At 68.1% G+C, this 54,407-nt stretch carries 62 protein-coding genes and 1 pseudogene (1 of these 63 running past the window's edge); 31 read left to right on the top strand and 32 right to left on the bottom strand.

Translation table 11 applies throughout. From position 1 onward, the window contains the following. The 4 genes from AB0J87_RS26195 to AB0J87_RS26180 all read right to left on the bottom strand — a co-directional run. Positions 1-447, bottom strand: partial view of a dihydrofolate reductase family protein gene (locus tag AB0J87_RS26195; RefSeq protein WP_363969158.1) — the 5' portion only. Its footprint begins 129 nt before the window's first position; 447 of the gene's 576 nt are visible here — the first part of the coding sequence; its start codon is at positions 445-447; its stop codon lies off the left edge, out of view. A gap of 635 nt (positions 448-1,082) precedes the next feature. Then, positions 1,083-1,565 (bottom strand): general stress protein, encoded by a 483-nt coding sequence (locus AB0J87_RS26190; protein WP_363969156.1) that lies wholly within the window; start codon positions 1,563-1,565, stop codon positions 1,083-1,085. A gap of 17 nt (positions 1,566-1,582) precedes the next feature. Continuing rightward, positions 1,583-1,873, bottom strand: a complete 291-nt coding sequence (locus AB0J87_RS26185) for a MerR family transcriptional regulator (RefSeq protein ID WP_363969154.1) — start codon at positions 1,871-1,873, stop codon at positions 1,583-1,585. 65 nt (positions 1,874-1,938) lie between these two features. After that, positions 1,939-2,367, bottom strand: a complete 429-nt coding sequence (locus tag AB0J87_RS26180) for an Hsp20/alpha crystallin family protein (RefSeq protein ID WP_363969152.1) — start codon at positions 2,365-2,367, stop codon at positions 1,939-1,941. Positions 2,368-2,541: 174 nt separating this feature from the next. On the opposite strand from AB0J87_RS26180, the gene AB0J87_RS26175 reads away from it, so the two are divergent. The 6 genes from AB0J87_RS26175 (at position 2,542) to AB0J87_RS26150 (ending at position 8,581) form a co-directional block, all read left to right on the top strand. Continuing rightward, the gene (locus AB0J87_RS26175; RefSeq protein WP_363969150.1) at positions 2,542-2,733 is read left to right on the top strand and encodes a hypothetical protein; all 192 of its coding nucleotides are present in this window, start codon (positions 2,542-2,544) and stop codon (positions 2,731-2,733) included. Between the two features lie 517 nt (positions 2,734-3,250). Next, the gene (locus AB0J87_RS26170; RefSeq protein WP_363969148.1) at positions 3,251-3,649 is read left to right on the top strand and encodes a MerR family transcriptional regulator; all 399 of its coding nucleotides are present in this window, start codon (positions 3,251-3,253) and stop codon (positions 3,647-3,649) included. Between the two features lie 174 nt (positions 3,650-3,823). Beyond that, complete coding sequence (locus AB0J87_RS26165) at positions 3,824-4,708, top strand: integrase core domain-containing protein (protein ID WP_363969147.1); 885 nt, start codon at positions 3,824-3,826, stop codon at positions 4,706-4,708. 213 nt (positions 4,709-4,921) lie between these two features. Continuing rightward, positions 4,922-5,395 (top strand): (2Fe-2S)-binding protein, encoded by a 474-nt coding sequence (locus AB0J87_RS26160; RefSeq protein WP_363969145.1) that lies wholly within the window; start codon positions 4,922-4,924, stop codon positions 5,393-5,395. After that, positions 5,388-6,377, top strand: a complete 990-nt coding sequence (locus AB0J87_RS26155; RefSeq protein ID WP_355208352.1) for a xanthine dehydrogenase family protein subunit M — start codon at positions 5,388-5,390, stop codon at positions 6,375-6,377. Before AB0J87_RS26160 ends, AB0J87_RS26155 begins: the two co-directional genes overlap by 8 nt. Next, positions 6,374-8,581 carry a xanthine dehydrogenase family protein molybdopterin-binding subunit gene (locus AB0J87_RS26150; RefSeq protein ID WP_363969143.1) on the top strand — a complete coding sequence of 736 codons (2,208 nt, stop codon included), beginning with the start codon at positions 6,374-6,376 and terminating at the stop codon, positions 8,579-8,581. Before AB0J87_RS26155 ends, AB0J87_RS26150 begins: the two co-directional genes overlap by 4 nt. Before the next feature lie 87 nt (positions 8,582-8,668). On the opposite strand, the gene AB0J87_RS26145 is transcribed toward AB0J87_RS26150, so the two are convergent. Further along, the gene (locus AB0J87_RS26145) at positions 8,669-8,794 is read right to left on the bottom strand and encodes a hypothetical protein (RefSeq protein ID WP_363969141.1); all 126 of its coding nucleotides are present in this window, start codon (positions 8,792-8,794) and stop codon (positions 8,669-8,671) included. 314 nt (positions 8,795-9,108) lie between these two features. On the opposite strand from AB0J87_RS26145, the gene AB0J87_RS26140 reads away from it, so the two are divergent. After that, a complete protein-coding gene (locus AB0J87_RS26140; protein WP_363969139.1) occupies positions 9,109-10,047 on the top strand; it encodes an integrase core domain-containing protein in 939 nt (312 codons plus the stop codon). Between the two features lie 32 nt (positions 10,048-10,079). Here the strand turns inward: AB0J87_RS26140 and AB0J87_RS26135 are convergent, their stop codons facing one another. The 11 genes from AB0J87_RS26135 to AB0J87_RS26085 all read right to left on the bottom strand — a co-directional run bounded on the left by AB0J87_RS26135 (position 10,080) and on the right by AB0J87_RS26085 (position 20,165). Continuing rightward, positions 10,080-10,643, bottom strand: a complete 564-nt coding sequence (locus AB0J87_RS26135; protein ID WP_363969137.1) for a TetR/AcrR family transcriptional regulator — start codon at positions 10,641-10,643, stop codon at positions 10,080-10,082. Between the two features lie 107 nt (positions 10,644-10,750). Continuing rightward, positions 10,751-11,554: an enoyl-CoA hydratase-related protein gene (locus AB0J87_RS26130; RefSeq protein ID WP_363969135.1), complete on the bottom strand. Its 804-nt coding sequence runs from the start codon at positions 11,552-11,554 to the stop codon at positions 10,751-10,753. A gap of 3 nt (positions 11,555-11,557) precedes the next feature. Next, on the bottom strand, positions 11,558-12,733 hold the full coding sequence (locus AB0J87_RS26125; RefSeq protein WP_363969133.1) for a thiolase family protein: 1,176 nt from the start codon (positions 12,731-12,733) through the stop codon (positions 11,558-11,560). Further along, entirely contained in the window at positions 12,730-13,167 is a 438-nt protein-coding gene (locus tag AB0J87_RS26120; protein WP_363969131.1) for an OB-fold domain-containing protein, read from the bottom strand. The genes AB0J87_RS26125 and AB0J87_RS26120 overlap by 4 nt, the downstream gene beginning before the upstream one ends. Beyond that, the gene (locus AB0J87_RS26115) at positions 13,164-14,351 is read right to left on the bottom strand and encodes a thiolase family protein (protein ID WP_363969129.1); all 1,188 of its coding nucleotides are present in this window, start codon (positions 14,349-14,351) and stop codon (positions 13,164-13,166) included. The genes AB0J87_RS26120 and AB0J87_RS26115 overlap by 4 nt, the downstream gene beginning before the upstream one ends. Then, the gene (locus AB0J87_RS26110) at positions 14,344-14,838 is read right to left on the bottom strand and encodes a MaoC/PaaZ C-terminal domain-containing protein (protein ID WP_363969127.1); all 495 of its coding nucleotides are present in this window, start codon (positions 14,836-14,838) and stop codon (positions 14,344-14,346) included. The genes AB0J87_RS26115 and AB0J87_RS26110 overlap by 8 nt, the downstream gene beginning before the upstream one ends. Beyond that, a complete protein-coding gene (locus AB0J87_RS26105; RefSeq protein ID WP_363969125.1) occupies positions 14,835-15,590 on the bottom strand; it encodes an enoyl-CoA hydratase/isomerase family protein in 756 nt (251 codons plus the stop codon). Before AB0J87_RS26105 ends, AB0J87_RS26110 begins: the two co-directional genes overlap by 4 nt. Before the next feature lie 33 nt (positions 15,591-15,623). Continuing rightward, positions 15,624-16,073 (bottom strand): nuclear transport factor 2 family protein, encoded by a 450-nt coding sequence (locus tag AB0J87_RS26100; protein ID WP_363969123.1) that lies wholly within the window; start codon positions 16,071-16,073, stop codon positions 15,624-15,626. Beyond that, positions 16,070-17,245 (bottom strand): FAD-dependent oxidoreductase, encoded by a 1,176-nt coding sequence (locus AB0J87_RS26095; protein ID WP_363969121.1) that lies wholly within the window; start codon positions 17,243-17,245, stop codon positions 16,070-16,072. The genes AB0J87_RS26100 and AB0J87_RS26095 overlap by 4 nt, the downstream gene beginning before the upstream one ends. Then, the gene (locus AB0J87_RS26090; RefSeq protein ID WP_363969119.1) at positions 17,242-18,966 is read right to left on the bottom strand and encodes an AMP-binding protein; all 1,725 of its coding nucleotides are present in this window, start codon (positions 18,964-18,966) and stop codon (positions 17,242-17,244) included. The genes AB0J87_RS26095 and AB0J87_RS26090 overlap by 4 nt, the downstream gene beginning before the upstream one ends. Next, positions 18,963-20,165 carry a CoA transferase gene (locus AB0J87_RS26085; protein WP_363969117.1) on the bottom strand — a complete coding sequence of 401 codons (1,203 nt, stop codon included), beginning with the start codon at positions 20,163-20,165 and terminating at the stop codon, positions 18,963-18,965. Before AB0J87_RS26085 ends, AB0J87_RS26090 begins: the two co-directional genes overlap by 4 nt. Positions 20,166-20,330: 165 nt before the next feature. Here AB0J87_RS26085 and AB0J87_RS26080 point away from each other — a divergent pair, with 165 nt between their 5' ends. After that, positions 20,331-21,467, top strand: a complete 1,137-nt coding sequence (locus AB0J87_RS26080; RefSeq protein ID WP_363969115.1) for an acyl-CoA dehydrogenase family protein — start codon at positions 20,331-20,333, stop codon at positions 21,465-21,467. 26 nt (positions 21,468-21,493) lie between these two features. On the opposite strand, the gene AB0J87_RS26075 is transcribed toward AB0J87_RS26080, so the two are convergent. Genes AB0J87_RS26075 through AB0J87_RS26065 form a run of 3 tightly spaced genes read right to left on the bottom strand, consistent with a single transcriptional unit; the run spans position 21,494 to position 24,417 of the window. Continuing rightward, entirely contained in the window at positions 21,494-21,688 is a 195-nt protein-coding gene (locus AB0J87_RS26075; protein WP_363969113.1) for a ferredoxin, read from the bottom strand. Continuing rightward, positions 21,685-22,812 (bottom strand): aromatic ring-hydroxylating dioxygenase subunit alpha, encoded by a 1,128-nt coding sequence (locus AB0J87_RS26070; RefSeq protein ID WP_363969111.1) that lies wholly within the window; start codon positions 22,810-22,812, stop codon positions 21,685-21,687. Before AB0J87_RS26070 ends, AB0J87_RS26075 begins: the two co-directional genes overlap by 4 nt. 48 nt (positions 22,813-22,860) lie before the next feature. Further along, positions 22,861-24,417, bottom strand: a complete 1,557-nt coding sequence (locus AB0J87_RS26065) for an AMP-binding protein (protein WP_363969109.1) — start codon at positions 24,415-24,417, stop codon at positions 22,861-22,863. A 67-nt stretch (positions 24,418-24,484) separates the two neighbouring features. Here AB0J87_RS26065 and AB0J87_RS26060 point away from each other — a divergent pair, with 67 nt between their 5' ends. From AB0J87_RS26060 to AB0J87_RS26020, 9 genes are all read left to right on the top strand, one after another. Beyond that, positions 24,485-25,090, top strand: coding sequence for a TetR/AcrR family transcriptional regulator (locus AB0J87_RS26060; RefSeq protein ID WP_363970114.1), 606 nt, complete (start codon positions 24,485-24,487; stop codon positions 25,088-25,090). Continuing rightward, on the top strand, positions 25,087-26,157 hold the full coding sequence (locus AB0J87_RS26055) for an amidohydrolase family protein (protein ID WP_363969107.1): 1,071 nt from the start codon (positions 25,087-25,089) through the stop codon (positions 26,155-26,157). Before AB0J87_RS26060 ends, AB0J87_RS26055 begins: the two co-directional genes overlap by 4 nt. Positions 26,158-26,168: 11 nt before the next feature. After that, complete coding sequence (locus AB0J87_RS26050) at positions 26,169-26,462, top strand: iron-sulfur cluster assembly protein (protein ID WP_363969105.1); 294 nt, start codon at positions 26,169-26,171, stop codon at positions 26,460-26,462. A 284-nt stretch (positions 26,463-26,746) separates the two neighbouring features. Continuing rightward, positions 26,747-27,967 carry a cytochrome P450 gene (locus AB0J87_RS26045; RefSeq protein ID WP_363969103.1) on the top strand — a complete coding sequence of 407 codons (1,221 nt, stop codon included), beginning with the start codon at positions 26,747-26,749 and terminating at the stop codon, positions 27,965-27,967. Further along, on the top strand, positions 27,967-28,164 hold the full coding sequence (locus AB0J87_RS26040; protein ID WP_355205604.1) for a ferredoxin: 198 nt from the start codon (positions 27,967-27,969) through the stop codon (positions 28,162-28,164). The genes AB0J87_RS26045 and AB0J87_RS26040 overlap by 1 nt, the downstream gene beginning before the upstream one ends. A 90-nt stretch (positions 28,165-28,254) precedes the next feature. Continuing rightward, a complete protein-coding gene (locus AB0J87_RS26035; protein WP_363969101.1) occupies positions 28,255-29,001 on the top strand; it encodes a glucose 1-dehydrogenase in 747 nt (248 codons plus the stop codon). A gap of 149 nt (positions 29,002-29,150) precedes the next feature. Further along, positions 29,151-29,951 (top strand): hypothetical protein, encoded by an 801-nt coding sequence (locus AB0J87_RS26030; protein WP_363969100.1) that lies wholly within the window; start codon positions 29,151-29,153, stop codon positions 29,949-29,951. Continuing rightward, positions 29,948-30,577 carry a cytochrome c oxidase subunit 3 gene (locus AB0J87_RS26025; RefSeq protein ID WP_363969098.1) on the top strand — a complete coding sequence of 210 codons (630 nt, stop codon included), beginning with the start codon at positions 29,948-29,950 and terminating at the stop codon, positions 30,575-30,577. The genes AB0J87_RS26030 and AB0J87_RS26025 overlap by 4 nt, the downstream gene beginning before the upstream one ends. Before the next feature lie 10 nt (positions 30,578-30,587). Next, positions 30,588-30,866, top strand: coding sequence for a cytochrome C oxidase subunit IV family protein (locus AB0J87_RS26020; RefSeq protein ID WP_363969096.1), 279 nt, complete (start codon positions 30,588-30,590; stop codon positions 30,864-30,866). 1,012 nt (positions 30,867-31,878) lie between these two features. Here the strand turns inward: AB0J87_RS26020 and AB0J87_RS26015 are convergent. Both AB0J87_RS26015 and AB0J87_RS26010 read right to left on the bottom strand, forming a co-directional pair. Continuing rightward, entirely contained in the window at positions 31,879-32,160 is a 282-nt protein-coding gene (locus AB0J87_RS26015) for a hypothetical protein (protein WP_363969094.1), read from the bottom strand. A gap of 261 nt (positions 32,161-32,421) precedes the next feature. Continuing rightward, positions 32,422-32,754 carry a helix-turn-helix transcriptional regulator gene (locus AB0J87_RS26010; RefSeq protein ID WP_185076356.1) on the bottom strand — a complete coding sequence of 111 codons (333 nt, stop codon included), beginning with the start codon at positions 32,752-32,754 and terminating at the stop codon, positions 32,422-32,424. 152 nt (positions 32,755-32,906) lie between these two features. Here AB0J87_RS26010 and AB0J87_RS26005 point away from each other — a divergent pair, with 152 nt between their 5' ends. Beyond that, entirely contained in the window at positions 32,907-34,076 is a 1,170-nt protein-coding gene (locus AB0J87_RS26005) for an MFS transporter (protein ID WP_363969092.1), read from the top strand. Between the two features lie 857 nt (positions 34,077-34,933). On the opposite strand, the gene AB0J87_RS26000 is transcribed toward AB0J87_RS26005, so the two are convergent. The 3 genes from AB0J87_RS26000 to AB0J87_RS25990 form a co-directional block, all read right to left on the bottom strand. Then, the gene (locus tag AB0J87_RS26000) at positions 34,934-35,380 is read right to left on the bottom strand and encodes a hypothetical protein (protein ID WP_363969090.1); all 447 of its coding nucleotides are present in this window, start codon (positions 35,378-35,380) and stop codon (positions 34,934-34,936) included. Next, on the bottom strand, positions 35,377-36,210 hold the full coding sequence (locus AB0J87_RS25995) for an IS5 family transposase (RefSeq protein WP_363969088.1): 834 nt from the start codon (positions 36,208-36,210) through the stop codon (positions 35,377-35,379). Before AB0J87_RS25995 ends, AB0J87_RS26000 begins: the two co-directional genes overlap by 4 nt. Positions 36,211-36,489: 279 nt before the next feature. Then, the gene (locus tag AB0J87_RS25990; protein ID WP_363969086.1) at positions 36,490-37,143 is read right to left on the bottom strand and encodes a TetR/AcrR family transcriptional regulator; all 654 of its coding nucleotides are present in this window, start codon (positions 37,141-37,143) and stop codon (positions 36,490-36,492) included. A 93-nt stretch (positions 37,144-37,236) separates the two neighbouring features. On the opposite strand from AB0J87_RS25990, the gene AB0J87_RS25985 reads away from it, so the two are divergent. Genes AB0J87_RS25985 through AB0J87_RS25975 form a run of 3 tightly spaced genes read left to right on the top strand, consistent with a single transcriptional unit; the run spans position 37,237 to position 40,614 of the window. After that, a complete protein-coding gene (locus AB0J87_RS25985) occupies positions 37,237-38,466 on the top strand; it encodes an amidohydrolase family protein (protein ID WP_363969085.1) in 1,230 nt (409 codons plus the stop codon). Then, complete coding sequence (locus AB0J87_RS25980; RefSeq protein WP_363969083.1) at positions 38,463-39,317, top strand: alpha/beta hydrolase-fold protein; 855 nt, start codon at positions 38,463-38,465, stop codon at positions 39,315-39,317. The genes AB0J87_RS25985 and AB0J87_RS25980 overlap by 4 nt, the downstream gene beginning before the upstream one ends. After that, positions 39,307-40,614, top strand: coding sequence for an FAD-dependent oxidoreductase (locus AB0J87_RS25975; RefSeq protein WP_363969081.1), 1,308 nt, complete (start codon positions 39,307-39,309; stop codon positions 40,612-40,614). Before AB0J87_RS25980 ends, AB0J87_RS25975 begins: the two co-directional genes overlap by 11 nt. Positions 40,615-40,928: 314 nt before the next feature. On the opposite strand, the gene AB0J87_RS25970 is transcribed toward AB0J87_RS25975, so the two are convergent. From AB0J87_RS25970 to AB0J87_RS25955, 4 genes are all read right to left on the bottom strand, one after another. Further along, positions 40,929-41,375, bottom strand: a complete 447-nt coding sequence (locus AB0J87_RS25970; protein ID WP_363969079.1) for a hypothetical protein — start codon at positions 41,373-41,375, stop codon at positions 40,929-40,931. A 536-nt stretch (positions 41,376-41,911) separates the two neighbouring features. Beyond that, complete coding sequence (locus tag AB0J87_RS25965; RefSeq protein ID WP_363969077.1) at positions 41,912-42,415, bottom strand: S1 RNA-binding domain-containing protein; 504 nt, start codon at positions 42,413-42,415, stop codon at positions 41,912-41,914. 155 nt (positions 42,416-42,570) lie between these two features. Beyond that, positions 42,571-43,836, bottom strand: a complete 1,266-nt coding sequence (locus AB0J87_RS25960) for an IS256 family transposase (RefSeq protein ID WP_363969075.1) — start codon at positions 43,834-43,836, stop codon at positions 42,571-42,573. 252 nt (positions 43,837-44,088) lie between these two features. After that, positions 44,089-44,613 (bottom strand): CGNR zinc finger domain-containing protein, encoded by a 525-nt coding sequence (locus tag AB0J87_RS25955; protein ID WP_363969073.1) that lies wholly within the window; start codon positions 44,611-44,613, stop codon positions 44,089-44,091. A gap of 97 nt (positions 44,614-44,710) precedes the next feature. On the opposite strand from AB0J87_RS25955, the gene AB0J87_RS25950 reads away from it, so the two are divergent. The 4 genes from AB0J87_RS25950 (at position 44,711) to AB0J87_RS25935 (ending at position 48,721) form a co-directional block, all read left to right on the top strand. After that, positions 44,711-45,991 (top strand): MFS transporter, encoded by a 1,281-nt coding sequence (locus AB0J87_RS25950; protein ID WP_363969071.1) that lies wholly within the window; start codon positions 44,711-44,713, stop codon positions 45,989-45,991. 54 nt (positions 45,992-46,045) lie between these two features. Beyond that, the gene (locus AB0J87_RS25945; RefSeq protein WP_363969069.1) at positions 46,046-46,945 is read left to right on the top strand and encodes an alpha/beta hydrolase; all 900 of its coding nucleotides are present in this window, start codon (positions 46,046-46,048) and stop codon (positions 46,943-46,945) included. Between the two features lie 257 nt (positions 46,946-47,202). Continuing rightward, the gene (locus AB0J87_RS25940; protein ID WP_363969066.1) at positions 47,203-47,682 is read left to right on the top strand and encodes a nuclear transport factor 2 family protein; all 480 of its coding nucleotides are present in this window, start codon (positions 47,203-47,205) and stop codon (positions 47,680-47,682) included. 493 nt (positions 47,683-48,175) lie between these two features. Continuing rightward, complete coding sequence (locus AB0J87_RS25935; RefSeq protein WP_363969064.1) at positions 48,176-48,721, top strand: STAS domain-containing protein; 546 nt, start codon at positions 48,176-48,178, stop codon at positions 48,719-48,721. A 71-nt stretch (positions 48,722-48,792) separates the two neighbouring features. Here AB0J87_RS25935 and AB0J87_RS25930 read toward each other — a convergent pair whose 3' ends face one another. The 4 genes and pseudogenes from AB0J87_RS25930 to pqqD form a co-directional block, all read right to left on the bottom strand. After that, complete coding sequence (locus tag AB0J87_RS25930; RefSeq protein ID WP_363969063.1) at positions 48,793-48,936, bottom strand: helix-turn-helix domain-containing protein; 144 nt, start codon at positions 48,934-48,936, stop codon at positions 48,793-48,795. 221 nt (positions 48,937-49,157) lie between these two features. Next, positions 49,158-49,442 (bottom strand): MarR family transcriptional regulator, encoded by a 285-nt coding sequence (locus tag AB0J87_RS25925; RefSeq protein ID WP_363969061.1) that lies wholly within the window; start codon positions 49,440-49,442, stop codon positions 49,158-49,160. 288 nt (positions 49,443-49,730) lie between these two features. Continuing rightward, positions 49,731-50,246, bottom strand: a pseudogene (locus AB0J87_RS25920) (radical SAM protein); the annotation flags it as partial. Between the two features lie 42 nt (positions 50,247-50,288). Next, positions 50,289-50,528 carry a pyrroloquinoline quinone biosynthesis peptide chaperone PqqD gene (pqqD, locus tag AB0J87_RS25915; protein WP_363969059.1) on the bottom strand — a complete coding sequence of 80 codons (240 nt, stop codon included), beginning with the start codon at positions 50,526-50,528 and terminating at the stop codon, positions 50,289-50,291. A 114-nt stretch (positions 50,529-50,642) separates the two neighbouring features. Here pqqD and AB0J87_RS25910 point away from each other — a divergent pair, with 114 nt between their 5' ends. The 6 genes from AB0J87_RS25910 to AB0J87_RS25885 all read left to right on the top strand — a co-directional run bounded on the left by AB0J87_RS25910 (position 50,643) and on the right by AB0J87_RS25885 (position 54,341). Further along, complete coding sequence (locus AB0J87_RS25910; protein WP_363969058.1) at positions 50,643-50,948, top strand: hypothetical protein; 306 nt, start codon at positions 50,643-50,645, stop codon at positions 50,946-50,948. 407 nt (positions 50,949-51,355) lie between these two features. Beyond that, on the top strand, positions 51,356-51,706 hold the full coding sequence (locus AB0J87_RS25905; protein WP_363969057.1) for a DoxX family protein: 351 nt from the start codon (positions 51,356-51,358) through the stop codon (positions 51,704-51,706). Positions 51,707-51,791: 85 nt separating this feature from the next. Continuing rightward, positions 51,792-52,442, top strand: coding sequence for an LUD domain-containing protein (locus AB0J87_RS25900; protein ID WP_363969055.1), 651 nt, complete (start codon positions 51,792-51,794; stop codon positions 52,440-52,442). Positions 52,443-52,469: 27 nt separating this feature from the next. Beyond that, on the top strand, positions 52,470-52,748 hold the full coding sequence (locus AB0J87_RS25895; RefSeq protein ID WP_363970112.1) for a DsbA family protein: 279 nt from the start codon (positions 52,470-52,472) through the stop codon (positions 52,746-52,748). Then, positions 52,685-53,188, top strand: a complete 504-nt coding sequence (locus AB0J87_RS25890) for a DsbA family protein (protein ID WP_363970110.1) — start codon at positions 52,685-52,687, stop codon at positions 53,186-53,188. Before AB0J87_RS25895 ends, AB0J87_RS25890 begins: the two co-directional genes overlap by 64 nt. 151 nt (positions 53,189-53,339) lie before the next feature. Further along, on the top strand, positions 53,340-54,341 hold the full coding sequence (locus tag AB0J87_RS25885; RefSeq protein WP_363969053.1) for a DHA2 family efflux MFS transporter permease subunit: 1,002 nt from the start codon (positions 53,340-53,342) through the stop codon (positions 54,339-54,341). The last annotated feature ends 66 nt before the right edge of the window (positions 54,342-54,407 follow it).

Raw genomic sequence — 54,407 nt, 5'->3', positions numbered from 1 at the left:
ATGGACGCGGATTTCGTCGACCAGCCCGAGCGGGAGCGCCTGCTGCATGACGGTCGCGCCGTGCAGCCCGACGACCTTGTCTCCCGCCGCTTTCCTGGCCTGCTCGATCGCGCTGGCCACTCCGTCGGTGACGAAGGTGAACACAGGCGGGTACGACCTGGTCGGCTTGTGGTGAGTGACCACAAAGCACGGGACATCACCCATCGGGCCACCCGCGCCCCAGCCGCCCTCCCCCTCGTTCTTCTCAAACGACTTGCGGCCCATCACCACGGCACCCCAGTCTTCGATCACCTGCTCCAGGATGGCCCGATCCTCGTCGGTCGCCTGGGCGGACATCCACTTGTGCAGCATCCAGGCACCGTCGCCGAACGGGTTCTCACGGCTGTCGTTCGGGCCGGTGACGTACCCGTCGAGCGAGATGGACATGTCACAGATCACCTGTGCCATAAGTCACGCCCTCTCTCTGTCGCATCCGGAAACACGGTCGCGGTTGTGCATCGTGACCTCCTTGTTCGACCGTGTGCCGCCAGTCTGGCGGACGGCACACATCTGGACATCCATGCTGAGCACTGAGCCGCTACGGAACGGTCACTGACGTACGCCATTCTGGTAGGCGTGGATCCGGTGGCCGAGCTGGCGTGTCCGGGTGCCTTGCACACCTCCAGGTCCTCGGGTCGGGGAATGTGGAGCCGCGCCACGGCGGCTCGCCGGGTCGCGGCAGGGCGGCGGTCGTAGCGGGCGGTTGTCGTCGGGCTCGCGTGTCCAATCGTTATCTTGGGTTCTTAGCCCTTTCTCGCAGGCCAGAGCGATATGATCTTGTCAGGCGTGTAAGGCACGGTGCTGAACCGGGCAGCCGCCGGCCGGTCAGGGCACTGATCGTGCGGAATGGCGCGGGAGAATCCGACCTGGGGGCATCGGCGGATCCAAGGCGAGTTGGCCCGCCTGGGCCACAGGATCGCGGCCTCCACGGTGTGGGAGATTCTGCACGCCGGCGGGAACAGCCCCGGACGGGCTGTTCCCGCGTACGATGTCTCGCCGGGGCCCGATGAGGCACGGACGTCGGCAGGGAGGCGCCTGCCGGCTCAGCCGGTGCGCCAGCCGTGCTTGATCAAGAGGTTGCGCGCGTCGTCGGCGATGGCCACGTCGGCCACGACAGCGTAGCGGGCGGCTACCAGCGCCTGGTTGGTCATCAGGTCGCCTCGGCCGCGCGCGGCCCAGCACGCGGTCACGCCGAAGGCGGCGCCGAGCAGCGCGCCGAAGGCCATCCCCGCCAGCAGCGCCGCCCACGGGCCCGCGACCAGTAGGACCATCAGGCTGGAAGGCAGGCCGAACCAGGCGCCGAGCGCAGCGCCCATGCCCGCCGCACGGGGAGTGGTCATCCGGCCCAGAATGTTCTCCATCAGGCGCAGGTTCTCCCCGACGATGCCCACTCGGTGCGCCGGAATACCGTTGTCGGCCAGGAAGGCGACCGCCTCACGGGCCTGTTCGCAGGTGTTGTAGGAGCCGACCACCGGCCGGTCGCCGCCCGCGGCCGCAGATGCGATCGCCGGAGCGGTCTCGATCATGGCAGGGTGCCTCCTTTCTAGGTGAGTCGTTTCAGGGCCGCACGCAGTTCGCGGACTTCCTGCTCCAGTTCGAGGATGCGGCGGATGGCGTTGAGCGTCATTCCCTGGCCGGTCATCGTGGTGACGTGCTGCAGCAGCCCGATGTCGTGGCGGGAGTAGCGGCGCTGCCCGCCGGATGAGCGGTGCGGGCTGACCACGTCGTGCTGGTCGAGCCGGCGCAGGAAGGCCTGCTGCACCTGCAGCATCTCCGCGACCTGACCCAGGGAGTACAGCGGGGCGTGCTCATCGTCGAACGGCATGCCGGCCATCCGGACCTCCTCTCGAATGGCAAGGGCGGGCCCGTCGGCACCCGCCCTTGCCATGGACGTGCGTATCAGGCCCGGATGGCCTTGGCGCCGCCCTGCTGGATCTCGACCTTGCGGGGCTTGGCCCGCTCGAGCACGGGGATGCGGACCTTCAGCACGCCGTTGGCGTACCCAGCGTCGATCTTGTCGCTGTCGAGGTACTCCGACAGGTAGACGCGGCGGGTGAAGGTGCCCATGGGGCGTTCGCGGACGAAGACCCGCTCGCCCTCGGGGATCTCCTCCTCGCGGCGAGCGCTGACGCTCAGCACTCCGCGGTCGACGGTGACCTCGATGGACTCGGGGTCGATGCCGGGCAGGTCGAACGTCAGTAGCACGTCGTCGTCGCGGCGCAGGCCGTCCATCGGCATGAGGGTGCCGGTGCCGAAGGTCCGGCGGGCCAGCTGGTCGAACTGGCGCTCGAACTCCTGGATGAACGGGTCGAGGGACGTGAGCAGCATGTCCAGCTCCCTTCGCGAGCTCTCCGAGAAGAAACCTCCAACTTGGTTTGTATGTTAACTCCACCTATGAATGGATGCAAGCTGCCGAACGACGTTGAGATGCCTCGGATGGACCGGGCGAGAAGAAGGGTTTGACACGAGCACCAGGCCCCGGCCATCGGAGAACTATCGGTCATGGAGATCAAGGATCGCCAATCCGGCGCGATCAAGCCGACGAAGATCGAGGCCGCCCAGGAGCCGCGCCCCGTCGTGGTCCTGGTCGTGCTCGCCCGTCGCCATCGCCTCACCCCCGGCTCTGCCTGCATTCACATCGATCATGTGGCATGGCGGCGGGTCCTTGCCTCAAAAGCGAAAGAAAATCTGTAGTTGCCACGGTAGACATTCGCGCTGTGGGCGGCTAGAGTTCCTGACATCGCAAGGGATGGATCCACGAGGGCAGCGCGAGCACCACGATGGGGCTGCCCGGACGGACGTGGACAGCAGTACAGAAAACAGCAGTACAGAACGAGGTAGAGGGCAGAAGGTCGGACTGCCGCGGCCAGTGTGGTTGAGCAAGAGGGCCGGGGCGGTGGACGCGCTGCCGCTTGCAGGAAGTCGGCGCCAGCGGTCGGGGTGCCGAGGTACGGATAACTGGAAGGGAGTGTTGAACGCCATCAGGATCGCCCGTCGCCGGCCGCATGTCGCCGCACGGGTACCGCAGCTCCACGAACAGGACGGTGGTCTACGGTCACGCTTACGCGATCCCCGCACCCCCGCATCGGGCGGCTGGTGCGGCATAAGTGACCCGCCCTTGCAGCACGGAGGCAGGGCCGGTCGATGGTGTTAGCCTCTGGGCCCCGGCGCATCATGGCGCCGGGGCCCCTGTTCGCATTCGGAAGGTTGAATGGATCAAACACCTCGGGCAACGGTCACCGCCTCCGGGCAGGAGCGGCCCCGCCCCACCGGCGCTCACCCAGCCGATCACCCGGTCGAAGCGGCCGGCAGTCTCGGGCAGCGGCTCGATGACGAGGACTATCCCGCCTACAGCATGGGCCGGGCCGCCGAGATCCTCGGCGTCACTCCGGCGTTCCTCCGCAGCCTCGGCGCCGCCAAGCTGATCGAGCCGCTACGCAGCGAGGGCGGGCACCGCCGCTTCTCCCGTTACCAGCTGCGCCTGGCCGCCCGCGCCCGCGAACTCGTCGACGCCGGCACCCAGCTGGAAGCGGCCTGTCGCATCATCATCTTGGAAGACCAGCTCGCCGAGGCGCTGCGCATCAACGAAGAACTCCGCCAGCGCCACTGACCGCTTTCGGCCCCCGGCCACACCCGGGGGCATCAGGACCGGCCGCGCCCGAAGCGCCGGACAGCCCCATGACAGCGAGGCCCGCGCGGCCGGCGAACTCGACTACTAATTCGCCGACCTGCTGCACCACCAGGTCAAAGACGCCTAGCAGTGCGTCTGCCGATAATTCCATCCGTGCGCTGGCACCGCGATCTCGTGAAACGGCGCCATGCTCGTGCCTGCGCGCCGAAACGGCGCGGGCGCCCGCCAACCGTCCGTTCCATCCGCACCCTCGTCCTGCGCCTGGTCCGGAAGAGCCCGTCCTGGGGCTACCGGCGGGTGCACCTGGCATGCGACTTCATCGAGACCGTCACCCTTGGTGGGCGGCGTCAGTACATCCTGGCCGTCATCGAGCACGCAACCAGACGCATCCGCGTACCTGGCACCACCGCGCACCCGACCGCGAACTGGGTCGCCCAGGCCGTTAAGAACCTGGTGATGGATCTGGAGGACGCCGGTTGCCGGCTCCGCTATCTGATCCGTGACCGGGACGGGAAGTTCCCGGAGCTCATGGACGAGATCCTGGCCGAGGCCGGCATCCAGACCGTGCTCACCGGCATCCGGATGCCGCGGATGAACGCGATCATGGAGCGGTGGGTGCAATCGTGCCGCCACGAGCTTCTCGACCGCTGCCTGCTGTGGAACGAACGCCACCTGCAGCACGCCCTGCGCGAGTACGAACAGTTCTACAACCGGCACCGAGCCCACCAAGCCCTGGCCCAGGCCGCCCCGCTACGTCCCGTCCCGGATCCGATCACTGATCCAGAGCGAATCACGAGCTTGACCGTGCGCCGACGAGACCGGCTCGGCGGAGTCCTCCCACGAGTACTCACATGCCGCTTGAACCGCATGGATGGAATTTTCGGCAGGGGCAGGGTCCTGTGCGGTGGCAGCTCGTTCGCGTCGCCGCTCACCGCGTACGTGGTGGTGCGCGGTGACGGTGGGCAGTGGTCGCCGCGTGCCGATCGCCTGGCGGTCCTGCGGACTGGTGTGATCAGAGGCGTAGGCCATCGAGCGTGATCAGCGAACACGGGTAGGCCATGGGCGGCCTCTCCTTCCGGCGGGCCGCCCAGCCGCCCTGATCCCCGCAGACCGCCCCCCGGGGGCGGAGCGTATCGTTGACAAGTGAGACCTCCCCCCGCGAGGCCGCGGTTCTTGCCGTGCCGGAAACGAGGGGTTATGGCTCATGACACGACTCACCGGAGTCCCGCACCGACGATCGTGCGGGTCGCGGTGACCTTGACCGTAAACGGCGTCGATCATCGGCTCGACTTGGACTCCCGCGTGACCCTGCTGGACGCCTTGCGCGACGGGCTGGGGCTGACCGGCACCAAGAAGGGCTGCGACCAGGGCGCCTGCGGCGCGTGCACCGTGATGGCGGACGGCAAGCGGGTCCTGTCCTGCCTGACGTTGGCCGCGCAGTGCGAGGGCCGGGCGATCACCACCGTCGAAGGCCTCGCGGCCGACGGCGTCCTGCATCCGGTGCAGGAGGCGTTCGTCCGTCACGACGCCTTCCAGTGCGGCTACTGCACCTCCGGGCAGATCATGTCGGCGGTGTGCCTGCTGGCGGAGGGGCGCGCGGGTTCGGATGCGGAGATCCGCGAGTTCATGAGCGGCAACCTGTGCCGGTGCGGCGCCTACCCCAACATCGTCAAGGCGATCCGCGAGGTCCGCGACCGGATGGGGGCGGGTGACCGCGATGCGTGAGTTCGAGTACGTCAGGGCGGGCGAGGTGGGCCAGGCCGTGGCGACGGTGACCGCCGATCCCGACGCGTCCTATCTGGCCGGCGGCACGACTCAGATCGACCTGATGAAGGACGGCGTCCTGGAGCCGGACCGGCTGGTCGACATCACCCGGTTGCCGCTCGCCGGCGTCGCGCGCGACGGCGACGTGCTGCGGGTGGGGGCGCTGACCACGATGGAGGAACTGGCCGCCGACCCCACGGTGACCGTGCGCCTGCCGTTCCTGCGTGAGGCGCTGCTGCTGGGTGCGTCCGTCCAACTGCGGAACATGGCGACGATCGGCGGGAACCTGTTGCAGCGCACCCGCTGCCGCTACTTCCGCGACCCCACCGTCCCCGCGTGCAACAAGCGGCACCGTGGTTCCGGGTGCGCCGCGGTGCAGGGGGCCGCCAGGATGCACGCGATCCTGGGCGCGAGCGAGCACTGCATCGCGGTGCACGCCTCGGACATGGCAGTGCCGCTCGTGGCGCTGCACGCGGTCGTGCACCTGCGCGGGACGGGCGGGGAGCGCTCGGTCCCGCTGACGGAGTTCTACCGCGTGCCGGGGGACACGCCCGACGTGGAGAATGTGCTCACCCACGGTGAGCTGATCACAGCTGTGGACATCCCGCTGCTCCCGCCGGACGCGCACTCCACGTACCTCAAGATCCGCGACCGGGTCTCGTACGAGTTCGCGCTCACCTCCGCCGCGGTGGCCCTGCGATTCGACGGCGGCGTGATCGGCGAGGCACACGTCGCCCTGGGCGGCGTCGGGACGATTCCCTGGCACGCGCCCGAGGCCGAGCAGGCCCTGCGGGGGCTGCCCCCGAGCCTGGAGGTCTTCACCGCGGCGGCCGAGGCCGCCGTCCGGGACCCGTTCACCGTCGAGGGCACCGCCTTCAAGGTCGAGCTGGCCAAGCGCACCCTGGTGCGCGCCCTGCGAACCGCCGCCGGAGGTGCGTCATGACGATCGTCGAGCAGATCGACCTGGTCGGTGAGGGAGTGGACAGGGTCGACGGTCCCTTGAAGGTCACCGGTGCCGCGCACTACCCCAACGACTTCAGCTTCCCCGACCTGGCGCACGCCGCGCTCGTGCGCAGCACCGTGGCCGCCGGGCGGATCAGCCGGCTCGACACGAGCGCCGCTCAGGCCTCGCCCGGCGTGCTGGCGGTCATCACCCACAAGAACGCGCCCTCGCTGGGGCGCGCGTCCGACACGGTGATCCTGTCGGCCCCGCCGCCGCCGTTGCAGGGGGACCGGATCTTGCACTACGGCCAGTACGTGGCCGTGGTCGTGGCGGGCACCGCCGAGGAGGCGACGGCCGCGGCCCGCCGGGTCGAGGCGGAGTACGAGGCGACCGAGCCGCGCCTCGACCTTCATGACCCCAGGGCGGAGGTGCTCACCGACCCGTTCGAGATGGACTCCAGTCGCGGCGACGTCGGGGCCGCCCTGGCCTCGGCCGAGGTGACGTTCGAGGCGACGTACACCACGGTCGACAACACCAACAACCCGCTGGGCCTCTTCACCACCGTGGCCGCCTGGGACGGCGAGGCCCTCACCGTCCACGACTCCACCCAGTGGCCCGACGCTCTGCGCACGGCGCTCGCGCAGGTGTTCGGCGTCCCGGAGAGCGGCGTGCGGGTGCTGGTCCCGTTCGTCGGCGGAGGCTTCGGGGCGGGGCTGCGCGTGTGGCCGCATGTCATGCTCGCGGCCCTGGCCGCGCGCACGGTGGGCCGGCCGGTCAAGCTTGTGCTGACCCGCCCGGAGATGTTCACCGGGATTGGCCACCGCACGGCCACGGAGCAGCGTATCAAGATCGGCGCCACCCGCGACGGACGGCTGGCCGCGATCGACCACGAGAGCACCATGACGCTGCAGATGGAGGGGGACAACTTCGAACCGTGCGCCTCCGGCACGGCATACGCCTACGCCTGCCCCAACGTCTCCACGCGTGACCGGCAGGTCCGGCTGAACGTCACCTGGTGCAACTCGATGCGCGCCCCCGGCGAGGCACAGGGCAACTTCGCGCTGGAGTCGGCCATGGATGAGCTGGCCTACGAGCTCGGCATCGACCCGCTCGAGCTCCGGTTGCGCAACTACGCCGAGAGCCAACCGCAACTCGGCCTCCCGTGGTCGAGCAAGGCCCTGCGCGAGTGCTACGAGGTCGGTGCCGAACGGTTCGGCTGGTCGCGCCGCCTACCCGAGCCCCGCTCGATGCGCGACGGCGACTGGCTGATCGGATATGGTCTGGCCGGCGTCTCGTTCTTCTGGTTCCAGAAGCCGTGCGAGGCGACCGCGACGCTGCGCAGGGACGGGACGGCCCTGGTGCGCAGCGCGGTAACCGACATCGGAACCGGCACCTACACCGTGATGGCCCAGCTGTCGGCCGAACTGCTCGGGCTGGACCTGCCGCGCGTCACCTTCGAACTCGGCGACACCGACCTGCCGCCGGGGGCCGTGGAGGGCGGCTCGGGCCTGACGGCCAGCCTCGGCAGCGCGATCCACGCCGCCTGCCGCAATCTCGTGCAGGCCTTCCTGGACACCGTCCGCGACGATCCCACCTCTCCGCTGGCGGGGTGCGCCGTCGACGAGGTCAGCATCGGCCGCGGTCGCATCCACCGGACGGGATCGCCCGAGCGCGGCGAGGCATATACCGACATCCTCGTCGCGCATGGGCTGACGGAGCTCAGCGCCCACGGCGCCAGCACCCCGGCGGACTCGCGGGAGCTGGGCCTGGCGCCCGCGGGACCCTTCGGCGCGAAGTTCGTGGAGGTGCGGGTCGACCCGGATCTCGGACTGCTGCGGGTGGCCAGGGTCGTCTCGGTGATCGACGCAGGCCGCGTCCTGAACGAGAAGACAGCCACCAGCCAGATCATCGGCGGCACGGTCGGCGGCATCGGCATGGCCATGTTCGAGGAGACGGTCACCGATCCGGGATCCGGGCGCATCGCCAACGCCACCTTCGGCGACTATCTGATCCCCGTCAACGCCGACATCCCCGACATGCAGGTGAGCTTCGTCGGCCGGCCCGACAGGTTCAACCCCGTCGGGGTCAAAGGCGTCGGCGAGATCGGCCTCGTCGGTATGGGTGCCGCCATCGCCAACGCGGTCCACCACGCCACCGGTAGGCGCATCCGCTCGCTGCCCATCACGATCGACAAGCTCTTCTGACAGGACGCCCTGACACTGAGCCCCTGCCGACCGGCGGCGCCCTGGCATGGTGTCCCGCTCGGAAGTGCGAGGCTGTGGCACGTCTGTTCAGGTCTCGTCTCGTGCGGCCGATCGGTGATCGAGGACGCCGATGACGGCCAGTACGACGACAACCGCGGCCATGGCGGCCCAGCCGGCGAAGGACGCCGCCAGCCCCAGCGGCACCACGCACACTGCCGCGACAAGACGGCCGGTGATCCGCCCGCTCTTCAGCAGGCCGCGGTAGATCGCGTGCCCGGCCAGGAAGATCGCCGTGCCGCTGCCCAGCCACCAGGAGTTCGTGTGTCCGCCGAAGTGGTGGATGGCGTCGGTGATGCCCGCCGCGACCAGGATGACTGCGCCTGCCGATAATTACATCCACCCAGGTCGTGGCGTGCGCGAGCTCCGACCATCAGGAGAAGAAGAACGTGCGGCATGACGATCAGTCGTGCTCCTTCGCCTGGCCTACTTGACCGTCACGAACGCCGTCGTCCTTTCTCGCCGCGCTCTTGACCTCGCTGCCCCACGATCTCCGGCGCCGGCTGCGGCTGCTCGTCCGACCAGAGACCATCCGCGCCCTCATTCTGCGCCTGGTCCGAGAGAACCCTGGCTGGGGCTACCGGCGGGTTCACGGTGAGCTCACCACGCTCGGTATCGCACCGTCCACCGTGTGGGAGATCCTCAAGCAGGAAGGTCTTCATCCGGCGCCCGAGCGGGCGTCCACTACCTGGGCCGTCATCGAGCACGCCACCAGGCGCGTCCGCGTGCTGGGCACCACCGCTCACCCGACCGCCGACTGGGTCATCCAGGCGATGAAGAACCTGGTGATGGACCTGGACGATGCGGGATGCCGAGCGCGTTTCCTGCTCCGGGACAGGGACGGGAAGTTCCCCGCCCTCATGGACGAGATCCTCACCGAGGCTGGCATCAAGACAGTGCTCACAGGCATTCGGATGCCGCGGATGAACGCGATCATGGAGCGGTGGGTGCAGTCATGCCGCCACGAACTCCTCGACCGCTGCCTCATATGGAACGAACGCCATCTTCGGCACGCCCTGCGCGAGTACGAACGCTTCTACAACCAGCACCGATCCCACCAAGCCCTGAACCAAGCAGCCCCGCTGCGTCCCGCTCCGGGCCCGATCATCGATCCCGGGCGAATCATCGACCTGAAGTACGCCGACGAGACCGGCTCGGCGGTGTCCTCCACGAATACTCACATGCCGCTTGACCTGCATGGATGGAATTATCGGCAGGCGCAGAGCCGCCATCATCGTCTTGAGCTGGGAGGGAATGCATGTCCCAGCGATTGCTGCGCACGTGGGCGCATGAACGCGGTCATGGAGCGGTGGGTGAGGTCCTGCCGTCGTGAGCTTCTGGATCGATGCCTGCTCTGGAACGAACGCCATCCGCAGGACGCCCTGCATGAGTACGTATGCGCCAAATGAACAAGCATTTGTTATGTGGCCGAGATGCAGCCTCAGGCCTCCAGGCCGGTGAGCACCCCGTCGGTGAGGACCTCGGCGATCTGCTCCGCGGTGAGCTCGCCGGTCGGGGAGAACCATTCCGTGGCCGAGTTGAGCATGCCGATGATGGCCAGCACCGTCACCCGCGCGCTCTTGACCGCCCTGAACTCGCCCGCCTCGATGCCCTCGTCGATGATCTGTGAGAAGAGGGCCTCGTACCGGCGGCGCAGCTTGACGACGCGGCGCCTGCCGGTGGAGGCGAGGTAGGTCCATTGGTGGAAGGCGACGCGGGTCTGTTCCAGGGATTCGGCGAGCACGCCCATGTGCGCGTTGATCGCGCCGCGCAGGCGCTCCGGCGCGGTCTGGTCCGACTCCACCACCGGCTCGATCGCGTCGAGGTAGCGCTGGATGCCGTTCTCCACGATGCGCTGGAGCAGGTCCTCCTTCTTGCTGATGTGGACGTAGAGGCTGCCCGGCAGGAGCCCGACGGCGTCACTGATGTCCCGCATGCCCACGACCGGGTAGGTCTTTTCGCTGAAGAGCTTGATCGCCGCTTCTTCGATGAGCTCCGGCGACACAGGTCCGCTTCGCTTGGCCTGTCTTTCCTTCCGCGTTGTCAACCGTCCTCCCACGTTCGGTTAACAACTGATTGTACGGCGGGTCGCGGCGCGCTCGCTCCCGCTGGTCAGCGGTTGAATCGCGCCGGCCTGCGTTCGAGGAAGGCGTCGACGCCCTCGGCCAGGTCGGGGCCGTTGTGCAGTGCCGCGACCGCCCAGTAGCTGTTGCTCATCGAGGTGGCGAGGTCGACCTGCCAGGTCGAGCGCAGGGCATGCTTCGTGGCCTCCAGAGCCCGCCACGGTTTGGCCGCGATGCGGGCTCCCAGCTCGACGGCGGCGTGGATCAGCTCCTCCGGCTCGACGACCCGGTTGACCAGGCCGATCTCCAAAGCTCGCCGCGCGTCGATGACATCGCCGGTCAGGGCCAGCTCGGCGGCCAGGCCGGAGCCGACGAGCCGGGGGAGGAACCACGACCCGCCGTTTCCCGGCGGCAGGCCCAGGTTGATGTATGTTTCGCCGAGTTTGGCGGCTGTGGAGCAGATGCGGATGTCGCAGGCGAGCGCGAAGTCCAGGCCGCCCGCGGTGGCACCCCCATTGATGGCGGCGATGGCCGGCAGCCTGGACGCGACGAGGCGCTGAGTCACCGGGAACAGCACGCGCGCGTTGTAGGGCTCCCGGGTGATCGGGAAGGTCTCGTCGAGGTAGGCGCGCATGGCCTTGAGGTCGGCTCCCGCGGAGAACTGCCGTCCCGCTCCGGTGATCACCAGGCAGCGGACCGCGGTGTCGCCTTCAAGGTCGGTGAGGGCGGTGAGCAGGTCCGCCGCCATCTCCGGGACGACCCCGTTGCCCCGGTCCGGTCGGTTCAGGGTCAGCAGTACGACCCCGTCGGCCGCCTGCTCGTAATGCAGCGTCTCCAGCTTGGTGGCCGCCATGACTCATCCTGCCTTCACGAGGATGGTCGCGACACACGCCGCGTACGCGCCCGCGAGCCAGCCGCCCGCGTTGACGGCCATGCCGACCCGGGCACCCTCGACCTGCCTGCGTCCAGCCCGGCCGGCGAGCTGATCGTAGATCTCCACCAGCTGCGCGCAGCCGGTGGCGCCGATCGGGTGGCCCCGGCTCATCAGCCCGCCGCTCACGTTGACCGGCAGCCTGCCGCCGAGCGCGGTGGCGCCCGAACGCACCAGCAGGTGTCCCTCGCCCGGAGCGCACAGCCCGACCTCGGCGTACTGGAGGATCTCGGCGGGCGCGGCCGCGTCGTGCAGTTCGAGCACGTCGATGTCGTCGATCCCCAGTCCCGCGTCCTCGAACGCGGCGGCCGCGGCCGCCGCGACCGGCTGGGACTCCTGGCCGCGCCCGGCGGCCAGGCGGGTCGCCCGGATCTCGCACCCGGCGATGCCGGAGCGGCGGGCGTAGTCCTCCGAGCACAGGACCAGCGCGGCGGCGCCGTCGGTGGTGGGTGAGCACATGGGCAGGGTCAGCGGGTCGACGACCATCCGGGCGTGCAGGACCTCCTCGATCGTCTGTGGCGTCCGGTACTGGGCGAGCGGGTTGAGCGCGGCGTGCCCGCGGTTCTTCACCGCGACGGCCGCGAAGTCCTCGATGCCGGCGTCGTACTCGGCGAGATAGCGTCTGGCCTCCTCCGCGTAGACGTTCACGAACACCGAGTTCGAGGCCGGCTTGTCCGGCTCGGGGCGGCGGGACGCGTCGACGTCGGTGGCTCCCCGCAACGCGTCGAACGTTCGGGACTTGTCCTCGTGCGACAGCTTCTCGACACCGATGACGATCGCGAGGTCGCACCGTCCCGCGAGCACAGCCTCGAACGCCAGGGCCGCGGCCGAGCTGCTGGAGGCGCACGCGTTCTCCACGTTCACCAGTGGCACGCCGGCCAGACCTGTGGACTGCAACGCGACCTGGCCGCGGATCATCTCCTGCCCGGACACCAGCCCGGCCGCGGCGTTGGCCAGGAACACCCGTTGCACCTCGGCTGCGGTCACGCCGGCGTCCTTGAGCGCCAGCTCCGTGACGGCCTCGACCATCATCCGCTCGCTGCGCCGTACGTCCCGCCCGAAGGGGATCATGCCGACACCGGCGATCAGCACTTTGCTCACTGGTGCACCACCGCGAACCACGGCACCGGCCGCCGGGCGATCTCGTCCTGGGACGCCGGCCGGAAGCGCACCCGCGTGTCGCAGGCGTAGGCGCCCCATCCGCCGTCCTCGCCAGGCCACAGTCGGGCCAGCAGCTGCACGCCCTCGGCGAGCTTGACGACCCCGAGCGCGTACGGGGTCTCCGACTCGAAGCCGGTCGGCGCTCCGAAGCGGGTCACCGCGAAGCTGTGCAGCACTCCCGTGCCGGACGCCTGGACCCATCCGAGATCGGCCTCATAGCAGAAGGGGCAGCGATGGCGTGGGTACATGTTGTCGCGGCCGCAGCCGTTGCAGTGCTGAATGACCAGCTCACCGCGACCGAGCGCGTCGTAGTAGGGACGGGTGAGCGGCTCCATGCCCGGGTCGCTCCCTGGAGCACTCCCTGGATCACTCATCGTGTCACCCCTTCCAGCAGGAGCACCTGGCTGTCCATGTAGGTCCCACCTGAGCCGCCGCAGACCGCACGCTCCGCGCCGGCCACCTGCCGCTCGGGCCCCGCTCTGCCCAGCAGCTGGCGAACGGCCTCGGCCAGCAACGCCGTGCCGCCGCCGACGCCGGTGTGGCCCGCGGAGAGCAGACCGCCGTTGGTGTTGACGGGCAGCCGGCCGCCGGGGGAGTAGTCGCCCGCGGCGAACGTCCGTGCCGCCTCGCCTGGCTTGGCCAGTCCGAGGCCCTCCAGCGCGATGGTGAGCACGGCGGGATAGGAGTCGTACACCTCGGCGAGGTCGGCGTCGTTCGGCCCCCAGCCCGCCTGCTCGTAGGCCTGCGCCGCGGCCTTCGGCCAGCCGAGTACGGCGAGGTCGCGCTCCTGACCGATGCTGTAGTGGGACACGCAGCCGCCGGATCCGGCGATCCGCACCCACCGGTCGTGCGTGCGCCGCGCCATGGCGGCGCTCGTCAGGACGAAGCCGACCGCGCCGTCGGCCAGCATCGGGCATTCCAGCGCGTGCAGCGGATCGGAGACCATCTTGGACGCGAGGACCTGCTCGACCGTCAGCGGCTTGTCCTTGTACATCGCGTTGGGGTTGAGCCTGGCCCACTCGCGCAGCACGACGCACACCGACGCCATCTGAGCGGCGGTGGAGCCGCTGGCGGCCATGTAGCGGTTGGTGATGAGCGCGCCGACCGCGTTGAACGACAGTCCGGATGGTTTCTCCCACTCGCGGGGTATGCCGTTCGCGGTCAGCATGTCGATCATCTCGTTGACCGGGGCCGAGCCCCACTTCTCGGCCTGCAGGACCAGGACGTTGCGGGCGTGCCCGCTCGCGATCAGACCGGCGGCGGTGCGCATCGTGTTGTCGCTCGTCGACCCGCCCGAGTGGATCATGTAGCTCGCCTTGGCGCGGCCGCCCAGCCCCAGCTCTTCGACCACGCGGGAGAACACCAGGTCGGCCTGGTCGGCTGGGGAGTGCAGGCAGGGGATGAGCAGGATGGTGTCGATGTCGGACATCGACATGCCCGCGTCCCGCACCGCCGCCACGGCGACGTCGACCAGCGAGCCCATGAACGGCCGCTTCGGATACCGGCCGGACGGCAGCTCGCCGACGCCGATGAACGCGGCCTCGTCAGCATCACTCACCAGGGTCTCCTTCCTGTCCGGGGCCGGGCTCTCTGCGTCGCGCGAGCAGCACCATGCGAAAGCGCATGACCTCCTCGTCCTTCTGGTTCAGGACCGTGTAGTCGAGTCGGAGCACGCCGTATCTGGGCTTGCCACCCTCGGCCCCGGCGACCTCGACCCGCACGCGGATGGTGTCGCCGGGGAACACCGGCGCCAGCGCACGCATGTTCTGGCATTCGAGGAACGCCACGATCGCGTCGCCGAGGAAACCCGACAGGGCGACCTGGCCCACGGCCAGGCTGAAGGTGAGCGGGCCGTGGGCGATCCGGCCGCCGAAGCGGGTGCCGCGGCCGTACTCCTCATCGACGTGGAGGGGGTAGTGATCCCCGGTGAGGCCGGCGAACGCGGAGATGTCCGAGATGTCGACAGTCCGGCCGGGGGAGAGCACCGTGTCGCCGACGGAGAAGTCCTCGAAGTGGTGCCGGAGCCGGTTGAAGGTGGCGGTCACAGGCTCAACGCCGCCAATGCCTCGTGCGCCAGCCCGTACCCGAGCTGGTCGTGGATGAGCCGCTTGATCTCGCGGGTGAGCACGGCGCGCGCGTACCGGCGGGCCAGCTCGGGTTTCGAGGCGATGTCGGCGGCGAGCTCGCGAGCCCGGGTGAGCACCTGGCCTGCGGGGACGACCTCGTTCACCACGCCGTAGTCCAGAGCCTGCCGGGCGTCGAGCTCCTGGCCGGTCAGCAGGAAGTAGCGGCCGCGGGTCGAGCCGAGCACGTGCGTCCAGGCGAGGTGGGCGCCGTCGCCGGGCACGATGCCGGACGGGAAGTGCGGGCCGTCCTTGAATCTGACCGTGTCCGCAGCGACGATGATGTCGGACAGGATCGGGATCTCCGGGTGGATCAGCGCGGGCCCGTTGATCGCGGCCACGACCGGCACCTCGATGTTCATCAGGTTGGTGAGCAGCCGCTGGCCCTCGAACATGATGTGCGCCCAGTCGGCGGCGGTGCCGAGGTTGAAGCTGGAGAAGTCGATCTCCGCGCAGAACGCGTCGCCCGTGCCGGTCAGCAGCACGACCTTGTTCTCCGGGTCGCAGGCGATGTCGGTGAACGCGTACGCGAGCTCGTCGTGTGCCTGGCTGGTCCACACGAGACTGTCGCCGTCGGTGTGAACGGTTACCTGGAGAATGCCGTTCTCGCGTTCGAGACGGACGTTCTCGTACCTCTTGGAGTACTCGTCGAGCGACGGATTGATCCTGGCCATGTGGCACCCTCCGCCAAAAAACAAACAGTTGTTTCAGGACACGGTAACAGCAAGGACGGCGTTCGCCAACACCGCGGGGACGAACGGCGTGAACCGCCGGACGCGCAGCCGCCAGCCCTCCGGCGTGGGCACGAACTCGTCGTCGTAGCGGCCGAAGGTCGCCAGCCGCAGGTCGGTGTCGCCCACGACAAGGGCGAGCGCGTACGCCTGCCCCAGGGCGCCTGCCTCGCTCGCCTCGACGAGGATGTTGCTGACGAGGTGCCGCATTCCAGGCGCACGCTCGGCCGTCGCCCGGACGAGCGCGGCGAGGCCGTCCCTGCCGATGACGGGAGCGGCGCCCTCGCGCTCGAAGACGCCGTCCTCGGTGAACAGGGCCGCGAGCTCGTCGGCCCGGCCCTCGTCGAAGGCGTGGGAGTAACGCGCGTAGAGGTCGATGATCTCCTGACGCTGGTCGCAGGTGAGCCGGGGCGTCGTCGATGTCATGTCCGCACCTGCCTGGGAGCCGATCGGAGGGCGAGCCGTCCGCGGAGGAAGTCGCGTGGCGCGTTGGCGGCGAAGACCCCGGTCAGCCGGTCGCCGTCGGTGTAGTGGACGACGAACCTGCCGCTGTCGAAGTCGCCGGACACGACCGTCGCCGTCGCCGTCGGGGAAGCGGCGCCGGCGAACTGGAGCCGCAGATCCGCCTGGTCGGACCAGAAGAACCCGTCCTCGTCGAGGCCGGCGGGCGGCACGCCGAGGAGTGCCGCGGCGACCTTGGCCGCACTGTCGGACGCGGCGGTCCAGTGGCCAATCGGCCGGCACTGGCCCGCCGTGTGCCGGCAGACGACGTCCCCCGCCCCGAAGACGTCCGCGGCGGAGGTGCGCCCGGTCTCGTCGCAGACGAGGCCGTGGTGCGTTTCGAGCCCGGCGTCGGCCAGCCAGGCGGTGTCGCGGACGATTCCGACGCCGACGACCACGACGTCCGTCTCGACGACCGTGCCATCGCCGAGGAACAGGACCAGAGCGTCGGGCCGCTCCTCGCTCTCGTCGACCGTGGTGCCGCAGCGGAACTCAAGGCCGCGTTCGGAATGCCGGCGCCGTAGCCAGGCCGCCGGCCCGGCGCCGATGATCGGCGCCATCGGCTGTGCCGCGGCTTCCACGACGGTGACCCGGCAGCCCCGCATCCGTGCCGCGCAGGCCACCTCCAGGCCGACGAACCCGGCGCCGATCACGGCCACCCGCGCCCCGTCGGTGAGCGCGCCGGCCAGCCGCCGGGAGTCCGCGGCGGTCCGCAGGTAATGCACCCTGCCGGAGTCCGGCAGGGACGGCAGCCGGCGCGGCCGGGCACCGGTGGCTACGACCAGCCGGTCGTAGCCGATCTCGCCGCCGTCGGTGAGCGTCAGCGTCCGGGTACACAGGTTGAGGCCGACCACCGCGCGGCCGAGCACGAGCCGGATGTCCTGGCGGGCGTACTCGTCCGGGGCGGCCAGGCGTATGTCGTCGGCGCCGCGCGTGCCGAGCAGGCACTCCTTGGACAGCGGCGGCCGGTCGTAGGGTTCGTCGGACTCCTCGGACACGAGGGTGACCCGGCCGCGGTGGCCGAGGTCGCGCAGGGCCTGGGCGGTCCGGACCGCGGCGAGGCCGCCCCCGGCGATGACGACGTGCGGGCCGCTCACGGGCGTGCCGCCGGGGCTCGGAGTTCGAGCACCGCGCGCTCGGCGAGCTGGAACTTCTGGACCCGTCCGGTGACCGTGGTCGGCAGTTCGTCCGCGTCGGCGAACAGGACCGAGGCCGGCACCTTGAAGCGCGCGAGCCGCTGCTTGCAGAAGGCGATGAGCTCCTCGGGATCGGGCGGTTCCGCGGTCGCCGCGACGATCCACGCGCAACCGACTTCGCCCATGCGCTCGTGAGGGATACCCACCACGTGCGCGGCGAGCACGGCAGGGTGCTCGGCGAGCACCGCCTCGACCTCTCCCGGGATGACGAGCTCGCCGCCACACCGGTAGGACTCCTTGCGGCGCCCGGTGAGCACCAGGTAGCCCTGCTCGTCGAACCGGCCGAGGTCGCCGGTGCGCAACCAGCCGTCGGCGGTGAACGCCGCGGCCGTCTCCTCCGGCATGTCGTAGTAGCCCTCGGTCACCAGCGGCCCCCGCGCCACCAGCTCACCGATCTCGCCGCGAGGCAGCTCGGCACCGGTGTCCGGGTCGATGACGCGGTAGACGCCGAGCGCGCCGCCGAGCTCCGGCTCGCCGGCCACCCCGGCCGGCTTGACGCACCCGTTCGTCCCGCGCAGCCGGTCGAGCGGGTCGCCGGGTTGCGTGCACAGGGTGGACGCGGTCGTCTCGGTCTGCCCGTAGGCGGTGAACAGCTCGTCGACGCCCAGCACGTCCAGCATCTCCTGCCACATCGCCGGGTGGTGGGCCGCGCCCGAGGAGAACATCGTGGTGAGCGAGGTCAGGTCGTAGCCGCCGGAGCGCGCCTTGTCCAGCACGACCGAGGTCATCGCGGGCACGCAGATCAGCTCGTCGATCCGGTGGGCCGGCACGTCTCTGAGCATCCGGTCGGCGTCGAACGCCGTGTGGGGGCAGATCGCGCCTCCGACGAACAACGCCGCGACGGTGGCCTCGACGTAGCCGAATACGTGGTAGATCGGCAGGGCGAACAGGATGCGTCGCCCGTCCTGGAAGGCACGGGTGTACGCACTGGCGTAGGCGGTCCGCAGGACGGCGTCGTGCCGCAGCAGCACGCCCTTGGCCTTCCCGGTGGTGCCGGAGGTGTAGAGCAGGTCGGAGTCGGCGAACGGGTCGGCGGCTGCGGTCCGCCGCAGCACCGTCTCGTCCGGAATGGACGCGCCCAGGGTGACGAGGTCCGCCAGGGAGCTGCCGCGGGCCGGCGGCCCCTCCGTGCCCATGACGAAGACCGCCCGCAGGCGGGGCAGGGCCGCGCCGCCGCCACCGCGTTCCCAGCCGGGCGCGATCCGGTCGAGCGCGTCGAGGTAGTCAAGGTCCCGGAACCGGTCCATCGTGATGAGCACGGTGGAGTCCGACTGGCTCAGCACGTAACGCAGCTCCTCGTGGCGGAGCAGGAAGTTGATCGAGACCGACACCGCTCCGACGCGGGCCACCGCGTACTTGAGGGCCACGACCTCCGGGAAGTTGGCCAGGTCGACGGCCACGTGGTCGCCGGGCTCCACACCGGCTGCGATCAGCCCGGCGGCCAGCCGGATCGTCCAGTCCCGCAGCTCGGCGTACGTGTAGCCGCGCTCGCCGAGGATCGCGGGCCGGTCGGGGAACGCGGCCGCGGTCACGTCGAGCTGCTGGGCGGTCGTGCGCGGCACCCACACCGGATGCCGGGCCTCGAGCGCCTCTCGCCGTGCGGCGGGGGAAACGCTGCTCATCCCTGTCGCGCCGTCCTTTCCATCACCTTTGGTGCAACGAGTCGGCCGATCTCGGCCTCGGAGAACCCCGCTTCGGCGAGGACCTCTTCGGTGTGCGCGCCCAACGCCGGGGGCTGGCGCATCGCGCACCGAGTGTGCTCGTCGATGGGCAACCGGAGCTGCTTGAGCCCTGGTATCCGTCCGTCGAGGGCGTCCTGGACGATGCCTCGCTCGGCGGTCACGGGGTGGGCCAGCGCGGCGGCGAGGTCGTTGACCGGCCCCACCGGCACGCCCGCCGCCGTGATCCGCTCCAGCCAGTGCGCCGAATTCGCCGTACGAAGCCGGCCTTCGACGATCTCGCTCAGCGTGGACCGGTTCTCCACGCGGTCCGCCACCGTACGGAACCGGTCGTCGGTCATGAGGTGGCCGAGTTCGAGCGCGGCGCACAGTCGCGCGAACAACCGGTCGGTCGCGGCCGCGACCATGATCGAGCCGTCGGCCGTGCGGAACGCCTCGTACGGCGCGGTGCTCGGCGCGGCGGAGCCCAGCCGGCCGGGGAACGTGCCCGTGGCCAGGTAGCCCATGATCTGGTGAGACAGGAGGAAGAACCCGCTGTCCACCAGGCTCGCGCGCAGGTGCTGCGCGCGACCGTCGGCGCGCCGGACGAGCGCGGCCTGGATCGAGATGGTGGCCCACAGCCCGGTCGAGATGTCCACGATCGAGGGCGCCGCTCTGGCCGGGCGCCCGCTCTCCTCGCCGGTCATCGCCATGATGCCGGTGAATGCCTGGATGAGTGCGTCGTAGCCGGGCCGGTCGTGACCGAGCGGACGCTCGCCGAAGGCGCTCACCGAACAGTGCACCACGTTCGAGCTCACCTGACGGAAGTGCTCGAAACCGAGTCCCAGCCGGTCCGCCACGCCCGGGCGGAAGGACTCCATGACGACGTCGACGTCGCGCGCTATGCGCAGGACCGCCGCACGGCCCTCCGTCGTCCGGATGTCGAGGGCGACGCTGCGCTTGTTCCGGTTCATGGCGAGGAAGACGGTGCTCTCGCCATCCCACCGGGGTGGAAGGTCCCTGGTGGCCTCGCCGGTGTCGGGCCGCTCGACCTTGACCACGTCGGCACCGAGGTCGCCGAGGATCATGCAAGCCAGCGGGCCGGCGATGTTCTCGCTGAGATCCAGGACACGAAGGTCGGGGTAGGTGCGTTCCAGGCTCACGGTGCGGCTCCGGGACAGTGAGGTGACCGCCAGTGCTCGTGCCTCACCATAGACGATCGCCCGGTCAAAACAAACACTTGTTATGAGCGATGTCCGGGGCTAGCGTGGAGACCACGGCCCGCGTGCCGCGGGCATGACCGCGTGAGATGACCGAAGGGGCCGAGGATGGATTTCCGGTTCACCGAAGAACAGCAGCTGTGGAGCGATACGCTGCACACCTTCATGGAGCGCGAGGTAGGCCGGGAGTACATCCGCAAGCACGACGAGTCCCGCGAGTTCCCGGACGAGGCGTACCAGAAGATCGCCGACCGCGGCTGGCTCGGCCTGCTGATCCCCGAGCAGTACGGCGGCCTGGACGCCGACCCGGTCATGTACGCGATCTTCTGCGAGGCGATCGCGAAGTACAGTCTTGACTTCGCCGCGGCGGTGATGACCTCGATGTTCACCGCGACCAACATCGCCAACCACGGCACCGAGGAGCAGCGGGAGGCGTACCTGCCGGGGTTCCTGCAGGGCCGTACGAAGTTCAGCATCTCCATCACCGAGCCGGGCGCCGGGTCGGACGCCGCGAGCCTGCAGACGAAGGCGGTCCTCGACGGCGACGCGTGGGTGCTCAACGGCAACAAGGTCTTCTGCTCCGGCGCCCACCTCCCGGACACGGTCATCACGGTGCTGGCCAGGACCGGCCCGGACAAGCACAAGGGGCTGAGCCTCATCCTGGTGCCGAACACGGCACCGGGCGTGGACATCCGGAAGCTGAACACGATCGTCCGACGCAGCCTCGGCACCACCGAGATCTTCCTGACCGACGTCCGCGTGCCGAGGGGGAACATCATCGGTGAGCCGGGCACCGGGTGGGCCTACATCGGTGAGCACCTGGAGTACGAGAGGCTGAGCCTGGCGGCGTCCTACGTCGGCAACGCGCGCACTGCGCTGGACGACACCATCCACTACACCAAGGACCGGACCCAGTTCGGCCGGCCGCTGTCCTCCTTCCAGGTGCTCAAGCATCGGATGGCGGAGAACGAGTGCGAGGTGGAGGCGGCTCGGCTGCTGGTCTACAACGCGGCGACCAAGATGGCCCGTGGCGAGCGCGCGCTCAAGGAGGTGTCGATGGCGAAGGTGTTCGCGGCCGACACCGCGTTCAAGACCTCGTTCAACGGCATGCAGGCCCTGGGGGGATACGCCCAGCTGCCCGAGTACGACATGGAGCGCTATTTCCGCGAGGCCAAGCACGCCATGGTCGGCGGCGGCGCCAACGAGATCCAGCGCAGCATCATCGCCAAGGAGATGGGCCTGTAGCCGGGGCGGGTGTCCACCCGCCCCGGCTATTCGACGAACGTGATGGAGTCGGTCGGGCAGTCGTAGGCTGCCCGCCGCAACCCGTCCAGCTCGTCCGGCTCGACGTCGTCGCGCTTGAGCACGACGAGCCCCTCCTCGTCGAGGTCGAAGACCGGCGCCAGCGCGAGCACGCAGTTGCCGTACCCCTGACAGGTCGAGCGGTCCACCTTGATCGTGGTCATCGTGGTGCTCCTTCTCCCAGCCGTTTCGCGATCTCCTCGTGGAAGGCCGTCAGCCTGCTCTCTGCCGTGTTGAACATGTTCCGGGTGAAGCCCAGCGAGCCGATCACGGTGGCGAAGTCGTCGATGACCACGGAGTCCTCCGCGAGCACTTCGAGGAACTGGTCCCAGTCCCGCTGGTTGTGGCGCTCCCACTTCTCCGCCGGCATGCCGTCCGGCGGCGGGCCGACCACCTCGTACGCGCAGAGCAGCGTCTCGCCGACCGAGATCGGCCACGCGCTCCACATCTGCAGGTGGGTGGGGAAGCAGCTGAAGATCGTGTTGGGGAACGCCAGGTAGTGGCACAGGTGCGAGGCACGGTGGTCGCCGTTGTGGAGCGCCTTGTCGGTGAACCCGCGAATCGGCAGGGTCATCCACGTGTGCGGTGGCGTGATCTTGAGAATGGCGTCCCGCCACATGACGAGCCCGGCGAGCGTGTCCCTGTGGGTGAAGGGCACGTGCCAGGTCTCGTTGAACGCGTCGACGACGATCTTCCAGTTGGCCTTGAGCCGCACGGATGTGCGGAATTTGGTGGTGAAGCCCTCCAGCCCGTAGCCGGCGAGTTCGTCGCCGATCTCGCCGAGGTATTCGCGCAGGGGTGGCACGTCGTCGGAGAAGCAGAGCCAGATCCACCCGCCCCACTCCTCGTTCCGGACCGCGGGCGCGCGCAGGCCGTCCAGTTCGGCCGCGTCGAAACTGCCGCGCAGCGGCACGCTGCCGACCACGCCGTCCAGTCCGTACACGAAGCCGTGCCACGGGCAGGTGAAGCGGGCGTTGCCGCAGTTGCCCGAGCCGTTCACCAGCCGGGCGCCACGGTGCTGGCACACGTTGTGCCAGGCGCTGACCGTGCCGTCGGGGAGCCTGGTGATCACGACCGACTGTCCGATCTGGTCCCAGACGACGTAGTCGCGCGGGCGGGCCACGTCCGACGAGGGATGCACGGGAAACCACGCGTGGTGGAAGATCTCGGTGAGCTCGCGCCGGTAGCGGTCAAGGTCGGTGTAGACGGACTTGTCGAGCAGGCTCGGCGGCAAGGGATACTGCTTCTCGGCTGGAGTCAGCTCGGTGCCCGATCTCGTCTGAGTCATAGGTGCCCAACTCCTCAGGCCTGATAACAAACAAGCATTTGTTTTAAGCTAGCCCTGGCCGTCCTGGGTGTCAATGAGCTCGTCGCGGAGCCGTCGCTTGAGCACCTTCCCGTAGGCGTTGCGGGGCAGCTCGTCCACCCACACGACCCGTTTGGGAACCCGATAGCCGGCCAGTCTCCTGCGGCAGTCCGCGATGATCTCCTGCTCGTCGCGCGGAGTGCCGTCGGCGACGAGTACGGCGGTCACCGCCTCACCCCAGATGCGGTGCGGCAGCCCGACGACGGCCGCCTCGCGCACGCCGGGCAGCGCGAGCAGGACCTCCTCGACCTCCCGCGCGTAGACGTTGGAGCCACCGGTGACGATCATGTCCTTCTTGCGGTCCACCAGGAAGAGGTAGCCCTCTTCGTCCAGGTAGCCGACGTCGCCGGTGTGCAGCCAGCCGTCCCGCAGCGCCGCGGCCGTGTCCTCGGGCCGGTCCCAGTAGCCCGCCATCGTCTGCGGGGCCCGGGCCAGGATCTCCCCGGGCTCGCCGGCGGGCAGAGGCGTGCCGTCATCGTCGGTGACGCGGAGCTCGACGCCGGGTAGGACTCTGCCCGCCGAGCGCACCAGAGGCAGGCCGGGGTCGCCGAGCGCGCGGCGGTGGTCCTCCTGGTCGAGCACTGTGACGAACATGGGCGACTCCATCTGCGCGAACGACTGGACGACGCGCCCGCCGAACGCCGCGGTCGCCTCGCGCAACGTCAAGGGGTCGATGGGGGAGCCCGCGTAGTACAGGCGGCGGAAGGTCGGCGGGGCCGTGAAACCGGGGGGTACGGCGTCCAGCAGCATCCTGATCATCGACGGGACGACGAACATCCCGGTGACACCGTGACTGCCGAGCAGGACGGCGGTTCGAGCCGCGTCGAAGGAGCGGCAGAGCAGGTTGTGGCCGCCGGTCATCAGCGTCGGCAGGAAGAGGAAGCCCGCGCCGTGCGTCAGCGGCGCCACGTGCAGGGTCACCTCTCCGTCGGCGAACCCGAGCACCTCGATGGCCGTGTCGGCGACGCTGCGCCAGGAGGCGTGCGTGAGTATGACCGCCTTCGGTGAGCCGGTCGTCCCCGACGTGTACATGAGGCTGGCGACCTCGCTCTCCTCGCCGGGCTCGGGCCCGGAAAGGGGGGCCGCGCCTGCCGCGAGATCGTGCGTCGAGGCGTCGGCGAGCACGACGGTGAGGTCGTGGACCTCCCCGTCGCGGGGGAGCCGCGCGCCGAACTCGGACGTGGTGACGAGCACCCGCGAGCCGGAATCGGTCAGCATGTGCAGATAGTCCTCCCGGGTGAGCCGGACGTTGAGCGGGACGACGATCAGCCCGGCCGCGAGGGCACCCAGGAAGACGTCGACGTACGCCTGGCTGTTGTGCAGGAGGATGGCCACGCGGTCGCCGCGCCGCAGGCCGAGCGCGCGCAGCGCGCCCCCGGTGGCCGCCGCTCGGGCCGCCACGGCCTCGTAGCTGAAAGTCTCGTCGGCGTGCGCCGCGTCCAGATCGGTCACGCACGCCCGGTCCGCGAAGAGCTCGGCTCCTGCCCAGAGGATCTGCGCCGCGGTGGTCGCGCTCGCATGCTTCATTGGCGCTCACTCCCGTCCCATATTGACACCCGCGAAGTGACTATACAAACATTTGTTTGTGCACGAGATGGCGGAGCAGGAGTCCGACGGGTACGCGACGATCTTCCGGGAGGCGACGCGCCTGTTCGGCGAACGGGGCTACACCGGCACCTCCATGCGTGACATCGCCAGGGCCGTGGGGATGCTCCCGGGCAGCCTGTACGCGCACATCGTCAGCAAGGAGTCGTTGCTGTTCGCCATCATCGAGGGCGGCGTCGACCACTTCAACCAGGTGCTCGAAGAGGTGCGCGCGACCAGCGACGATCCCCGGGTCCTGCTGCGGGAGGCGATCAAGGCGCACGTCCGGGTCGTCGCGGAGAACCCCGAGCGGACGCTGATCGTGTTTCACCAGTGGCGCTTCCTGGGTGCCGAGAACCGGGCGCGACTGCTGGACAAGCGCGCCCGGTACGAGCGGTTCTTCACCGAGACGCTGCGGGCCGGTGTCCGTGCCGGGGTCTTCGCGCCCGGCCTCGACCCGCGGATGGTCGTGTTCGGGCTGCTCGGGGCCCTCAACTGGACGCCGGAGTGGTTCTCGCCCCACGGTCCCGCGACGGCGGACGAGATCGGCGAGAAGCTCGCGGACGCCCTGCTGAACGGGCCGTTGATCCGCGCCGACCCACAGGAGGATGGATGATCGACGACGGTGTCGTGGTGGACGCGGTGGTGCATCCGTACAACCTCGCGCCCGCCAACCAGGACCCGCTCGGCCGCGAGCAGTTGGAGTCGGTGTATGCCGCGCACCTGCTCGCCACCGGCGAGGAGCACCGGGACTTCCAGCTCGGCCGGGAGGAGTTCTTCTCGGACTTCCCGTACGAAGCCGTCGCGGACGCGCTGTTCGTGGAGAGCCCGGTCGACCTGGCGGTCATCCACGCGCTGCCGAACCTCGGCTTCGCGAAGGGGCACGTGACCGACCCGGAGCGGGCGGCGGCGTTCCGTGACCGCCACCCAGATCGGTTCCGGCTGTACGCCACCGTGGACACCCCCGTGACCGATGCGGCGATCGCTCAGCTGGAGCGGCAGGTTCGCGAGTTCGGCGTGGACGGGCTGAAGCTCTATCCCGCGTTCTTCTACGGCGGCAGGGGAGAGGGCTGGCGGATCGACGGGCCCGACTTCGCCACACCGCTGCTGGAGGCGGCGCGCGACCTCGGCGTCCGCCATGTGGCCGTGCACAAGGCACTCTGGCTACCGCCGGCGCCGCGCGGCGCGTTCGACGTGGACGACCTGGAGGCCGCGCCGGCGCGCTTTCCCGAGCTCACGTTCCAGATCGTGCATGCCGGTGCGGCGTTTCTGGACAAGACGGCGGCGCTGCTGGCCCGCCACCGCAACCTGTACGCGACGCTGGAATCGGTGTTCGCCTACGCGGTGGTCCGGCCGGACGCGTTCGCCAAGATCCTCGCCACGCTCGTCGGCGCGGCCGGCGTCGACCAACTGCTGTACGCGAGCGGCGCCAACCTCAGCCACCCCGCGCCCCTGCTCGCCGCGTTCGACGGATACGAGTTCCCCGAGCGTGTGCTGGCGGAGCACGGCATCCCGCAGCTGACCGCCGCCGACCGGAAGAAGATCCTCGGCGGCAACGCGCTGCGGATGCTCGGGCTCGACGAGGACGAGGTACGCGAGCGGACGGCGGCCGACGAGTTCGCCGCGCGGCGGGTGGCCGGACCTGGGCCGTGGAGCCGGCTCCGCGTTCCGAGCGGGCGGTGAGCGTTGTGGCGATGCCGTCGGAGGAGACGATTCGCGCCCAGTTGAGCAAGATCCCCGAGCCTTGCGGGGTTCTCATGCGCATGCCGCTGGACATCTGCCAGATGGGACTGGTGGACAAGGTCGAGTGCGCGGACGGCCGTGTCCGGGTCGAGCTCGTGCTGACCGACTCGTCGTGCGTGCACTTCACCGGCCTGCGCCGCTACATCGTCGACGTCCTGCGTGAGCTGCCCGGGGTTGAGATCGTCGAGGTCACCGTGTCGACGACCACGTTGTGGACTCCTGATCGGCTTAAAACAAACAACTGATTGTTGTTGTCGGCGGTGTCGGCCATCGAGTCGGCGGCAACGCGATGTTCCCCGATCTGCGGTGTCGTACACAAAGGTGCACGTCACTGCCCCATTGAGCGACTCGACCTCGGCTCTGCCCGAGTCTCCCATGGGCCCAAGTCGCCCGGCCGCTATTGACACGACCTTGGCCCTAGACAAACATTTGTTTCAAGCATGTGACACCCGCCACACCCCCGGCCAACCGGTACGCCGGCGGGGCGAGCACCGGCATCTCCATGTCGAGAACCCACGGAGGGCTCCTCGTGACCGCGACTCAACCACACTCGACCCGAGACCACTTCCATGACTTCGACCTCGACTCGCCGGAGTTCAACGACGACTTCGTCGAGGTCATCGACGACCTGGTGCAGCACTGCCCCGTCGCGAGGAGCAATGTCGGGCACGGCTACTACGTCGTCAACCGGCAGGAGGACGTCCGCACGGTCGGCCAGAACTGGGAGACGTTCAGCAGCGCGGAGGGTTTCCAGCCGAACCGTCCTGAGGGAATGCCGTTCATGTACCCCGAGGAGTCCGACCCGCCGTACCACAACCGGTGGCGCAGCGCCCTCAACGGCTACTTCAGCCCGCGTGCCGTGCGTTCTTACGAGGGGTCGATCCGCGAGCACGCCAACCACCTGATCGACCAGTTCGTCGAGCGCGGAGAGTGCGACTTCGTCGCGGACTTCGCCGCCACCCTGCCGGGCCGCGTCTTCTTCTCCAGCTACATGGGCGTGCCGCTGGACGACCTGCCGCCGCTGATCAAGGCGATCGACGACGCCCTGTTCGGCCCGCTCGAGGGCCGAGCGCAGGGCTGGGGCACGGCGCTGGGCTATATCAACGCCTACCTTGAGCGCCGCCTGGGGGAGGAGCCGAGGGGCGACTTCGTCGACGCCGTGCTCAAGGGCGTGCAGCTCGACAGCGGTGAGCCGTGCCCCTGGCAGCACAAGGTCAGCGTCGTCACCGACCTCCTGGCCGGCGGCCTGGGCACGACCACCTACCTGCTCGCCGGCATGACCTACCACCTCGCGACGCACCCGGATGACCGGGCCCGCCTCGCCGCGGATCCGGCTCTGCATGACAAGGCGATCGAGGAGTTCGTCCGCGTGTACGCGCCCGTCGTGGCCCTCGGGCGCACGGTCAAGGAGGAGGTCGAGGTCGGCGGGCACACCTTCAAGAAGGGCGACTGGGTGATGCTGAACTACGCCGCCGCCTGCCGGGACCCCCGCGCCTACGAGAACCCGAAGACGGTCGACATCGACCGGGACCTCCCGGTGAACGCGGCATTCGGGTTCGGCCCCCACCGCTGCATCGGCTCCCACCTCGCCCGGATCGAGGGCAAGGTCGTCATGCAGGAGCTCCTGCGGCGCATCCCGGACTTCTCCCTGAAGCCGGACGCCGAGATCACCTACACCACCGGTCTCACCCGCGCGATGAACAACCTCCCACTGGTGTTCGAGCCCCGCCGCCGGGAGGACGCGCTCTGATGAAGTACGCGGTTGACGGGTCTCTCTGCTCCGGGCACGGCCGCTGCTACATGCTCGCGCCGGAGGTCTACGAGTCGGACGACGACGGGTTCAACCTCCATCTCGACGAGCCCGTCGAGGTTCCCGCCGGCCGGGAGACGGCCGCCGCCACCGGGGCCCGCGGATGTCCTGAACGGGCCATCACCGTTCACGCCTGACCGCCGGGCACGCGGCGTACGCCGCCTGAACCGACAGAAAGGGGCCGCCCCGAACGCGGCGGTCCGTAATCCAGCAAGGAGAGGCACACCATGGGCAAGCTCGATGGCAAGGTGGCCGTCATCACCGGCGCCGCGCAGGGCATGGGCGAGGCGCACGCGCGGCGATTCGTCGCCGAGGGCGCGAGAGTCGTGCTGACCGACGTCAACGAGGAGCGCGGCCGGCTGATCGCCAAAGAGCTCGGGGACAACGCGCTGTTCATCCGGCACGACGTCACCTCGCCGGCCGACTGGCAGCAGGTGCTGCGGCAGGCCGAAAGCACCTTCGGGACAGTGACGATCCTGGTGAACAATGCCGGGATCCTCGGCCCGATCTCCGGGACCGCCGAGCTCGACGAAGCCGAGTACCTCAAGGTGTGCGCGGTCAACCAGCACTCCCAGTTCTACGGCATGCAGACGGTCATCCCGTCGATGCGCAGGGCCGGCGGCGGCTCGATCGTCAACATCTCCTCGATCGCCGGCATCGTGTCCATCGTCGGCTCGCCGAACCTGGCCTACGTGGGCAGCAAGTTCGCCTCCCGGGGCATGACCAAGCACGTCGCCGTCGAATGCGGCCCCGACAACATCCGGGTCAACTCGGTGCATCCGGGCTACATCAAGACGCCCATGATGGTCGCGGCCACCGACGAGGACGGTGGCGGCATCACCGATCAGGTCCCGCTGCGGCGCATGGCCGATCCGGACGAGGTCTCCAGCCTGGTGCTGTTCCTCGCCTCCGACGACTCGTCGTACATCACCGGTCAGGAGCACGTCATCGACGGAGCGCTGACCGCGCAGTAACGAGAAGACCGCGCACGAGCACGTCTGCCGCCGAGCGGCATCCGCGTACCAGGGCCGAAGTGCCCTGCCTCGCACGCCGGAGGGCAGGCCTCGATCGAGCACCACCCAGGTCTGCCCGCGCAACAGTCGACCGAGGGAAGGAGAACCTCGTGAGCGCCGCCGATCTAGCCCCGACCTCCGCAGGAAGGGACTCAGGGGCACTGGTCTCGACAGAGGCCGACCGTCGCAGTATGAGCCGCAACTCGCAGCTGCTCATCGCATGGTGCGGCCCGGCCATGGTGGTCCTGTTCCTGATCGGGAGTGTCTGGCTCGCCAGATACTTCCCGCCCGCGATTCACCCGAGCGATTCCGCTCAGCAGGTCGCGCAGTATTACCAGGAGAACGCCACCGCTATTCGCGTCGGGCTCGTTTTCTCGTGTCTGGCGTACGCGCTGATGGGCGTCTGGGGGGTCTGCATGGCCGTCCAGACGCGCCGTAAGGAGGGGCTCTTCCCGGCTCTGACCTACGTTCAGCTGACGTGTATGGCTGCGGGCACCGCGCAGATCGTGGTGAACTGCGGCCTGTGGGCGACCGCCGCCTTCCGGGCCGGCGAAGTGTCACCGGAGATCACGCAGGCGTTCAACGATGCGGCGTACATCATCCTGCTCGGCACCTGGATGCCGTTCACGATCTGGGCCGTCGCGCTCGGGCTGAACATCCTGCTGGACAAGACCGACGCTCCGGTGTTCCCCCGGTGGACGGGCTACTTCAGCATCTGGGCCGGCGTGTGCTTCATCCCGGGCGGCACGGTCTGGTTCTTCAAGGACGGACCGTTCGGCTGGACCGGTGTGGTGTGCCTGTGGGTGCCGTTCGTCGTCTTCGGTATCTGGGTGCTGTACTTCAGCTACCTGTCGATGCGGAACGTCCGGGGCGGCTTCGTCCACGAGCAAGAGCCGGCCGCCGATTCATGACCATGAATGCCTGGCCGGCGGACCCGTTCGCCTCCAAGCCCCCGAGGGCGCCGAGCCGGCGCCTTCGGGAGCCCGGCCACGTACCAGGCGAGATCGGCATCTGGGTCTTCATCTTCGGAGACCTGCTCATCTTCGCCCTGTTCTTCGGTGTGTTCGTCTATGAGCGGTCGCGGAGTGCCGGACTCTTCGAGCAGGCCCGCGAGCACATGAACCTCATGTTCGGCGCGGGGAACACCTTCCTGTTGCTGACCGGTTCGCTGTTCGTCGCGCTGAGCCTGAACTCGTTGCGTCAGGGCGCCTCCGGCCGCGGCTCCCGAATGATCCTCGTGACCTTGCTCTGCGGTGCCGGTTTCGTCGTCAACAAATTCCTGGAGTACTCGAGCGAGCTCGGAGCCGGTCACACGCCGTCGACGAACAGTTTCTACATGTACTACTTCGTCTTCACCGGCATCCACCTGTTGCACCTGCTGCTCGGCATGGTCGCATTGGTGATCATGTACTTGATCGCTCGCAAGCCTTCCCTGGGAAGAAGGGATCTGCGAAACCTCGAGGCGGGAGCATGCTATTGGCACCTCATCGACCTGCTCTGGATCGTCCTGTTCGCCCTGCTCTACCTGATGAGGTGATGAGGTGCCCATGCCCTCCGAGACTTCGAGCAGCGCGAACCGGGCGGTTGTCGCCTGGCTCGTCCTCATGGGTGCGACCGCGGTCTCCTGGTACCTCGGGGACGGCCACGGGGCCCGGCAGTTCGCCACCGTGGTCGTGCTCGCTGTCGCGTTCGTCAAGGTCTACCTCGTCGGACGGTACTTCATGGAACTGGGGCAAGCCCCTCGAGCGCTCCGCCTGCTGTTCGGCGGGTGGATCGTGGTGGTGTGTGCGGCTCTCATGACGATCTTCATCGTCGCCGGCCATTGAAGCGTCACTGAGCCCCTGTTCAGAGCCGCGGCCGAGGCCCGTCCGGACACACGTGCCACTGACATTCGGCACTCTGCCCATCCTCTCGCCAGTGTGGGTGGACGGGGACCTGGAGGGCGTTGCATAGCCGCTGAAGTTCGAGACCGGACGCGGTGGGGTTGGCGGGGCGAGTAGATCTGGCCGATAGGGCGGCGTGCGGGTAAGGCCGCGGCGGCGTCACCCCTACGCTCGCACGACGTGCTGGAAGAGAAGAACAAACAAGCTCAAGGCCCGGATCTGGGAGTTGGAACAAGAGCGTGACACCCTACAGCGGGCTGCGTCGGGCCTCACGCCCGCCAGGGCTTGCCAGGCGCCCTTGCCCGCTCGCCACTGGGGGAACTCGAAAGCCCAGGCAGGCCGTGGCATCTGTTCCGGGCCTGACTCGCGAAGCAGGATGAACGACCAGCGGACTGAAAGTCCGCTCGGCCACGACGGGAGCACGGACGACGTGGTATTGAAGAGTAGGGCGGGTGGGACTTGAACCCATGACCCACGGATTATGAGTCGGTTCGATTGGTGCCGCTTGGTGTCGCGGGATGATGTTTTCTATCGCTGTGTCCGAGATCATCCCTGGCATCGTGCCGGGAAGTGACGGTGGATGCCGCGCCGTACCGCGTACCCGCGAGCAACCACCGAGCAACCACGCATCCTTGACCGTCGCCATTATGCGCCCATTTGTCCTCTATCCCGACACCGTTGTGTAGGGTCAGGATTTCGTGACGCGGCCCCAGTCCCGCGGTAGTTCGAACGCGCACGAGCAACCACCGAGCAGCCATCGGTAGGCGATGTTCATCTGCTTGCCAGCAGAACTTGTAGTCGCTTCGAAAGTGATGCAGAGCCTGATTGACGTGCATGGATGCGGTTTCCGGCAGGCGCAGGGCCGATCATGGGGTTGGTCGGCAGGAGGTAGGAGTTGTAGGACACCGCCTTCACCGCGACCTGCGGGCGGCCGCCGCTGACGGCCAAGACATTGTCAGAAGCGGGCGACATCCTCGACGTATCTGAGGCTTTTCAACGCGACGATCCATACGATCACGACCACCGAGAAGGCCAGAACCTGGACCCGGAACGGCCAGCCGACCATTCCCGTCCGGGAGAACAAGCAGGAGCAGGCGAAGAGCAAAGCGGCGAAGGGAGGCAGAACGAGCGTCACCTTCAAAAGATCGACGTACCACCCAACAGCACAAGTGCCACCGCCGCACAACCCGGACAGCACGACCTCGCTCCAGCCGAAGAGTATGAGCAGGAGCATCATGCAAGAACCCGCCCCGGCCACGGCGATCCGCACCCGGCGCTGCCGCCACCTGATCGAGAGCCGGTGATTGGGAGTGCTCTTTGCTGTCATTCGTCGCCTCCGACGAACTCGTGGTTGTTACGGCCGTCGTTCTGGCACCGTCGCGACTACGGGCCCGGCATGTCGGTACAGCGGCAGGACACCCCGCCGCCCGCGCCGCATGAGCACGGGCGGATCGCAGAGCAATCGAGAGCACGGCAGAAGGGGCACCCACTTCTGGTGTCAGCCCCTTGCGGCTGCGCCCAGGTGGCGGGCTCCGTTCAGTACGGAGTCGAGCAGACCTGGAAACAGCGCGTCCAGGTCGTCGCGGCGCAACCGCACCAGCCGGGTTCGACCCTGCACGGTGGTCCAGGTGACTCCCGCCTCGCGCAACACTCGGTAGTGATGCGACAGCGTCGTCTGATGGACGTCCAGATCGCCGCCGATCGCGTTGCAGGGCTCCTCGCCGGTCACTGCGAGGCGTTGGACGATCTCCAGCCGCACCGGATCGGCCAGCGCACGCAGCACTTCGACCATCCGGATCGCCTCGGTCGCCGGTTGGGACACCTCACGCATCGCTTCCTCCCTCGCCGGTGCTACTCCCGGAGCCTACCGACACATTGATAGATGGACAAGTATCCATATATTGCTTACAGTGCCGGTCATCCACATCCGCAGTGCTCCGGAAAGGCGGCACGCTCATGGTGAAACGACTTCTCCCCTTGGCCGTGGCAACATTCGCCGTCGGCACCGACGGCTACGTCATCGCAGGCCTACTCTCCTCGATCGCCACCGACCTGGCGGTATCCACTCCGGCCGCCGGGCAGCTGGTGACGGTCTTCGCCCTGGTACTGGCGTTGTCGGCACCGGTCATGGGCGCCCTCACCAGCAGCCTGGATCGGCGATCAGCGCTGCTGATCGCGCTGGGAATATTCGTTGCCGGTAACGCCGCCACCGCGATGGGAACCAGCTATGGGGTGGTGATGGCCGCCCGCATCGTCACCGCCATCGGAGCGGGTATCATCACATCCGCCGCCTCCAGCACCGCGGCGGCCATCGCGCCACCGGAACGCCGCGGCCGGGCGCTGGCCTTCGTCCTGGGCGGCCTGACGCTGGCGACCGCGCTGGGACTGCCACTCGGCACGCTGATCGGCCGTGCCGACTGGCGCCTCACCTTGTGGGCCGTCGCCGGGATCGGCTTGCTGGCAGCCCTTGGCATCGCCGTCGGCCTGCCCCGGGTGACACTCCCCGCCGCCGCCCTGCCCGACCGGCTGCGTCCGCTCAAGCAGGGGCGCGTACTGTCGCTGCTGGCGGTCACCGCGCTGACCTTCCTCGGCGCCTACACCCTCTACACCTACATCGGCCCCGCCCTGCAGCCGGCCACCGGCGGCAACGAGACCATGCTGAGCCTGATCCTGCTGGTCTGGGGCGTCGGCACCCTGGCCGGGAACATCGTCGCCGGACGCCTGGTCGACCGCCAGCCCCCCGCCCGCGTCCTCACCGGCACCCTCGCCCTCGCGGCTCTCGCTTTGGCGCTGACCCCGTTGGCCACCCGCGCCCTCACACCCACCCTGGCCTGGGCGGCGATCTGGGGCGTGACCGTCGGCATCATCGTCGTCCCGCAGCAGCACCGGCTCATCGCCTTCAGCCCCGCCGCCACACCCATCCTGCTCGGCCTAAACTCCTCGGCCCTCTACATCGGGGTCGCCCTGGGCGGTGGCTTCGGCGGACTTGCGCAGGAATGGCTCGGGTTCAGCCCGGCCCAACTGGGGCTGCCGGCCGCAGGCATCACCGTCCTGGCTCTCCTCTGGCACCTGGGCACCACAGGTCACCCTGGCACGCCCGTCCCCGCGACACCGATCTCTGCGTCGGCCACTGCAGAACGTTCCAAGGCGTAATCCTGTCCCACCTCGCGGAGCGTCTCCGCAAAGCAACAGCAGACCGCGAAGGCGCTCGAACGGATTCGCCCAGGCACTCTCAACATCCACCTGCCACACGAAAGATCGCTAAGGGGTACAGTCGGGGTTCAAAGACACCCTCTCACGGTCTGAAGCGGCGGGCCGTCGAGATAGATGTCCACGGGTGGCGGTTCAGGCGCAAGACCGCAGCAGGACCGACCCCACAATCAGTCCCAGCGTGATCCCTACGGCGAGCCCGAACCGCCACCCCAACCCCCGCACACCCAGCACAATGCCGGGCCGCCGGACTTACCGTCTCACTTCGATGCGGGCGCTCGTCGTCGATACGAAATGACCGGTGTATGTCCTCCTAATGCCCTGTCCTCAGACCACCCGAACGCAAGAGCATGAAGCCCACAAGCCAAGCTGTAGGGACTCAAGGAGACGCAATGGGCAACCTCGTACGGGCCCTGGCTGCGGGGGCGGCTGGCGCGATAGTCCTCGTCGGAATCGCTACCCCGGCGCGAGCCGAGATATGGGACTGCGTTGCAGGGCTGAACACCGCCGGCAATTTCGCCTACACGCAATGCTGGTCCGGGTTCGGCACCTACCGCGTAATCGCGAAATGCAACTCAGGCCACTACCCCTACACGAGAGACGTCGTTGGCCCGTGGGTGAACAAAGCGTCTTCCCAGTCTCCAGGCCCGCAATCGCTGGTGAGCGGTGACTCTCAAGGCTGCCACGTGGTCAATTCCCGGACACAGGTCCCGTAAGCCTAAGAGTGCGTTCTGCGAGCTGATGTCCCTTTCGCCGGTGGGGTTGGGTTAGGCCGGCTGGCCGGAAGCTCACCGTTCGGGCTATCGGCGCGGTTGGGAGAACAATCCCGGCTCGGTCTCGATGAGGATGCCGCGGCTGGCCAGGCGTTTGAGCTTGGCGCGGACGTTCTGGATGGCGTTCTGCGTCAGCGGCAGGTCCATGGCCATGGCCAGGTCGCGGGCGCGCAGGGAGTCGGCTACCTCGCCGAATACGGTGAGGATCTGCTGGTAGGCGGGGTGATCGGGGATCACGGGAGGAGTCGCGGCCGGCTCGGCCGGGGCAGGGTCCTCTTCAGCAAGGGAGATGAGGGTCTTGCGGCTGATCCGCAGGTGCTCGATCGCCTCGCTGAGTTCGCCCAGACGCGCGGTCAGAGTGTCGATCTCCGCCTGGGTCTGCTCGATCTGGCAGGTCAAAGCGTGCTCGCGGGCGTCGATTCGGTCCAGGAGCCAGGTGCCAGGGTCGGACTGGCGAGCGTCGGGCCCGGTCATGTCCACCGCCACGCGGGGGCCGTGCCACAGATCAGGCGGCGGGACATCACGTCCGTCATCGCCCAATACACCCGTGATTCGGAACTGGCCGGAAGGTGCTCGTAGTCGCGGACCAGACGCCGGTGGAACATCAAGATGCCGTACGTCTGCTCGACGACCCATCTCTTGGGCGGGGGGACGAACCTTTTGTCGGCAGCGTTACGCTCGACAACCTCCACGTCGATCCCCAGACCGGCGCCATGCACGACAACCGTGTTCTTGAACCCCTGGTCGACCAGCGCCTTGGTCGCTGTGCCCTCGGTGCTGGCGGCGACCCGGTCCAGCAGGGCGATCCCGGCGACATTCTCGTGGGCCGAGGCGGCCAACATGACCACAGCGATGACCAGCCCCAGCACGTCCACCGCCAAGCCCCGCTTTCTCCCCGCTACTCGCTTCGCGGCGTCCTTGCCGGTCGTGGAGGCGGGGACCCCTGCCGCGACGTGGACGCTCTGGGTGTCCAGCACGACCAGACTGGGGTCGGCTAATCGTTTCTTCTTCTCGCGCAGGTGCCAGAGCAGCAGGTCGTGGATCGTCTTGTCGGTGCCGTCGTCGCGCCACTTGCCGAAGTAGTAGTACGTCGCGCTCTTGGGTGGCAGGTCGTGCGGGAGATAGTCCCATTGGACGCCGGTTCGTCCCTGATAGCGGATCGCGTTGACGATCTCGCGTAACTCGTAGTTGCCCTCGTGGCCGCTGACGGACGGGTGCGCGGCCTTCCATGCGGTGAGCACCGGTTCGATCAACGCCCACTGGGCGTCGGATAAGTCGCTGGGGTAGGGCTTGCGCTCGGCCACACGGCCATCCCAGCACATCCGAGACCTCCGACTGGTGGTAACGCTACAAATCCATCCGATCACACTGTGACATCACGGGCATGGACTCGCGAACCGCACTCTGAGATCGATCACATCCGGGAACCCCTGTCCTCACCAGCGCAAACCCGAGGGCCGCCCAGCCTATTGCCGGTTTCCGCCGTACCTTGGCTGCACCCCCAGTTCGTGTTCCGCGGCCGCGGCCAGGACCGCGAACATGAACCGGCCCTCTTTGGTGCCCAGATCGAAGTTCGCTTCATCTCATGCACCATGACGATCACGCGCCGGTGCGGGACGGCCTGCTTGAGGGTGCGGGCGTACTCCATCGCCTGAGTGAACACCGGCCGCGTTGCCGGGGAGCATGCGCAGGATCAAGTCGACGGCGTCCTCCGAGTGGACTCCTGGAGTCAGGACTTCCTGTAAGAGCAGGCCGCGGATCGCGGCAACGGCGACGGTGGCCATGGTCAGCGCTTCCCCGGTGTCGTGCCCTTCGCGTTCCGCGAGTGAGGCCAGCATTTTGGTCAGGTCGTCGAGCGAGTCGATGAACTCGCGGAAGTCCTCCGGCCTGTACGCGGCCAGTCCTACGACGTGGAAGAAGCCGCGGACACGCGACAACTGCTCCGGGCGGGTGTAGGTCCGCCAGATCGCCGCAACGAGGTTGGTGAAGGTGCCCTGCTGGGCGGCTGCGAAAAGGGCCTCGTTGTCACGAGATCGCTGTGCCTTGAGCATGGCCGCCAGGACGCCCGGAAGTGACCCGAAGTGGTATCGCAGGAGGGCGTGGCTGGTCTCGGTCCGGGCGGCGATCTCGCGGAGCGACACCTCCGGTGAGGGAAGGGCCTCGTCGAAGGTGTCGAGGAGCCGGGCCAGGAGGCGCTCGCGTGCGTCGCCTTTGCGTTCCGTGGTTGACAGGATCACTCCTACAGTTTATCCATTGGAAAAGATTGCTGGCGGCGCCGTGTTGCTTCGTACATGGTCGCAGTCAGCTCGCGACGGCGGAGGGAACGACTCGTGGGACGTTTGTACGTGGTCGGCGCGGCGGTCGCCGACGGGACGGGGCGCGACCCCATAAACGTCGACGTCACGGTCGAAGACGGGCGGATCACCCAGCTCGGGGCCTCCGGTGACGGACCCGGCGAGCGGCTCGAAGCCGGGGGACTGACGATGACGCCCGGCCTGATCGACGCGCACGTTCACCTGGGCCTGTCGAGCCCGATCCAGCCGCAGTTCTCGTTCCAGATCAGTGCCGCCGAGATCGCGGCGGACATCTTCGCCACGGCCGGCGCAGCGCTCGACGCCGGCTTCACGACCGTCCGGGACACTGGCGGGATCGACGGCGGCGTCGTCACCACGATCGCGAAGGGCAAGGTCAGGGGACCGCGCGTCCTGTCGTGCGGACCTGTGCAGTGCCAGATCGGTGGGCACGGCTACTACGGAGCCGACTGGGAACCCACCGAGCTGTGGAGCGGTCATCACCTTCCGGGTCTGTGTGCCCTGTCCATGATGTCGGGCAACGCGGACGAGCTGCGAGGCAACGTACGTGAGGCCTTCCGCCGCGGAGCCTCCTTTCTGAAGCTCTGTGTGACCGGGGGAGTGGTCAGCGCTCACGACCGGCTGACCGACACCCAGTTCACCGTGGAGGAGATCGCCGTCGCTGTGCAGGAAGCCGCGGCACGGGGCACTTACGTGACGGTTCACGCCCACAACAATGAGGGCATTCGGAACGCGGTCGAGGCCGGGGCGCGCTGTGTCGAGCACGGCACCAACCTCGATGAGCCCACGGCCACCTTGATGGCCACGCGCGGGGTCGCCCTTGTGCCCACGTTCGCCGTCGTCGAGCGACTGCTGCACGACCCCGCGGAAGCCGGCCTCGGCGAGTCGGTCCGCGATCGTGTGCTGGGTGTCCGTGAGCGGATGACCGAGGCGCTCGCTGCCGCTAAGGAGGCCGGAGTGCGGATCGGGCTGGGTTCCGATCTCATCGGTCCGGCTCAGGACCGTCGCGGCAAAGAACTCAGCCTCCGCGCAGCCCTCGAGACGCCGATGGAAGCGCTCGTGGCGGCGACCCAGACCAACGCCGAGATCCTCGGCCTGTCCGGCCAGGTGGGTGTCATCACTCCCGGCGCGCAGGCAGACCTCGTTCTTTGGAACGGCAACCCGCTCGAAGACCCAGAACTGTTCTCCGACCCCACCAACGCCGTCCTCGTAATCCAGGCTGGCCAAATCGTAAAGGACCTCAGATGAGCACCATGTGGCAGGGCTGCCTCGCCGACACCGACTACTTCGAGCTGCGTTCCAGCGGTGGGTACGACTACGGCGTCTGGGTCACCACGCCACCGGGCTACGACCCTGCCGCGGCGCAAGCGCCTGTCGTGTATGTGCTCGACGGCAATTGGGCCGTGGGCATGACCGCCCCACTCATCGTCACGCAACTGGACCCCATGCAGTCGATTCAGCCCTACGTCCAGGTCAGCGTGGGTTACGCAGGCGAGGAGGCAGAGCACTGGCAGCGGTTGCGCAACCGCGACCTCGTGCCCCCCGGCGAACCCATCGCGAAGGAGTACATCGATGCGGTGGAGATGGGGGTCGAAGCGGGCACGATGACTCGCGAGCAAGCCGACGCCTACCTCGCTGAATTGAGCGGCAGCCGCGGGGATATGTTCCTGAACTTCCTTACCGACGACCTACACCCGCGGATCGCACGCGACTACGGCACAGCCCCGAGCGGTCACGGCCTCTTCGGCTATTCCTACGGCGGACTCTTCAGTCTCTACGCCTGGCTCACCAATAGCACCTTCTTCGAGAGCATCGGCGCGGGCAGCCCCGGCATTGTCGATGCAGACAGTCAGGTCTTCGCTCGTCTTCAAGCAATGGGTGACACCCTGCCTGCTACCAAGCTTCACGTGACCTTCAACGACCGAGAGATCCTCGGAGACGTGGCGGTCTACCAGAATCTCGCGAAGAACGCGGCCACGTTCCTTCACCGCCTCACCTCACGCAGCGGATCCGTCACCAGCGCACTCATGCACGAAACGCACGTGACTGGGCTGCAGGCCTCGTTCCTCAGTTATCTCAGGACCTGCCGTGCCCGGTAAGCGCACGGACGTCGTGGTGATCGGGTCGGGGGTGATCGGCGCGTCGGTCGCCTTGGAACTCGCCCGCCGTGGCTGGCAGGTGACGGTGGTCGACAAGGCCGGGGGCGCCGGCCACGGCTCCACGAGTGCGTCCAGCGCGGTGGTGCGGTTCAACTTCTCCACCGCCCCGGGCGTCGCCACCGCCTGGGAGGCGCACTTCGGCTGGAAGTCGTGGGCGGAGCACCTTGGCCGCGACGTCGGGCCGTTGGCTCGGTACGTACGGTGCGGGATGGCGATGCTGGATGTGGACGTGGCTCCTCGGTCGGTGTACCTGCCGTTGTTCCAGAACGCGGGTATCCCGTTCGAGGAGTGGACGAGCGTGGACCTGTCGGAGCGGATCCTGGGTATCGACGTCGGCAGGTACTGGCCACCGAAACGTATCGACGACGACGAGTTCTGGGCCGAGACCGAAACCACGCTGGGTGCGGTGTACACACCCGATGCGGGGTTCGTGGACGATCCGCAACTGGCGGCGCAGAATCTGGCCGCCGCCGCGCGGGCACACGGTGCCGAGTTCCGGTTCCATACGTCGGTGCGCGGGATCGAGCGGGCTCATGGCCGGGTCACCGCGGTGACACTCGCGGACGGGAGCAGGATCCCCTGCGGCGTGGTGGTCAACGCCGCAGGCCCATGGTCGACCCGCATCAACGAGCTGGCCTCGGTCGGATCCGACTTCACCGTGGGATGCCGGCCGTTACGGCAGGAGGTCGCGCACGTCGCGGTCCCCGTGGGGTTCGGCGCCGACAACCGCGCCGGGATCTGCGTCGCGGACATGGACCTGGGTATCTACCTGCGCGGTGAGGCCGGCGGGGGACTGCTGGTGGGTGGTACGGAACCGGAATGCGACCCGCTGCAGTGGGTGGACGACCCGGATGCCGTCACCGCACATCCGACGACGGCGGTGTTCGAGGCCCAGGTGACGAGGGCTGCGCGACGGCTACCGGCGTTGGAGATACCGAATCGGGCTCGCGGGATCGTGGGAGTCTACGACGTCGCCGACGACTGGACGCCGATTTACGACCGTACGGAGCTGGACGGGTTCTACGTCGCCATGGGGACGAGCGGCAACCAGTTCAAGAACGCGCCGGTCGTCGGCAAGTTCCTCGCCGCAATCATCGAACAGACCGAGAACGGCGTAGATCACGACGAACGGCCGGTACGATTCGTCGGCGAGCACACCGGCCTGGCCATAGACCTTTCGGCGTTCTCCCGCAAGCGTCCCCGCGGCACCGAGAACTCGGGCACAGTCCTGGGCTGATGCACCTTCTTGGCATCTCGTCCACTAATGTCATCCGCCTGGGATTCGTCGGCTGAATCCGTACGGTGTCGGTTGTGGCGCGTCCAGGACCGTCCGCAGTGGAGATCCACTTATCCTGGCGGTGTCCGGTCGGATGAGGAGCCATAGCCGGTGCAGGACCTTGCCCGGCGACAAGGTCAGAAGCGCCCACGGGCAGCAGTCGCACTGCGGCGAACGTGTTTCGTGACGGTGAGATAAGCCAGGCGAAGAGGCACGGTCGAATCATTCTGCCGTTTGTTTTACACATGCGCTCCTAGTGTCTGGATGGAGAGGATTCAGTCGATCCACCGCGGCTCGACAGCGCTCTTAGAGGGGTGTTTATGACCGAGCCACTGCTGCAGGTCGGCCAGTGTGAGGGGCTCGCGAGCGTTGAGGAACTGGGTCGCGATGGTGGCCCGGGCGCGGTGGCTGGTGAGCGCGCCGCGCGAGTCGCGCATGAGGATGCCGGCCTTGGCGCAGAGCGCCGGAATGATGTGGTCGTTGAGGTAGCCGCCGCCGACCAGTTGTCCACGGTGCGTGAACAGGTGCTGGCGGCGTTGCCGGGTCTTGCGGTCGGTGATGTCGGGTTGCGGGGCTCGCACGAGCTTCCATGCCTCGATGAGCTGGCCAACGACCGGGTCGACGGGCTTGGCGAACGGTCCGCAGGTCTTGTTGGCCGGGACACGTGGCAAACAGACCTGGTAGGCCTCACCGGTCTGCTCGTCATGGCCTTCGTCCCACATGATGCAGTCCGATGGTTATCTTGGGTTCCCGGCCAGTTCGAGCAGGTCAGAGCGAAATGATCTTTTCTGCCACGTGTGGCACGTTGGCTGATCTTCGCAACATGTTGCCTCGAACGTGTAGTCGGGTGTAGCGACAGCAAGGGCTTGCCCGTCCACGAGGTCGCCATCGACCTGCCCGTCTCCGCCGCCGGCGGAGCCGAGCACGGCAGCGTGATCCGGCATGTGCTCGTGGCGAGCACATGCTGCGGCCCCCCTTCGTCCTGGTGATCATGTACGCGCCGCGCGGCTGAACCACCTGCCTGAGTTCTCAGAAATGACCCGTTGTACGAGGCCAGCCCGCCGTTCGTTGGATGGCCCGTACGCCCAGGGCGGCGCCGAGCCAGCCTCGGCAATGCTCGGGCCGCCGCGCCATCAGCACTCACAAGACTGGATTTTGCACCACCAGCCCCGACAGCTACCCCTAAACTCCGACATCCCATCCGACATGTACATCCGGACACCGACAGGCTCACATGGACCGGACCGAAGCCTGACCATCAGGCGAGCTCAATGCGGGCCCGGTGATACCCCAGGTTGATATCAGCGATCCGGACCAGCAATTCGTGGCCCTCGGAAGGCAGCTCACCATCGGGGAACTCCGAGATATGGACCAGACCTTCGATCCCATCGCCGATCTCGACGAACACCCCGAATGGGATCACCTTGGTCACAGGCGCTCTCAACACTGCGCCCAGGCGCGTTCGAGCCAGCTCGACCAGAGGGTTGTCCTGCAGCGCCTTCAACGACAACGACATGCGCTCACGCTCGAGATCGACATCAAGGACCATGACCACGATCTCCTGGCCGACCTCGACGACCTCAGACGGATCATCGAACCGCCGCCAGGCCAGTTCGGCCATGTTCACCATGCCATCGACGCCGCCCAGATCCACGAACACGCCGAACGGCTTGATAGAGCTCACCACGCCCCTGCAGACCTGCCCCAGCTCGAAGGACCACAAGATCTCAACGACGTCTTTCGGGTCACCTTCACCAACCATCGTGAGACGACCCTACGAGCCCACGCCAGCCACAGCAAGATCCAGAAGAGGTGCCCAAACTCGTGACCACGGCGCACCCCAACGATCGGTTGGTGGTGCTCGGACCCGTGACGAACGGGTGTGTCCAGTCAGTGGTGTATCTCGATCTTGTTTGATTAGCGAGTGGTCGGGGTCAGACGGCCTTCGAAGGTGATGGCGAAGGCGTTCAGGGCGGCTTTCCAGCGGGTGATCCAGCGTTTGCGGCCCTTGCCGGTCGGGTCAAGGCTCATGATCGCCATGTAGACGCACTTGAGCGCGGCCTGCTCGTTCGGGAAGTGGCCGCGGGCCTTGACCGCCCGGCGGATCCGGGCGTTGACCGATTCGATGGCGTTGGTTGAGCAGATGACGCGTCGGATCTCGGTGTCGAAGTTGAGGAAGGGCACGAACTCGGCCCAGGCGTCTTCCCACAGCTTCACGATCGCCGGGTACTTACCGCCCCAGAGTTCGGCGAACTCCAAGAAGCGCTCCAGCGCGGCGGCCTCCGTGGGCGCGGTGTAGACCGGCTTGAGCGCCTTGGCGATGGCATCCCAGTGCTGGCGGGCGGCATATCGGAACGACGCGCGCAGCAGGTGCACCACGCACGTCTGGACGACCGCCTGGGGCCAAACTTGCTCGATGGCCTGCGGCAGTCCTTTGAGACCGTCGCAGACCACCATCAGGGCATCCGCCACGCCGCGGTTCTTGATCTCGGTCAGTACGTGCAGCCAGAACTTGGCGCCCTCGCCGCCGTCGCCGGCCCACAGCCCAAGGATGTCGCGCTCGCCATCCACCGTCACCGCCATCGCCACGTAAATCGGCCGGTTGGCGACCTGGCCCTCGCGCAGCTTCACGTGGATGGCGTCGATGAACAGGACCGGGTAGATGGGGTCGAGCGGCCGATTTTGCCATTCGGCCATCCCGTCCAGCACCTTGTCGGTGATGGTGGAGATGGTCTGCCTGGATACCTCGGCGCCGTAGACCTCGGCAAGGTGGGCGGAGATTTCGCCGGTGGTCAGGCCCTTGGCGGCCAGCGAGATGACCATCTCATCCACACCGGACAGCCGCCGCTGCCGCTTGCGCACGATCTTCGGCTCGAAGCTGCCGTCCCGATCACGTGGCACGCTGATCTCGACGGGCCCGACGTCGGTGATGACGGTCTTGGAGCGGGCGCCGTTGCGGTTGTTGCCTGTCTCGCTTGCACCGCGTTCGTGCTTGTCATAGCCGAGATGGTCGGTGATCTCGCCTTCCAGCGCGGACTCCAGCACCAGCTTGGTCAGCCGGCCGAGCAGCCCGTTCTCGCCCACCAGTTCCACGCCCTCGGCACGGGCCTGGTCGACCAGCCGGGCCACCAGCTCCCGATCCGAATCCCTGGCGTTGCTCTCCTTGGGCTGCTTGCGGGCCACGCCGGCGTCCTCCAGGTCGATCTCCGTCGATGCCTGGATCACAGTACTCATCAGGTGCGTTCTCCTTGATCAGGAGTTACACCAGTGACCGTACAGACCCTGACGAACTGGTGCTCGTTCCCGCGTTCATAGCCAACCCGCTCTTTCAGCCAGGAGTTGCGTTCGGTGCGGACGTAGTCGGCCGTCCCTGACCCCGATGCACGTTATCGGGCGTCGATGAGTCGGCATTTCTCTGAAGCCGGGTTGGCGAGCCTACGGTGTGGCCGTCCGGTTGCGATGGTAGTGGCGGGCGGCTTTGGTGCGGCTGCCGCAGCCGTCCATGGAGCACCAGCGTCGGGTGCCGTTGCGTGAGGTGTCATAGAAGTACAGGACGCAGGCGGGATGGGCGCAGCGACGGATTCGTGACGGTTGCTGGCGTAGCAGTTCGAGGTAGTTGTTGGCCGCCTGCCAGGCCGGTAGCCATCCGTCCTCGGCGTGGACGGCTTCGTGGGGCGTGCCGCGGCGCAGGGTGTGATGCACCGCGCCGCGGGCGAGGACGGCGTTGAGCTCCTCCTCGGAGCGCTCGCCGCGGCTTTCAAGAACGCCGCGTAGTGCCGCGCGGGCCTGCCGCAGGGGAGTTTCGCTCAGGTCAACCGTGCCGGGCAGCTGGTGCTCGGCCAGCCAGGCGGACACGCCGCCGGGTTCGTCGAACAGGTCGAAGCTGTGGCCGCGGTCCACCCATTGCGTGTTCACGAGGTCGAGGGCGAGGGGCTCGCCGACCAGTGGCCGCTGCATCATTCATCAATCTTACCCCCGTCCATGGTTTGACAGGTAAGGCATGGGAGCTCTAATTTCTTACCGTTCAAAGGCAGTACAACGGTTAGAGGAGTTTGGGATGTCGCGCACGCCGTCTTCGGCTCGTCGGTTTGCCGGTCCGCGGATCGTGGCGGTGACAATGCTGGTGATGGCGGCGGCGTTCGGTCTCAACTTCGCCGCCGGGTTGTTCCTGGCGCCGCTGTCGGCCCGGTACGGCTGGGGCGTGGGCGCGCTGAGCATGGCGGCAGCCGCAAACACGGCCGTGAGTGGTCTGTTGCAGCCGGTCGTGGGTGTGTTGGTCGATCGCGTCGGCCCCCGCCTCGTTCTGGCTGCGGGGCTGAGTCTGCTGGTGGCGTGCTATCTGTTGCTGGCGGGCGTCGAGCAGTTGTGGCAGTTCCTGCTGGTGTACCCACTGCTGGGTGGAGCGGGGTTCGCCGGCGCGGCGACGTTGGCCAACTCGGTGCTCGTGTCGCGTTGGTACGTCCGCGACCGCACACGGATGTTGGCCAGGACCACTGCGGGCATCAATCTGGGGCAATTGCTGGTGCTGCCGTCAGCGGGCTGGTTGATCGCCGGATACGGCACGTCGACCGCCTATCTGGTGCTCGGCATGGTGGTTGCGCTGACCGCCGTACCCGCCGCGGCCCTGTTGCTGCGCAACAACCCGGCCGAGCTGGCCCAGGTCCCCGATGGGGCAGACCGTGACTCGGCAGCCGGCCTCGCTGCCGACGGGGCGGTCCTGCCGCCGGCGGTGCTGACGCGCCGTCGCCGGCTCGCGGTGGCGTCGTTCGGAATGCACGCGCTCAGCCTGTACTTCGTGGTGCTGCACCTGCCCCGATACGCCACTGACCTCGGCGGCGGCGTGTCCACAGGCGGGCAGGTACTGGCCGTGGCGGCAGCAGCCAGCGCGGTGATGATGATCATCACCGGCCGGCTGGTCAACCGGTTCGGCCGGGACAGATTACTGCTGGCGCTGCACGTAGTCCGCGGGGTCTCACTGTTGCTCGCGGCGTTCTGCACCGGCGCGAGCCAGTTGTTCGGCTTCGCCGTGCTGTTCGGACTCGCATCGTTCCCGGTTATCCCGCTGACCGTCGCGGTGCTGTCCGTCGGCCGGGCGCCGGCTTCGCTGGGTCGGCTGATGGGCTTCGTGTGGCTGCTCCACCAGACCTGCGCCGGCGTCGGGGTCCTCGCCGGCGGCCTGACCCGCTCACTGACCGGCACGTACCGGCCGTACTTCGTCGTCGCTGCGGCCGTCATGACGGTGAGCAGCCTGCTCCTGTGGCGCCTCGCCGGGGACCGCGACCCGCTGCCACCAGCCACACCCACCGAACCGACTCCGACCTCGCCTGTCATCGCCTGATCCGCGACAACGGCCAACCGGCCGCTGTCCACCACCTCTAAGAAGGAGAACGTCATGAGCAACACCGCACCCGGAACCGCTGTGGGTAGGCGCGTCGTGTCTCATCGCACCGCCACCGTCGACGGCCGGACCGTCTTCTACCGGGAAGCCGGTGACCCCGTGGCGCCGACCCTGGTACTGCTGCACGGATTCCCCACGTCCTCGCACATGTTCCGCCGCCTGATCGTCGACCTCGCCGACCGGTACCACCTCATCGCCCCCGACCACATCGGCTTCGGCCACTCCGACGCCCCGGCCGTCACCGACTTCGACTACTCCTTCGACAACCTCACCGCCATCACCCTGGGCCTGCTCGACCAGCTCGGCCTGGACCGCTTCGCGCTCTACATCCAGGACTACGGCGCCCCGATCGGGTTGCGGATCGCCTCCCGCCAACCGCAGCGGGTCGCCGCACTGATCGTGCAGTCGGGTAACGCCTACACCGAAGGCTTCACTGCCTTCTGGGACGTATTGTTCGCCCACGCCAAAGACCGCGCCGCGAACGAGCCGGACGTCCGCAAGCTGCTGGAACCCGAGGCGACCCGGTGGCAATACACCCACGGCGTGCCCGCTGACCGGCTCGACCGGCTCACCCCCGACACCTGGACTCTCGACCAAGCCCTGCTGGATCGGCCCGGCAACAAAGACGTTCAGCTGCAGCTGTTCTTCGACTACCAGTTCAACCTGGACGCCTACCCCGCCTTCCAGGAGTACTTCCGCACCTACCAGCCACCCACCCTGATCACCTGGGGCGAACATGACGAGATTTTCGGCGCCGACGGCGCCCGCGCCTTCACCCGCGACCTGCCCGACGCGGAACTCCACCTGCTCGACGCCGGTCACTTCGCCCTCGAGACCCACGGCGACGAGATCGCCGGACTGATCCGCGACTTCCTCGGCCGCACCCTGCACTGACCCCTGCACGACCGCCGGGGCGGGCGGGTGACACCCGCCCGCCTGGGCAACCCGTCGCGCGACTCACACCTGCGACGATGCAAGGAATCCTGATGCCGCACCGGTCGCGCTGCTCGGCGCCGATGAGGCCGCCTACATCACCCCCCACGTGGTCAGGAACTCACCCGGCTACGCGCCGAAAACGCAGCTCTTCGCCGGCAACTACCCGAGCACAGATTCTGACCAGCAAGCCCGACCAACACCACAGGGAGCCCGACATGAGCACCGACCACCGCGACGCCGAACCCCCACGCCATCCGCTGCCGCCCTTCACCGCCGACACCGCCCGGATCAAGGTGCAGGCCGCCGAAGACGCCTGGAACAGTTGCGACCCCCGACGCGTCGCCGCCGCCTATACGCCCGACAGCACCTGGCGCAACCGGTCGACCTTCCTCACCGGCCGCGAACAGATCGAGGCGTTCCTCGCCGACAAGTGGCAGCGTGAACTCGACTACGCCCTGCGCAAGCAGCTGTGGGCATTCAGCGACAACCGCATCGCCGTCCGGTTCCAATACGAATGGCACGATGCGACCGGCCAATGGTGGCGCAGCTACGGCAACGAACAGTGGGAGTTCGACGCCCATGGCTACATGAGCCGCCGAGAGGCCAGCATCAACGACGTCCCCATCTCCGCAGACCAACGACGCATCCACGGCCCGCGGCCGGCCGGCGACCACACCGACATTCCCCTGCGCTGACCTGGCCGGCGCGGAGACTCGGCTATCCAGCACCCACGGCGACCGGGCTGCGTCACAGTCGATGCGGGTGCCCAGGTGCGGACGGACACGAACTTCTGGCTCTGCACAAAGATCGTGAAGACGTAACGATGCGTGGTCAGAGTCGCGATTTCGTCACTGGCCGGGCATGAAGGCACATTCAGGCGGGTGGCGAGAGCTCCCGCCTCCCCACCCGGCGGAAGTGCAGGTAGAGAGGGTGACGAAGGGCCGCAACGGCTTACTGATCAACGTACGCACGAAGAACACCGAGGCCGGATGTGGCACGCTCAGTCAGCGTATCCACAGCCGATACCGTCGCCATCCGCAGGATGCTGCGGGCGCGCGCCCTCCGCGGTGAGGAGCCGGTCAGGCCGCCGACCAGCTCGGATACCGGGCGCATCCGGCAGCCCGCTGGGGCGAGCGACGAAGCCGCGGAGCGTATCCGGCAACCCGCGGCGACGCCGTGGTCCTGGTCATGACCGCGATCGCGACGCTGGCGCTCGACCTGGTCCAGGCCGTCATCGTCGGCCTGGCCGTGGCCGGGGCGCTGGCACTTCGCGCCGTCGCCCGTAACGTCCGCCTCGATGAGATGCCGCTCGCCCACGACCTGCCCGGCGACCACACCGAAGACGAGCACGCCCTGCTCGCCGAGCACATCGTCGCCTACCGGCTGGACGGGCCGCTGTTCTTCGCCGCCGCACACCGTTTCCTGCTGGAGCTGTCGGAGGTCGCCGACGTCTCCGTGGTGATCTTGCGGATGTCCCGCGTCACCATCATCGACGCCAGCGGCGCCCTGGTCCGGGGCGATGCGGTCGCCCGCCTGCAACGACGTGGCATCACCGTCCACGTCTCCGGCATCCGTGACGGCCACCATCAGCCCCTGCACGCCCTTGGCATCATCGCCCATCTCGACCAGGCGAGCCGGGTGTCCGCCACCACCCCCGAAGCCATCGCCGCCGCTCGCGACCAGCTCCAGCACGCCGGCCTCCTGCCCCGCCGCCATCCCGTCCTGCCCCGCTGAGGCAGTCACAACGGGACGGCGGGATCGGCGTTGATCACTCGATGTCCGCCCCCGGTCGAGCAGCATGACGGTCAGGCGGAACTGTTTCGGTCAGTCGGTGATGGATCTGACCCGGTGATCGCTCGCTCGACTGCCCGGTACACCGTTGAGCGGGTCAACCCGAACAGTTCGGCCAGCTCGGCGCTGGCGTGCTCACCTGCCTTGTGCAGCGCCACCAGATGCGCTTCCTACCTGGGGTCCAGCTTCGGTTTCTTGCCGCGCAACCGCCCCTTGGCCTTGGCGATCTTCATGCCCTCGCGCGTTCCCCTCCGGGCCAGGTCCGCCTCGGATTCCGGGACCATCGCCAATGCGGCAACCAGCAGCTTGCCGATCGGGTCGGTCGGATCGTGGATCGACCCTTCTGGCCCAGAGAAGGAGGCGAACCGTCGCCCGAAAGTCAGCGCCGGGAGCTGGGGTCGGCTGCCGATTGAGCCAGACGGAGCAGCGACAGCAGGGCGGTCCGCTGGTCGACGTTGAGCACCGAGATGATCGGCGCTCTCTCGAACAGACGGGCCAGGAGACGGCCCCGAAGGTCCTGCCCCGACGCGGTGAGAACGAGTCGCTTGGCCCTTCGGTCATCCGGGTCGGGTTCTCGCCGCAGGAAACCGCACTGCTCGAGAGCATCTGCGATCCCGGTGACGTGGGAGGGTTCGCAGTGCAGTTGGCCGGCTATCTGGCCCATACGCTGAGGTTGCCCAAGCTGAAGCAGTGTGTGAGCCTGCGGCACGGTCACGCCGACTGCGGCGGCAGTCTCCTCAAAGTGTGCCCGCAGAGCCGCATCCGCAGCGAATAGGCGTTCCACGATCTCCTGGCCCTCGGGGTCTGGCCAATCGATGTGTAGTTCCGCCACGACTTCCCCCGCCGCCCTCACTGTTTCAGTTATTGAACTATCTCATGCCTCTTGTGTGTTCCAAGCACAAGGGTAAAGCAAGTCCTTACCCGAGGGTGGGACGGCGAAGGAAGGCCGGCATCATGTCGATACCCAGACGCGCGCTGACTTCCTCCTGCCGCGCATGGAGCACACCCGCCGGCCCTGGGTCACGTGCATCACGGTCACCGCTGTCCATTGGGCGGCGAGTTTCGTTGCTCGCCTGTCCTTGCGGATCCGACCATCGCAGCGCAGTTCATACCGCTGTCCCATCTGCATGAGAGCGTCCGCCGGATGGCGTGGCTGCCCGCCGCTGAGCGACTGGCCTACGTGCGGGTGGACCGGTGGATCGGCTACACCTTTGGCACGCAGGCCGTGGCCCGGCTGCTGCACGCTGTCGATCCCGGCCGCGGCCAGTTCGGCCAGTCGGGCGGTGCTCAGCCCGACGCCGCTGGTGACCAGCTGGCAATAGATCCTTTGCGCTGCGGCGACGATCTCGGCGAGGTCGCGTCTGACCAGCGGCTCGCCGCCGGAGATGTGCGCATGGACCACGCCGAGCGCAGCCGCCTGCTTCATCACCCGGCTCCAGTCTGCGGTGTCCAGCTCGGCGGGGTTGGAGCAGTACGGGCAGCATGGCCCAGGGCGGTGGCACGGTCGCGTTCATCGCAGCCACACCTGGCCTCGGAGGTCGTCGAGGAAGTCGGTGACGTCGGCGGGGCCGGCCTGGGGGAAGTGTCGCGAGATCTCGGTAGCCGTGCGGGTGCCGTCGCACAGCCGCACGATGGCCGCCGCCGTGTCGTTCAGCACCACGATCCGCTCGGGCACGATCAGGAGCTCCGCCTGCCGGATGTCGCAGTGACGCAGCCGGGCCGCGGGAGCCAGCGCGGGCTTCCAGCTCATGTGTATGCCCGGTCGACGGCGTCGAGCAGCGTCCACAGCACCTCGCACTTGTACTCCAGCGCCTTGATCGCTTTCGTCCTGTCCGCCTCGGTACGAGCCCAGTCGAGGATTCGCGTGGCGACCTTGATCTTTGGCCCGGCACTGGTTGTTCGGATGGCGCGGGAGAACCCGGCCTGGAGGGCATGTCGGCGGATCCAGGGCGAGTCGGCCCGCCTGGGTTACGCGATCGCGGCCTCTACAGTGTGGGAGATCCTCATGCGGAGGGTATCGATCCGGCGCCGGGCCGGGCTGAGCCGGCGGCAGTTCCTGTCCGCTCAAGCCCACGCGATCACCGCGTGTGACGTCGTGGTGGACGCCGAGGATGAACGCCATCTGCGAGCGGGTCATCGGCGCGCCGTGAACTCCTGGACCGGATCCTGATCCTCAGCGAACGCCACCCGGCCCTCGTGCTCCACGACTACCTGATCCACTACAACAGGCACCGGCCGTACCAGTCCCGGCAGCAGCTACCCCAGACATGGCGACGCAGTCCGCCGGGACGTGACCGACCTCAACGATCTGCGATCCATCGGCCGCCTGCTGTCGCTGCTCCGTCTGGCTTAATCGGCGGCCGGCCCCGCTCCCGGCGCTGATTTTCGGGCGACGGTTCGCCTCCCTCCACGTCACCGCTACCTAGCGACCGCAGCTGCTCTGCGCCCTGGCTCGCATCACGCTGCTCGTCTTTCGGCACAGCAAGCCGACCCCCCTGGCGTCGGCTGCGATAAGTTCTGGTAGAACATATTTCAGTCACTGAAGTATTGAACCTTCTACGCGAGGAGCTTGCGTCCATGTTCATCGCCACCGCCGTCCTATCCCTCCTGCTGGCCCTCGCCTTCGCCGGAGCCGGCTTCCCGAAGCTCTCCGGTAAGGACGACATGGCAGCCCAGCTCGGCAGGCTCGGGGTGTCAGCCGGGCTCATGCGCGTCATCGGCGCGCTGGAGATCCTCGGAGCCGTAGGGCTGATCGCCGGACTGTGGATCGGAGTCCTTGGGGTCGCGGCCGCGACCGGACTGGCGCTCCTCATGGCCGGCGCCGTCGCGTCTCATATCAAGGCCCGCGACACCGCCAAGCACACCCTGCCGTCGCTGGTCCTGCTGATTCTCAGCGCGACCGCACTCGGCCTCGGGCTGGCCGGCTGAAACATGACCGGCACCGCCCGACGCCTCCGCGACAGGGCGAAGCTGTACCGACTCAACCCGCCCCGAAACAAGAAAGAGCATTGTGATGACCACTCACGCCATGACCGAGGCCGGTCTCCCCATCGACACCCGTTTCGAACGGCCCGCCACGGAGGAGCAGCTCCAGCGGACCGCGGCCGCCCTGCGGGAGAAGGGCCACGCCGTCGAGATCGTCGACACCGCAGCCGACGCGCGTGCCGTCGTCAACCGGCTGCTGCCCGGCGATCGGAGCGTCCTCACCGTCTCCAGCGAAACGCTCCGCCTATCGGGCCTGGACGATGACATCAATGCTTCCGGCCGGTTCGACGCCGTGCGCCCCAAGCTCATGCGGCTGCGCGAAGAGGGGCGATTCGATGAGATGCGTGCCGTCGGCTCCGCCCCCGACGTCGTGGTCGGGAGCGTGCACGCGGTGACCGAGGACGGGCGGCTGCTGACCGCCTCAGGTAGCGGCAGCCAGCTCGGTCCGTACAGCTTCGGCGCGGGCCGGGCCTTCTGGGTCGTCGGTTCTCAGAAGATCGTGCCCGACCTCGACACGGCACTGCGCCGCATCGAGGCCTACGCCTACCCGCGCGAGGACGTCCGCGCCCGCCAGGCCTACGGCACGCCGGCTCTGCTCTCCAAGATCCTCATCATCGACCGCGAGATGTTCCCCGACCGAGGCACCGTGGTCCTCGTCCGCGAACCCATCGGGTTCTGATCACCCACGCTCGTGAGTGAGGACTTCATGACCAGCTCCACCCGAAACGACACGATGACGATCGAGGTCCACGCCGACAGCGTCTGCCCGTGGTGCTACATCGGAAGGCGCCGACTGGAGCGGGCGTTGCGCAACTTCCGGGGAACGGACGGTGTCCGGATCGTCTACCGGCCGTTCCAGCTCGATCCGGGCATCCCGGCCACGGGCACCCCGGCCCGCCAGCACCTCAGCCGGAAACTGGGCTGCAGGTCGGCTCGGTCCTTGAACGCACCCCGCGGATGGCGGCGCGTGAGGGGATCGAAATGAACTTCGATCATGCACTGATCGGTAACACCCTCGACGCCCACCGGGTGCTACGGCTGGCCGACGCCGAAGGGAAGCAGGCGGGGGTGCTGGAGCAGCTGTTCGCCGCCTACTTCACCCACGGCCGGGACATCACCGACCACGCCGTGCTCGCCGACGCGGCGGCCGCCGTGGGCCTGGACCGCCGGCACGTCTTGGACATGCCGGCCGGATCCACAGCCGTACGCGAAGTCACGGCGGAGATCGCGGCCGCGCACGCACGCGGAATCAGCTCTGTACCCACCATCGTCGTCAACGGCCGCCACGCGATCCAGGGCGTCCAGGAGATACCCGCGCTGCTCGACGCGCCCGAACGCGCCCGCGACGAGGCCGTGGCCGGGGATGCCGAAACTGGCGACACCACACCCGATCCAGCCGGCGTGGCCGGCACCTGCACGATCTGAGCACGGGCATGACCATGACTTTCCTTTACCGCTGGCATCGGGCGAGGTTGCACCCGATGCGGCGACCGCGTCCCTGCACCGCACCGCACCAGACCTCTGCGTCCCTTGATTGTTCGACCCTGTCGGCCGGTGTCAGGAGCTCGATGGGCGGATGGGCAGGAGCCGCACCGTGGTGAGACGGGTGCCATACAAGTGGCTGGTCGCCACCGCGTTCGTGTTCGGGCTGTTCATGGAGATCCTCGACATGACTGTGCTGAACACCGCATTGCCCGCACTCGGCCAGCACTTCGGCGTCGGGACCGAGACGCTGCAGTGGCTGGTCACCGGCTATCTGGTCAGCATGGCGGTGTTCATCCCCGCCTCCGGGTGGGTCGCCGACCGGTTCGGCACCAAGCGCACTTTCCTGTTCGCGCTCGCGGTCTTCACCGCCGCCTCGGCCTGGGGCGGGATCGCCGGATCGCTCGGCGAGCTGATCGTGGCCAGGGTCGTCCAAGGCGTCGGTGGCGGGCTGCTGACCCCGGTCGGCACCGCGATGCTGTTCCGCGCCTTCCCGCCGGCCGAGCGGGCAAAGGCGTCGGCGGTGCTGTCCATACCAACCACCATCGCCCCGGCCTTCGGCCCGGTACTTGGCGGATGGATGGTCGACAACGTCAGCTGGCGATGGATCTTCTTCCTCAAAGTGCCGATCGGCGTGCTCGGTCTGCTCTTCGCGATGGTGGCCCTTCGCGAGGAACGCGCGGATCGTCCTGGCCGCTTCGACATCGCCGGGTTCCTGTCCGGCGGTGCCGCGCTCGCGCTGCTGCTGCTCGGCCTCGACGGTGGTGCTCGAGAGGGGTGGGGCGCCGCCCCGGTGCTCGTGCAGCTGGGCGCCGGGCTCGCGCTGGCGGCAGTGTTCGCCACGATCGAGTTGGCCCGCAGCGAGCCGATGATCGACCTGCGCCTGCTGAAGGACCGGCTGTTTCGGACCGGCAACCTGCTGATGCTTCCGGCGTCAGGAGCGCTGATGGGCGCGTTGTTCTTGGTGCCACTGCTGCTGCAATATCAGATGGGCGTCGACGCGACCGGCTCCGGCCTCGTCACGATGTTCCAGGCACTGGGCATGATGGCCTTCCTCCCGTTGGCCGGAGCAATAGTCAAGACCTGTGGATCGTGAGTTCCTAGGCGGCTGTGGGGACGGGCGAGTCTGCGGGACGTTCGACGAGCTTGCCGTCGATGAAGG

The sequence above is a fragment of the Nonomuraea sp. NPDC049625 genome (assembly GCF_040675285.1).
Lineage (GTDB): Bacteria > Actinomycetota > Actinomycetes > Streptosporangiales > Streptosporangiaceae > Nonomuraea > Nonomuraea angiospora_A.
This window is presented reverse-complemented; position numbering and strand designations above follow the sequence as displayed.

What these genes read in the sequence shown, in the direction of transcription:
- AB0J87_RS25955 (WP_363969073.1), bottom strand. Translation starts at nt 44,613, where the DNA reads ATGATGCAGCGGCCACTGGTCGGCGAGCCCCTCGCCCTCGACCTCGTG.
- AB0J87_RS25905 (WP_363969057.1), top strand. Translation starts at nt 51,356, where the DNA reads ATGTTCATCGCCACCGCCGTCCTATCCCTCCTGCTGGCCCTCGCCTTC.
- AB0J87_RS25980 (WP_363969083.1), top strand. Translation starts at nt 38,463, where the DNA reads ATGAGCACCATGTGGCAGGGCTGCCTCGCCGACACCGACTACTTCGAG.
- AB0J87_RS26170 (WP_363969148.1), top strand. Translation starts at nt 3,251, where the DNA reads ATGGATCAAACACCTCGGGCAACGGTCACCGCCTCCGGGCAGGAGCGG.
- AB0J87_RS26015 (WP_363969094.1), bottom strand. Translation starts at nt 32,160, where the DNA reads ATGATGCTCCTGCTCATACTCTTCGGCTGGAGCGAGGTCGTGCTGTCC.
- AB0J87_RS25935 (WP_363969064.1), top strand. Translation starts at nt 48,176, where the DNA reads ATGACCGCGATCGCGACGCTGGCGCTCGACCTGGTCCAGGCCGTCATC.
- AB0J87_RS25885 (WP_363969053.1), top strand. Translation starts at nt 53,340, where the DNA reads ATGGGCAGGAGCCGCACCGTGGTGAGACGGGTGCCATACAAGTGGCTG.
- AB0J87_RS25925 (WP_363969061.1), bottom strand. Translation starts at nt 49,442, where the DNA reads ATGGGCCAGATAGCCGGCCAACTGCACTGCGAACCCTCCCACGTCACC.
- AB0J87_RS25945 (WP_363969069.1), top strand. Translation starts at nt 46,046, where the DNA reads ATGAGCAACACCGCACCCGGAACCGCTGTGGGTAGGCGCGTCGTGTCT.
- AB0J87_RS25895 (WP_363970112.1), top strand. Translation starts at nt 52,470, where the DNA reads ATGACCAGCTCCACCCGAAACGACACGATGACGATCGAGGTCCACGCC.
- AB0J87_RS26055 (WP_363969107.1), top strand. Translation starts at nt 25,087, where the DNA reads ATGATCGACGACGGTGTCGTGGTGGACGCGGTGGTGCATCCGTACAAC.
- AB0J87_RS26075 (WP_363969113.1), bottom strand. Translation starts at nt 21,688, where the DNA reads ATGACCACGATCAAGGTGGACCGCTCGACCTGTCAGGGGTACGGCAAC.
- AB0J87_RS26065 (WP_363969109.1), bottom strand. Translation starts at nt 24,417, where the DNA reads ATGAAGCATGCGAGCGCGACCACCGCGGCGCAGATCCTCTGGGCAGGA.
- AB0J87_RS26150 (WP_363969143.1), top strand. Translation starts at nt 6,374, where the DNA reads ATGACGATCGTCGAGCAGATCGACCTGGTCGGTGAGGGAGTGGACAGG.
- AB0J87_RS26190 (WP_363969156.1), bottom strand. Translation starts at nt 1,565, where the DNA reads ATGATCGAGACCGCTCCGGCGATCGCATCTGCGGCCGCGGGCGGCGAC.
- AB0J87_RS26035 (WP_363969101.1), top strand. Translation starts at nt 28,255, where the DNA reads ATGGGCAAGCTCGATGGCAAGGTGGCCGTCATCACCGGCGCCGCGCAG.
- AB0J87_RS26105 (WP_363969125.1), bottom strand. Translation starts at nt 15,590, where the DNA reads ATGGCCAGGATCAATCCGTCGCTCGACGAGTACTCCAAGAGGTACGAG.
- AB0J87_RS26175 (WP_363969150.1), top strand. Translation starts at nt 2,542, where the DNA reads ATGGAGATCAAGGATCGCCAATCCGGCGCGATCAAGCCGACGAAGATC.
- AB0J87_RS25970 (WP_363969079.1), bottom strand. Translation starts at nt 41,375, where the DNA reads ATGTGGGACGAAGGCCATGACGAGCAGACCGGTGAGGCCTACCAGGTC.
- AB0J87_RS26185 (WP_363969154.1), bottom strand. Translation starts at nt 1,873, where the DNA reads ATGGCCGGCATGCCGTTCGACGATGAGCACGCCCCGCTGTACTCCCTG.
- AB0J87_RS26010 (WP_185076356.1), bottom strand. Translation starts at nt 32,754, where the DNA reads ATGCGTGAGGTGTCCCAACCGGCGACCGAGGCGATCCGGATGGTCGAA.
- AB0J87_RS26070 (WP_363969111.1), bottom strand. Translation starts at nt 22,812, where the DNA reads ATGACTCAGACGAGATCGGGCACCGAGCTGACTCCAGCCGAGAAGCAG.
- AB0J87_RS25965 (WP_363969077.1), bottom strand. Translation starts at nt 42,415, where the DNA reads ATGGTTGGTGAAGGTGACCCGAAAGACGTCGTTGAGATCTTGTGGTCC.
- AB0J87_RS25950 (WP_363969071.1), top strand. Translation starts at nt 44,711, where the DNA reads ATGTCGCGCACGCCGTCTTCGGCTCGTCGGTTTGCCGGTCCGCGGATC.
- AB0J87_RS26025 (WP_363969098.1), top strand. Translation starts at nt 29,948, where the DNA reads ATGACCATGAATGCCTGGCCGGCGGACCCGTTCGCCTCCAAGCCCCCG.
- AB0J87_RS25900 (WP_363969055.1), top strand. Translation starts at nt 51,792, where the DNA reads ATGACCACTCACGCCATGACCGAGGCCGGTCTCCCCATCGACACCCGT.
- AB0J87_RS26100 (WP_363969123.1), bottom strand. Translation starts at nt 16,073, where the DNA reads ATGACATCGACGACGCCCCGGCTCACCTGCGACCAGCGTCAGGAGATC.
- AB0J87_RS26120 (WP_363969131.1), bottom strand. Translation starts at nt 13,167, where the DNA reads ATGAGTGATCCAGGGAGTGCTCCAGGGAGCGACCCGGGCATGGAGCCG.
- AB0J87_RS26155 (WP_355208352.1), top strand. Translation starts at nt 5,388, where the DNA reads ATGCGTGAGTTCGAGTACGTCAGGGCGGGCGAGGTGGGCCAGGCCGTG.
- AB0J87_RS26040 (WP_355205604.1), top strand. Translation starts at nt 27,967, where the DNA reads ATGAAGTACGCGGTTGACGGGTCTCTCTGCTCCGGGCACGGCCGCTGC.
- pqqD (WP_363969059.1), bottom strand. Translation starts at nt 50,528, where the DNA reads ATGAGCTGGAAGCCCGCGCTGGCTCCCGCGGCCCGGCTGCGTCACTGC.
- AB0J87_RS26020 (WP_363969096.1), top strand. Translation starts at nt 30,588, where the DNA reads ATGCCCTCCGAGACTTCGAGCAGCGCGAACCGGGCGGTTGTCGCCTGG.
- AB0J87_RS26060 (WP_363970114.1), top strand. Translation starts at nt 24,485, where the DNA reads ATGGCGGAGCAGGAGTCCGACGGGTACGCGACGATCTTCCGGGAGGCG.
- AB0J87_RS26000 (WP_363969090.1), bottom strand. Translation starts at nt 35,380, where the DNA reads ATGACCGGGCCCGACGCTCGCCAGTCCGACCCTGGCACCTGGCTCCTG.
- AB0J87_RS26050 (WP_363969105.1), top strand. Translation starts at nt 26,169, where the DNA reads ATGCCGTCGGAGGAGACGATTCGCGCCCAGTTGAGCAAGATCCCCGAG.
- AB0J87_RS25940 (WP_363969066.1), top strand. Translation starts at nt 47,203, where the DNA reads ATGAGCACCGACCACCGCGACGCCGAACCCCCACGCCATCCGCTGCCG.
- AB0J87_RS26180 (WP_363969152.1), bottom strand. Translation starts at nt 2,367, where the DNA reads ATGCTGCTCACGTCCCTCGACCCGTTCATCCAGGAGTTCGAGCGCCAG.
- AB0J87_RS26090 (WP_363969119.1), bottom strand. Translation starts at nt 18,966, where the DNA reads ATGAGCAGCGTTTCCCCCGCCGCACGGCGAGAGGCGCTCGAGGCCCGG.
- AB0J87_RS26080 (WP_363969115.1), top strand. Translation starts at nt 20,331, where the DNA reads ATGGATTTCCGGTTCACCGAAGAACAGCAGCTGTGGAGCGATACGCTG.
- AB0J87_RS26130 (WP_363969135.1), bottom strand. Translation starts at nt 11,554, where the DNA reads ATGGCGGCCACCAAGCTGGAGACGCTGCATTACGAGCAGGCGGCCGAC.